Consider the following 57,671-nt stretch of genomic DNA (forward strand, 5'->3'; position numbering starts at 1 on the left):
AACTCACACCCGACGACTTGGCGGCGCAGCTGGCGGCACGGTTTGCGGATATCAGGCGGGCGTAGCCGCTGCGGCTTTGGTGCGCAAGCTGTTTTTCCATGTGAGGCCAGCCCGTTTTGAAAGGCTGGCTGATCCGGCGCAGGACAGCTCCTGATCGAACTCATGCCGCGGGCGAATCTGCGGGAGGCGAGCGCCTCAAGCTCCGTCTTGCATGCCCGCCTCGGACGCCAGTCTGAGCGGCGCGCTGTCAGGTTGCAGAAACTGATCGACACCGGCGCGATAGCGATAGAGAGAGCCCGCATTTTATCTGCTGCACGCCACGCGCTACGAAAAAATATCGCGGCTAGGCGATCACGCCGGTTTTTTTCAGTGCCTCCCAGGTGCCGGCGTCCAGCCCGAGCCCATCCCGTAATACTTCCTCGTTATGTGAGCCCATTGCCGGCCCTGGCCAGCGGGTGCGGCCGGGGGTGCCGTCGAGCTTCGGCATCATCGCCGGGATGCGCAGGGGCTTGCCGTTGATCTCCACCTGCTCGAACAGCCCGCGTGCGTGAAAGTGCGGATCGTTGAACATATCGGCCACGGAATAGATCGGGCCGGCGGGCACACGCGCATCTTCCAGACGTTGCAACAGGCGGCTGCTGTCCAGGCTGGCGCACCAGACGGAGAGCGCATCATCGATCATCTGCTCGTGCTCAACGCGCCCGGCGTTGTTGGCCAGCCGGGGGTCATTGGCCAGATCCTCGCGCCCCGCGGCCAGCATCAGGCGCTTGAAAATCGAATCGCCGTTGCCGCCGATAATCACGTAACGGCCGTCTGCGCAGAGATAGGTGTTGGTGGGCACGATACCGGTCACGGTGGAGCCGGAAGGCCCGCGCACCACGCCGGCGCCGTCGAACTCGGGGATCACCGCTTCCAGCAGATTGAACACCGCCTCGAACAGCGCCACGTCGATCACCTGCCCGGTGCCGCCGCGCTCGCGCTCGAACAGCGCCAGCACGATACCCAGTGCGGCATTGATGCCGGCCAGCGTGTCACCAATGGAGAGATTGGGGCGCACCGGGCGCTCGCCCGGCACGCCGTTGACGTGGCGCAAACCGCCGATGCCTTCGCATACCGAGGCAAAGCCGGGTTTGTCCGCGTAGGGGCCGTTCTGGCCGTAGCCGGAAATGCGCGCATACACCAGGCGAGGGTGGTCAGCGCGAAAATCTTCCGGGCCGAGCTGCCAGCTTTCCATGGTGCCGGGGCGAAAGTTTTCGATCACCACATCAGCACTTTCGATAAGCTGGCGTGCCAGTGCAATGCCCTCCGGTTGTTTCAGATCCAGCGTCACGCATTTCTTGTTGCGCGCCAGGCTGCGCCACCAGAACGAGGTGCCGCCCTCGTCAAGCTTGCGCCAGTTGCGAATCGGATCACCACCGGGCGGCTCGATCTTGATGACCTCAGCACCAAAATAGCCCAGCAGGGCGCCGGCAAATGGCCCGGCAAGCAATTGGCCCAGCTCGATCACGCGGATACCTGCCAACGGCAGGCGAGATTCGGTGGACATGCGCAGTCTCCTTCACGCCTTCTTGATTGCCCCGGCCCACGACGCGGCAGCAGGCAAAGGGGCCGGGTCTTGTTATCCTTCTGCCCCCAACGGGGCCGGGCTGGCGGCCCGAAAACTCCGGGTATCATGGCGCCAGTCACGATGAACAAGGGGGGCAGATTATGACAGCGCCATCAGGATTGACAGCGCCGGTGCATTTGACGCGCCGGCTCACCGCATTGCTGCCGGAGGCCGCGCTGGCAGTGACTTCTCCACCCGGCGCTGCTGTGCTGCGCCTGTGGCTGGTTGCCGATACGCTGGCACACCAGCCACTGGCGCCGGAAACCATCAATGCATTGATGGAGGAACCGCCGTACTGGTCGTTCTGCTGGGCCTCCGGGCAGGTGCTGGCCGGCTGGATTCTGGATAATCCGCAAGCGGTGGCCGGGCGCACGGTAGTGGATGTGGGAGCCGGTTCCGGCGTGGTGGCACTGGCGGCAGCGCAGGCTGGTGCGCGGCGTGTGGTTGCTTGCGATATCGATGCCGATGCCCGCGCCGCCGTACAAGCCAATGCCGCGCTCAACGGGCTGACAATAGCGACCTGCGCCGCGCTGGAGGATTGCCTGCACGAGGCCGAGGTGATCACCGCTGCGGATATTCTTTACGATCGGGATAACCTTGGCCTGCTGGACGTTTTTCGCAATGGGGCAAGGGCGCCTGCGGTGTTGCTGGCCGATTCCCGCATTCACGATCTTGATCCGCCCGGCTATGAAAAGCTGTGCGCGGTGGAATCATGCACCTGGCCGGATCTGGGCGAGGCACACGAATATAATCAGGTGCGCCTGTTTCACTGCCCGGCCGGGTAAGAGGGCGCGATGCACCGAGGGCGTGATATCAGGAACCTGCGTCCATGGTGCCGGTCGAAGCGGTTATTGTTGGGGTGGTTTTATCCATACAGATGCTGGCGATATGCCGGCCGAATCAGGAGGTAATCATTTTGCGAGCCGATCATCTCTGGCGCCTGCCGGTGCCGGCTGTCCTGTGTTTACTGGCGATGCTGGTCAGCCTGCCGGCGCAGGCAGCGTTGCCACGCGCTACCGCAGAAGGCGAAGTGCTGCCGTCGCTGGCGCCCATGCTGGAGGAGGTGTCGCCAGCGGTGGTCAACATCGCCACTTATGCGCGGGTGCGTGCGCACCAGAACCCGCTGATGCAAGACCCGTTCTTCCGCCGATTTTTCAATTTGCCGGAGCAGCAGCCGGGCGAGGCACCGGAGCGCCGCACCCGCAGCGCGGGCTCGGGCGTGATTGTTGATGCCGCCAATGGTTACGTGCTGACCAACGCGCACGTGGTGCGCAATGCCGACGAAGTCGAAGTGACGCTGGTGGACGGCCGCACCTTGAAGGCCGAGGTGATCGGTGCTGATAGCGGCGTCGATCTGGCAGTGCTGAAAGTGGATGCCGGCAATCTTGTCGAGATGCGGATTGCCGACTCGACCACGTTGCGCGTGGGTGATTTTGTCATCGCCATTGGCAACCCGTTCGGGCTTGGGCAAACCGTCACCTCGGGGATTGTTTCGGCGCTGGGCCGCACCGGGCTGCGCATCGACGGCTACGAAAACTTCATCCAGACCGATGCCTCCATCAACCCCGGCAACTCCGGCGGTGCGCTGGTGAATCTGCGCGGTGAATTGATCGGCATCAACACTGCCATCATTGCGCCGGCAGGGGGCAACGTGGGTATCGGCTTTGCCATCCCCACCGAGATGGCCACCAACATCATGACGCAGCTGATCGAACACGGCGAAGTGCGGCGTGGCGTGCTGGGTGTGACGGTGCAGGATCTCGGGCCTGAGCTGGCCGAAGCATTCGATGTGGCGCAAAAAAGCGGTGTGGTGATCAGCCAGGTGCTGGAAAGCAGCGCCGCCGCCGAGGCCGGGCTGCGGCCGGGTGATATCGTCACGGCGGTGGATGGCAAGCCGGTTACGCGAGCGGCTGATCTGCGCAATCGTGTTGGCCTGTCGCCAGTGGGCGAACAGATCCGGCTGGATATCCTGCGCGACGGGAAGAAGCGTCAGGTAGTGGCCGTGATTCGTGAAACCGGCGGCAAGAGTGCTGACGGCCAGACGGTATCGGCGCACTTGCGCGGGGCCAGCATTCGTGACCTGCGCGACGGCGAGCTGGATTACGCCAGCAGCGGCGTGCTGGTAGAAGACGTGGAGAACGGCAGTGCCGCCTGGCGTGCCGGGCTGCGCAGCGGCGATGTGATCATCAATGTCAACCGCCGTGATGTGGCAAACCTGGATCAGCTGCGCGCTGCGGTGCCCGATCAGAATGCTGCCCTGCTGCTGCGGCTGAACCGCTCTGGCGGAATGTTTTATGTGGTGATTCGCTGACATGCCGCACCCGAGTATCCCACGGCTGTATCGTGTGGGTGCTCGGGTAAAGCTGCCGAAGAGAAACGCCTGAAAACTATCGAAGTACTGTGTTGTAGGAAGGTATCAAAGAAGGGCATCACGGCAAGACGCTGAAGGAAGATAGCAAAGAAAGGCGCGAGAGGGGCAGGTCAAAGGAGCATGCTGAAGAGAGTATCGCAGGAAGCCACTGCGAGAGCGGCCGCGTGAAACAGATGCAGCCGAGAGTGCGCAGCATGACGACGGCAGTAAAGCAGTGATGCCGTAAGCAGTGATGCAGTAAGCCGTAAGCAACGTGTGTCATACAGGCAGCGGCGGTGGGGTAGCCCACCGCCGTTTGCCGTTTTTAAACGCCCATCAGATCCGCGGCTTTCTCGGCAATCATCACCGTTGGAGCATTGGTGTTACCGCCGATCAGCGTCGGCATGATCGAGGCATCCACCACGCGAATGCCCTCCAGCCCATGCACACGCAGGCTGTCCGGTGCCACCACGGCCATATCGTCGATACCCATCTTGCAAGTGCCTACCGGGTGGTAGATGTTGTCGCACTTGCGGCGCAGGAAATCGCGATAATCGTCGTCGCTCTGCACCGCCTTGCCGGGGAATACTTCGTCGCCGCACCAGGGCTTGAGCGCCTCCTGGCGCAGCACATCGCGAATGATCTTGGCGCCGCGCACCATGGCTTCCATGTCGTCCGGGTGCGTCAGGAAGCGCGGGTCGATCACTGCGTTGTCGCTCGGGTTGGCGCTGTTGAGCGTGATGCGGCCGCGGCTTTTCGGGCGCAGGATGCAAACGTGTGCGGAATAACCCCAGCCCATTGCAAACAGCCAGTTCAGGCCATGGTTGTCGAGCATTGCAGCGGTCAGATGCAATTGCAGATCGGGGATCGGCTCTTCTGCACGTGATTTGATAAAGCCGCCGGATTCCGCCACGTTCGAGGTCAGTGGGCCATTGCGATGCCGCACGAACTGCCACAGCGCCTTGATGTGTTTCGGCAGTGCGAACGGTGACAGGCTCAGGGCATCCTTGATCAGCGAACGCTGCACCAGCAGCACGTCCGGGTGATCTTGCAGGTTTTCACCCACGCCCGGCAGCTCGTGTTGCACAGTGATATCGTGCCGTGCCAGTTCCTCCCGTGGGCCGATCCCGGAGAGCAGCAGTACTTGCGGTGAGTTGATAGCGCCGCCGCACAGCACGGTTTCGCCGGCTTCAACGCGTTCGGCACGGCCCTTGCGTGTGTATTCAGCGCCGATCACGCGCTTGCCGTCCAGGATCAGCCGGCTGACACGGGCGGCGGTAATGACCGTCAGGTTGCTGCGCTCCATGGCCGGATGCAGATAGCCGCGCGCCACGCCCCAGCGCTCGCCGTCTTTTTGCGTTACCTGATAAAAGCCGACGCCTTCCTGGGTGGCATTGTTGAAATCATCGGTCAGTGGCAGGCCGGCCTCGGCGCAGGCCTTGATAAAGGCATTGCTGACCGGGTGGTGATAACGCAGATCTGCCACGTTGAGCGGGCCGCCGACCCCATGAAACTCGCTGGCGCCGCGTTCCTGATTCTGGCTGCGCTTGAAGATCGGCAGCACGTCGTTCCAGCCCCAGCCAGCGTTGCCCAGTGATTCCCAGTGGTCGTAATCCCACGGATGGCCACGGGTATAAATCATGGCGTTCACCGCGCTGGAACCACCGAGTGTCTTGCCACGCGGAATATACAGCTCGCGGTTATGCAGCTCGGTTTGTGGCGCGGTGTAATACCGCCAGTTGCGCTTGTTGGAGCGCATCAGGGCAATGATACCCGCCGGAATCCGTACCAGCAGGCTGTTGTCATCTGGGCCGGCTTCCAGCAGGCACACTTTGTTATTCGGATTGCGTGACAGGCGCTCAGCCATCACACAACCGGCGGAGCCGCCGCCAATGATGAGGTAATCGAATGACATAACGTGGAATCCTGTAATGTAGAAAGCAATGCAAGCCAAACCCGACAACATTGTATTGTAGGCAGACACACCTGTTCACTGAACTCTATTTGTGACCGTTTGGTCAATATGCCAGCACCCATAGCGTCCCTGTTGATAGCGCAATATGCGATAGCGCGATTTGCCAGGGCCGCAGGCAGACGGGCGCTTCTCCCTTGCAGCACCCGACGCACCTGGTTTGCTCGGCATTGATCACACCCCCGGAAAATCTGCCGTGGCTGGCAAAATGCCGGTATCCGTGTGGTGCACTTTTTCGCACTTTGTCAGCGCAACAGAAGGCGCTGAGCTTGTGATAATGTGAACAGCATGGTTATTATTTCGGCAGCTTTCGTTGCGCCGCCGCCTGTTCAGTGTCTGATTCAGTGCCTGACCAGCGTGTGGCGACCAGCGCCGGGCTGGCCCATGGCCAGGGCCGGGCGCACGAATTTTCCGCAGCCAGGCTAAAAGGGTGCGGGCCGCGCTCGCAACGTGCTTTCCCCGGTCGAAACCGTGCGGGTGAGTCAAGCGAGCATAAAGTGAAACGCGGCCGCCTGTGCCTGGCTGATACAGCGTTTACGCCTGCTCCGTGTGTGCAAGGCATCCGGTGTTCCGGCAGCTGGCTGATGCGTGGCTGCGGCCCGGCTCGCGAAGGCAGCACGGAAGCGGCTCATTGCCATGCGGTAGTCATGTTTCTGCGCTCTGATTGAGCAGCGCAGAAGCCGCTGCGTTTGTCTCACGTTCGAGGCAGGCAGCCGCTGGCGGGTAAAGCGCGGTTCGGGTTGCAACGGGAGCTGATATGTCCGCACGTATTCTCAGGCTGGATATCGCCGGCAAGCCAATGGAATGGCTGCACTGGCAGGATGCCGCCTGCCTTTACGCCAGGGGGTTGGTGACCTGGACGCTGGGCGATGTGATCTACCGGGTGCGCGGTGGCGTGTCGCGCTGCACGGGGTTGCGCTCGGAAATGCAGCTGCATTCCATCATTGCCTGCAATGGCCGCCTCAACCCGCACCCGCGCACGCGTCCGCCACTCACCAACCGCGCCCTGTTTCGCCGCGATCAGAACACCTGCCTGTATTGCGGCCAGAGTTTCGACGATGGTCAGCTGACGCGCGATCACATCGTGCCCACTTCACGCGGCGGCCGCGATACCTGGCTGAATGTGGTGGCCGCCTGTCGGCGCTGCAACCAGCACAAGGGCAACCGGTTGCTGGAGGAGAGCAACCTGGAGCTGCTGGCGCTGCCGTATGTGCCGAACATGGCGGAGTATCTGGCGCTGATCAACAGCCACCGTATTCGCGGCGATCAGATGGAGTTTTTGCGCAGCCAGTTTTCGCGGCAGAGCCGGTGGCTGGAAGGGGCCTTGCCTGCGGCGTGAGCTGGCGCCCGTGGCTCGGGTCAGAGTAAGAATGAGAGGTAAAAAAACGGCGCTCCAATGGAGCGCCAGAAGTTTTTTGCTCGGGAGAGCTATCACGGAGAATACACTCCAGATCTGGGAGGGACACTCTCCAGACCCTCAGCCATGCTGTTAGCTGAGCCGCCAGTGTAGGTATTTTGGGTGTACGGTCATTCGCTGAGATGACATTGTTGTGATGCCTGCCAGCCAACCCGACAACCTGTGTCGTCCTCGTGTGTTCCTTGCTCGGTTCAAAGCCTGGCGCCAGGGTTGAGAATATCCAGGAATATCTCGGCGAAGGCCCAGGCGCCCTCGCGGCTGAATTGTTGCCGGTGATAACGAAACGACAGATGCAGGTGATCGTCCAGCGTCAGCGCGCCGAGCGCCAGGCCCATGGGCATTCGGCAGGCGGGCGAATACCACAGCTCCCGCAGCGCGACGTCGCTGCCCGCCGGCAGCGGCGAACGGATCGCGCCCAGATTGCCCAGTGCGGTAGTGCTGCCGATACGGTTGCCGCTCAACGGCAGCAGTGCCGGGATCGCCTGGCGCATCCAGGCGGGCAGGCCGCGCAGCTCGTGCATCAGATCCACCAGCACCGCCATGGTCACGCTTTCTTTCAGGTTGCTGGTCTGGCGCGTGATGGCCTCCAGTAGCTGATCGAAATCTGTGCGCTCGCCAGCACGGGATATCACGTTCACCCACATTGAGAGATTGCTGGCCAACTCGTTTCGGTAGGCTTCTGGCCGGGTGTTCATCGGCATGATCATGCTGATGCGGCCGGTTGATTGGCCGTGCTCGGTGTTCCAGCGCTGGATCGCGAGATGCAAGGCAGCAGCGAGCAGATCATTGATAGTCGCACCGCCGCAGCGCAGCGCTTGCAGGTGGGCGGTCTGCGCCGCACTGAAGCGCACCGGCATGAAACTGAAGCCGGTATCGTCTTCCTTGCCTGCCGTGGCGATACGGGCCGGTGGGCTCAGCGTGGTGCCGAGCATTTCCAGCAGGCGGTTCAGCCGGTTGAAGCCGTCGCTCAGCAGCCGCTGATCCGGTTCGCGGCCGGCTTCCCGCGCGGCAAGCAGATCTTGCTGCGGTTGCGGGTCACCGAGGCCGGCGTAGGCGCGCAATATGGATACCAGGAAGCGATATAGCCCGACGCCGTCGCTGGCGGTATTGCTGAGGTTGATCATCAGCACGTCGCCCCCGCCACCGCAATGCGCCAGCGTGCAGCGGAACGGCGGCGGCTCTGCCAGCGGAATCGGTGAGCTGTGCAGCGCCGTGCGCGCCTCGTGCAGCGTTTCCTCGTGGCAGTCGTGAATCACCCGTAGCGGGGCTTGTACAAGTTCGTCATGCAGCCGCCACTGGTAGTCGGTCGAGCCTGCCACGGGTGGCGCAAGCGATACCCGCATCATCGGGTGCCGGTGTGCGGCATCGAGAATGGCGCGGCTCAGACGTTCCTCGTCCAGCGGGCCGCTGACGCGCACTTCCAGCTGCTGGCCCAGCGGTGACGCAGGGTTGTCCAGATGCAGCAGCAGTTCATCGTAGACATTGAGTGGAAACTGTTTCGGCAACGAGGCACGCATGGCTGCCCTCCCTGGTAGTGCCGGTGATGGCCCGATTCTATCGTCAGCGCGCCGGGCCCGACAGGCTGCCGCGACGGTAGCGGCTCGCCGGCAGGCTCATAACGTGGCGCTGGCGGTGAGATATTCCGGCAGATGGCGGATCAGCCAGCGCAGCCCCTTGCCGGCGCTGTCCACGCGCCAGCCCATATAAACCGGGAACGGTGCTGGCGGTGTGTCCACTTGCAGCAGCACCAGCCGGCCGCTGTCCAGCAGTGGCCGGGCGATATTCACCGGCAAGGTGCCAATGCCTAGCCCGGCTTCCAATGCGCTGGCCTTGCTCTGAAAATCGCTGACGGTCAGCGTTGGTTGCAAGTGCGTCAGGCGAATAGTGCGCGCCGGGTTGCTGCGCGAGGTGTCGGCCACGGCAATGCCACGGAAACGACTGAGCTGGTGGCTATCCAGCCGGCCCATTTTTACTGCCGGGTGATCCGGGCTGGCCACATACAGAAACTGCGACTGGCCGATTTCCTGCACCCGCACGCCTGGTAGCGTGCTGTCCGGGCGGCCGCCGATACAAATAGCCGCACGGCCCTCGGCCAGCGCTTCCCAGCCGCCGCCCAGTGCCTCGCTGATGAGCCGCAGCGTGGTGCCGGGAGCAGCGCCATCAAAACGCTGCACCATCGGCCACAGCAGGGAAGGGGGGAAAATCACGTCCATCGCCACGGTGATGCGGCTCTCCCAGCCGGTTTCCAGTGCGCGTGCCTGCTGCCCCAGATTGGCAGCCTGTTGCAGCAGTTGGCGGCCGCCGTGGAGCAGCAGCTCGCCGGCGGCGGTCAGCCGCGCCTTGCGCCCGGAGCGGTCGAACAGGAGCGCACCGACATCCTCTTCCAGCTTCTGAATGCTGTAGCTCACCGCCGAGGGCGCGCGATCCAGCTCCGCAGCGGCGGCGGCGAAGCTGCCACGCCGGGCGATGGCATCCAGCACTTGTAACGCATCCAGGTTCAACATGGGGCGCCTCACCACTGTTCAGTTTTTTTGATGTTATGCGTCATGTTTGACCGGTTCAAGTTCTCCAGGCTGCGTATTATCTTGTTTTCATCAATCAGCAGGGAGGAACAGACCCATGCAGAACATTCTGAAATCCGACCAGCGTGGCCATGTGAAGCTGGGCTGGCTGGATAGTCGCCACAGTTTCTCGTTCGGCCACTACTACGATCCGCGCTATCAGGGCGTGTCGGTGCTGCGGGTGATCAACGAGGATCGCGTCAAACCGGGCGCCGGCTTCCCCGCGCACGGGCACCGCGATATGGAGATCATCACCTATGTGCTGGAAGGCGCCATTGCGCACCGCGACAGCGAGGGCAATGTGGCCACCCTGCCGGCCGGCCACGTGCAGGTGATGAGCGCGGCAAGCGGCATCGAGCACAGCGAATACAACGCCTCGCAGACAGAGCCGCTGCATTTTCTGCAAATCTGGGTGCGCCCGGATCGTGTCGGCGGCACGCCGCGCTATCAGGAGCTGCCCGCCAGCGATGTGGCGCAGTGGCTGATCGCCAGCCCCGACGGCGAGAACGGCAGCCTGGTGCTGCGTCAGGATGCGCGGCTGTGGCTGCTGAGAGGCGATGTGTGGCAAGAACGTGCGATCGCGGCAGGTCGGCTGTTTTATTTGCATCAGATACGCGGCGAGCGCCGGGTCGGCGACACCGTATTGCGCGGCGGCGACGCCGCGACCGTGTACGGGCAGCCTGAGCTGCTATCGCAGGCAGGGGAAAACAGCCAGACGTTGTTGTTCGATCTGCCCGAGCAGGCGCCATATCTGCCTTGAATTGTTTCAACCCTTACCCAAAAAAACGAACTGAACTGGAGACTCAAAATGGACAAGCTCAACCCTGGATTTTGCTCGCTGGCCGCTTCTTGCTGGCATTGATGTTCGTGCTGGCCGGCTATGACAAAATCGGCGGCTTCGAAGGCACGCAGCAATATATGGCTTCTGTCGGCGTGCCCGGTGCGCTCTTGCCGCTGGTGATTCTGGCGGAACTGGGGGGTGGCCTGGCGATCGTGTTCGGCCTGCTCACACGAGTGGCCTCGGCGGGCCTGGCGATATTCACTATACTGGCGGCGCTGCTGTTCCATGCAGATAGCGATTATGTGCAACAGCTGTTATTCATGAAGAATATTTCCGTCGCTGGTGGTTTGCTGATCCTGGCCGCCGCAGGCCCCGGGCGTATCAGTATCGATCACAAGCTGGGCTGGCGCTGGTAATCCCCCATGTCGCTGGCGGCAACCGCCGCCAGCATTCATTTTTTCTACGGAGTTGATCAATGAGCCTTTCTGATCCGGTGTTGGCGAACGATGTTCTGGCACAGCTTTTCACCGAGGCGCGCACCCACGTGCAGTGGCAGGATCGTGCAGTGTCCGATGAGCAGCTACAAGCCCTTTATGAGTTGGCAAAGTGGGGGCCAACCAGCATGAACTGCTTTCCGATGCGGCTGAAATTCATCAAAAGCCCTGCCGCCAAAGCCAGGCTGGTGCCGCTGCTCGCTGAAGGTAACCAGGCGAAAACCGAGGCTGCTCCGGTCACCATTATTGTCGCCTCCGATCATGCCTTTCACGAGCGTTTGCCGGTGCTCTTCCCCGCCGCGCCTGCGGCACGTGACATGTTTGCCGGCGATCAGGCACTGCGCGATGCCACCGCTTTTCGCAACAGCTCGTTGCAGGCGGCCTACCTGATCATGGCCGTGCGTGCGCTGGGGCTGGATGCCGGCCCGATGTCCGGCTTTGATGCACAGAAAGTGGATCAGGAATTTTTCGCCGGCACCGAGTGCCGCACCAATCTGCTGATCAATGTCGGTTACGGCGTTGCCGAGAAACTGTATCCGCGTGGCCCGCGCCCCGGTTTTGACGAGGTGGCGGAGATTTTGTAAGTGCCGGGCTGTGTGCGCTGGCGTTTCGGCGCGCACAGCCGTTATCGTCATTCGGCGTTGTGGTCTTCCGGCTCCGGTTCCGGCGCCGGCTCTGGTTGCGGCGCCGGTTCCGGTTCTGGTTCTGCGCCAGCGGCGGGCGGCTCTCCGCCATCGAGGTCATCGGCTGCCGCATCATCGGCTGCCGCATCGTTCAGTGTGGCGGCGCCGTCATCCGAAGTGGCCGGCGCATCTGTGTCGGTCACTGCCTGCGCGGCACGTGCAGCTTCTTCCCGTGCGGCTTCCTGCTGCACCTCCTCCGGCGCTTTCTCCACGCCCAGGTGATAGGCCGCAAAGCCGGTATGCACCACCTGGTTTTCTGCCATGCCGAGCAGCCGGCCATTGAAGGGCGCAATGATGGCGCTGCCGGTGTTGGTGACCGGATCGGTGACGGTGCCCAGCACTTGGCCGCGACGTACCTGTTCATTGAGCCGCACTTTCGACATCAGGATGCCGCCTTGATCGGCGCGCAGCCATTGGGATTCATAAAACACCGGTTGCGGTGAGCTCCAGAAGCGCCGCGTCTTGCGCATGCCGAGATTGTCGAGCATGGTTTCGATCGCTTTCACGCCGCTGTCCACCGCGTCTTCTTCCAGCCGGTTCGGGCCGCCGGCCTCCATGGTGACAGTGGGAATTCCGGCTTTGGCGGCTGCCCCGCGCAAGGTGCCGCTGGCGGCTGTGCCATGCAACACGGTGATGCCGCCGAATGTCCGTGCGAACTCGACAATCTCCGGCTGCGTCATGTCGCCTCGTAGCTGCGCATGGTTCACACGGCGCAGTGAACCGGTGTGCAGATCCACCAGAAACTGGCAATGCACGATGATTTCGGAAAACAGCGAGTGCGCCACACGTGCGGCAGAGCTGCCCGTCGGCGTGCCGGGAAAGTAACGGTTCAGATCGCGGCGATCAGCAAGGTAACGCTCGCCGCGGCGAAAACCGTCCAGATTGACAATCGGAATGCCGATCACGCTGCCGCTGAGATTGGCTGGCTCCAGCTGATACATCAGGCGGCGCACCATTTCGATGCCGTTGAGCTCATCGCCATGAATGGCCGCCGTCAGGCAGACGGTCGGGCCGGGGCGGCTGCCGTGGGCCACCAGCACCGGCACCGGGGTGGCAATGGAGGCGAAGGTTTGTGCCGGCGCCCAGTAGAGCGTGTCGAATTCGCCCGCCTTGACCGCATCACCGAGCAGCGCCAGCGGCGCAGGCCGCCCGTCCACTTCCGTGACCTCAGCGGCATCAGGCGCAGCAGTGGAAATCACCTGTAGCGGCGCCGGCTGTGCCGCATCGTCATCTTCCACTTCGGTGGCGAGTGCCGGCCAGCTGAGGCTGGCAGCGCAAGCCAGCGCGCCGCACACGGCGCCTCGGATGGTTTTCATGAGGTCTCCTGAAACACTGCATCGAGCGTGTTGGAGTGATAAATCGGTGTGGTGTTCCTCACCCGCACCGCTTGCCTATCGTACAGGCCGATGACAAGCGTGTGGTGATCAGCGTTTGCTGTAGCGTTGCTTCAGAGTGCGTCGAGGGTTTCCCAGCGGGCAAAGCGCGTTTCAAGCGTGCTCTCCAGGCTGGCCAGTTTCTCTTGTGCCTGGGCGATCTCGGCGGGTGCCTGCTGGTAGAAATCCGGTTCCGCCATGCGTGTGTGCAGCGCGGCAATATCCGCCTCCAGCTGCTCGATTTCGCCGGGCAGCTTTTCCAGTTCGAGCCGTTCGCTATAGGAAAGCTTGCGTGCGGGCGGGGTGGCAGCGGCGGGCTTGGCCGCAGGCGGCTCGGCCGGCTTTGCCGGCTTTTTTTCTTCCGGCGCCGGCGGGCGCTGGCGCAGCCAGTCCTGATAACCGCCCACATATTGATTCACACGGCCATGCTCGAACACCAGCGTGCTGGTGACCACATTGTCGATGAATTCCCGATCATGGCTGACCAGCAACAGCGTGCCGGTGAATTGCATCAGCTGCTCTTCCAACAGATCCAGTGTTTCGGCATCCAGATCGTTGGTCGGCTCATCCAGCACCAGCACGTTGAACGGCCGGGTAAACAGGCGTGCCAGCAACAACCGGTTGCGCTCGCCGCCGGAGAGCGATTTTACCGGCTGCCGTGCCCGCGACGGCTCGAACAGGAATTCCTGCAAATAGCCGATCGCATGTTTGGGCTGGCCGTTGATGGTAAGAATGTCGCTGCCTTCGGTGACGTTCTCCAGCACGGTTTTTTCTTCATCAAGGGCGTCGCGCAGCTGATCGAAATAGGCGATCTCAAGCTGGGTGCCCACTTTCACCGTACCTTGCTCCGGCGTCAGCCGGCCCAGCAGGATTTTCAACAATGTGGATTTTCCGCAGCCGTTCGGCCCGATGATGCCGATGCGATCTCCGCGCAGTACGGTAATGGAAAAATCATCAATAATGCGTCGCTCGCCGAAGCTGTGGCTGATATGCTCGGCCTCGATCACCAGCTTGCCGGAGCGGGTCGCATCCTGCACCGTCAGCGTGGCCGTGCCCTGGCGATTGCGGCGTGCGGCAAACTCATTGCGCAGCGCTTTGAGTGCGCGCACCCGGCCCTCGTTGCGCGTGCGGCGCGCCTTGATACCCTGGCGAATCCAGGCTTCTTCCCGTGACAGTTTCTTGTCGAACTCGGCATTGGCGCGCTCTTCGGCCTCAAGCGCCGCCTGTTTGCCGTCGAGATATTTCTGATAATCTCCCGGCCAGCTGGTGAGGCGGCCGCGATCCAGCTCGATGATGCGCGTGGCCAGTGCCCGGATGAATGCCCGGTCGTGAGTGATGAACACCAGTGTCGCATTGAAGCTGCGCAAGAATTCTTCCAGCCAGTGAATGGCATCAATATCCAGGTGGTTGGTAGGCTCGTCCAGCAGCAGGATATCCGGCGCCTGCACCAGCGCCCGCGCCAGCAGCACGCGGCGTTTCATGCCGCCAGACAGCCCGGCAAATTCCAGCTCGCCGTCCAGCGTCAGGCGCGACAGCACCGTGTCGACCCGTTGCGACAGATCCCAGGCGTTATGTGCATCCACTGCTGCCTGCACCGCTTCAAAGCGTTGCAGCGTGGCGGCATCGCCATTGCCGAGCTGGCTGGTGAGCTGATGATATTCGGCCAGCAGTGCACCCTGTTCGCCCAGGCCCTGCGCCACCACATCAAATACCGAACCGGCGGTATCTCGCGGCACATCCTGCTCCAGCCGTGCGATACGCAGGCCCTGGGCTTGTTCGATGCTGCCGTCGTCAGGCTGGATCTCGTCGGCAATGATCTTCATCAGCGTCGATTTGCCGGCGCCGTTGCGGCCCACCAGGCACAGGCGTTCGCCTTTTTCGATGATCAGTGACACATCTTCAAGCAGCGGCGCGGCGCCGAAACTCAATTGAAGATTACGCAAGGTCAGCAGCATGAGCAGGTTCCAGATGCAGAGGCCAGACGCGCAGCGTGGCCGCCTGGGGCCAGGATTTCCGGCGCAGCAGTGTAGCATTGTAGTGACGCAGTTACATTCCGCCCCCTGTGGCTATGCTATGTTTGGCTGGATTCCGTTTCGGCCAGGATGCCATGCCATGACGCCCCGTGTTGCCCCCTCCTGTTTGCTCAGATCGTTGCTGCTGTTGTGCCTGGCGCTGGGTCTCGCTGCCTGCGACGACAAGCCTGCGTCAGCGCCGGTTGCGCAGCAGGAGCACGCCGATACCGCCGCCGACTGGGCGCCTTATATCGCCAGCCGCTCGCCGGCACAGGTGCCGGCCTCCGGGCCGCTGCGCGTCCGTTTCACGCAGCCGGTGGTGGGCTCGGAGCAGTTGGGCCGCGCTGTCGCCGGGCTGGTCAGCATAACGCCGAAGGTGCAGTTCGAGGCGGTATTTCCCCGTGAAGACGAGCTGGTCATCAATCTGGCTGCACCGTTGAAGGCGGGCGAGCGTTATCAGGTCACTCTTGATCCCGCCGCACTGCCGGGCGTTACCGCAAGCAGCCGATACCGTTTCGAGGTGGCGGCACTGCCGCAAAGCCTGGATCTGCGCCTCGACGGGCTGGCGCCGCTGGCGGGTGATCTGATGCAGCTGCCGGGCCAGCTGGTGACACTGGATCAGGCCGCCGAGCACGATGTGATCCGCGTTTTGCAGGCGCACCAGGGCGAGCGCCGCCTGCCGATCACCTGGCAGCATGAGAGCAGTGGCCGGCAACATACCTTCGTTATCGAACAGATTCAGCGTGGCGACAGCGCCAGCGAAGTGAGCCTGCGCTGGGATGGCCATGCGCTCGGCGCAGGACAACAAGGCGAACACCGGGTGCGGGTGCCGGCGCGGGGCGAGTTTTCCGTCACCGATGTGCGCATCACGGCGGCAGAGCGGCAATATATCGCCGTGACGTTCAGTGCGCCGCTGGCGCCCCGGCAAAATCTGGCCGGGCTGGTGCGGCTGGATGGCCGCGATGCCAGCGCCCGCGTGGAGGGTAGCCAGCTACGTATCTATCCTGCCGAAAACGTCACCGGCGAGGTGAGCCTGCGAATAGAGCCCGGCCTTCGCAACGAGCAAGGTGCGCGGCTGGGGGAAGCCTGGCAGCAGACGCTGACATTTGCCAGCCTCAAACCGGGTGTGCGTTTTGTCGGCAAGGGCGTGGTGCTGCCGAAAAATGATCAGCTGACAGTGCCGTTCGAGGCAGTGAATGTGCGCGCCGTGACAGTGACGGCGCTGAAAGTGTACCGCAACAATATCGGCCAGTTCTTTCAGCAGAACAGTCTTGGCGATGGCCACGGATTGCAGCATGTTGGACGTTATCTGTGGCGGCGGGAATTCCAGCTCAATGATTTGCCCCGTGATCGCTGGCAGCGTTACCTGCTTGATGTTTCCGAGCTGGTGGCGACCGATGAACCGGGCACGCTGTTTCAGCTCGAGCTGCGTATTGATCGCGATCAGGTGCTGATGCAATGCGCCGACAGCACCCCGACCCGGGACCCGGACCGGCCACTGCAAAACTGGGAAGCCCCCGGCCAGGTGGAATCCAGCGGCTGGGATGGCATTGAAAACTGGTTCAACAACACCGGTTATGTGGCGTACTCCGAACGGCACAATCCATGCAGCGCGGCGTATTACCTGTACGACTACGACAACCCGGTCAGCGAAACGCGCAACCTGATGTCATCGAATCTCGGCCTGTTGGCGAAGCAGGGCAGCGATAACCAGTTGCATGTGGTCAGCACGCATTTGCGCACCGCGCAGGCGGCAGCCGGGACAGAAATCGAGGTCTACAACTACCAGCAGCAGCGCATCGCAAAAGGCACCACGGATGCGCGTGGCATGTTGACGCTGCCGCTGGATGGCAATGCGTTTTATCTCACCGCGCAACGGGGCACCGATCGCGGCTACCTGAAACTGGCACGCGGCCTGGCACTGCCCACCAGTCATTTTGATGTGGGCGGCGTGCAGGTGCGCAACGCGGTCAAGGGCTATCTTTATGGCGAGCGCGATGTGTGGCGGCCGGGCGACGATATGCACCTGACTTTTGTGCTGGAAGATCGTGAAGATATATTGCCAGCGCAGCATCCGGTCACGCTGGAGCTGTACGATCCGCGTGGCAATCGCATCACCAGCCGCACCAACAATACGCCGGTGGGCAACTTCTACACCTTTACCTTGCGCACCGACGACGATGCGCCCACCGGCCAGTGGCGCGTGCTCGCTCGGGTGGGCGGCATGGTGTTCGATGCGCCGGTACGGGTGGAAACCATTGTGCCGAACCGGCTGAGCGTCACCCTGGATGCCGGCGAAGAACCACTGCGTGTGACCGAGCTGCCGCGGCAAGTGACGCTGGCGTCGCAGTGGTTGTCCGGTGCCACCGCCAGCCGCCTCAAGGCGGATGTCAAAGTGCGGCTGAGCCCGAAGCCGACACGCTTCGACAGTTTTTCCGATTTTCATTTTGATGATCCGGCGCGCCAGTTCAGCAGCGCCGAGCAGACCGTGTTCGAAGGCCAGCTGGATGCCACCGGCAAGGCAGCTTTTCCGCTGACCCTGCTGCATGATCGGACGGCGCCGGGCATGTTGCGCGTCACCTTCACCAGCCGCGTGTTCGAGCAGGGCGGGCAATTCAGCATCCAGAGCCGGGCGCTGGATTACCACCCCTGGCCACGCTATGTGGGCCTGCGCCTGCCGGCCGGCGATCAGGCGCGGGACATGCTGCTCACCGACACTGACCATCGCGTGCGCATCGCCGCGCTGGACAGCAGCGGCAAGCCGCTGGCGCGGCGCAACCTTGAGGTGTCGCTGTACAAGATCGAGTGGCGCTGGTGGTGGGATCAGAGCGGCGAATCGCTGGCGCGCTATGCCAGCAGCGCAGGCCACCTGGCGCTGCAAAGCGGCACGGTCAGCACCAATGAAGATGGCGAAGGCAGCTGGTCGCTGCGCATCGATTATCCCGAGTGGGGGCGTTATCTGGTGCGGGTGTGCGACCCCGACGGCGGGCACTGTGCCGGGCAAGTGTTCTATATGGATTGGCCGGGCTGGGCCGGGCGGGCGCGGGAAGAGCGCGGCGAAGGCGCCAGCCGCCTGACGCTGTATTCCGATCAGCAGCAATACCGCGTGGGCGAGACAGCTACCGTACAATTGCCGGAAACGGAACAGGGCCGGGCACTGGTCAGCCTGGAAACCGGCAGCCGGGTGTTGCGGCACTACTGGATTGATGTGGGCGAGGGTGAGCAAAGCTTCCAGGTGCCCATCACCGCTGATATGGCGCCCAACGTGTATGTCAGCGTGACGTTGTTGCAGCCCCATGCCGGGCGCGACAACGACCGCCCGCTACGATTGTTCGGCCTGTTGCCGTTACTGGTCACCGACCCCGGCACCCATCTGCACCCGCAGCTTACCGTGGCGCCGGAAGTGCGCCCGCAGCAGCCGTTCGACATCACCGTGCGCGAGAGCGACGGCAAGCCGATGACCTATACCCTGGCGGTGGTGGATGAAGGATTGCTCGGGCTGACCAACTTCCGCACCCCGGATCTGCACCAGCAATTTTTTCGGCGTGAAGCGCTGGGCGTGCGCACCTGGGATCTGTTCGACGACGTGGCCGGCGCTTTTTCCGGTGCGCTGGAACGGCTGATCGCCATCGGCGGTAGTGATGCCGCCGAAATGGACGACGAAGCCAGCCGCCGCCGTCGCTTCCCGCCGGTGGTGCGTTTCCTCGGCGCCTTCCAGCTCAAGCCGGGCGAGCAGCGCAGCCATGAAGTGACCTTGCCGCAATACCTTGGCGCCGTGCGCGTGATGCTGGTGGCCGGCGACAATGGCCGCTACGGCCGTGCCGAGCAGAGCATTACCGTGCGCGAGCCGCTGTCGCTGCTGACCACGCTGCCGCGCGTGCTGGGGCCGAGCGAAGAAGTCGCCGTGCCGGTGAATCTGTTCGTGCAATCGCCAGACATTGATGACGTGACCGTACGACTGTCGGCCGATCCGCTGTTTCAGGTAACGCAGGGCGAGGCCAGCGTGGCCTTCGATGCGCCGGGTGAAGCGATCACCGTGCTGGGCCTGTCGGTGGGAGAGCAGGCGGGTGCCGGCACCGTGCGCGTGCAGGCGGAAGGCGGGAGCGAATCCGTCAGCGAGGAAGTGCACATGACCGTGCGCAGCCCGAACCCGCCCTCGGTGGAGCGCATCGTGGCCACCGTCAGCCCCGGTGAAACCTGGACGCAGGATTTCATGCCGCACGGTATGGCGGGCACCAATACGGTGTCGCTGGAAGTCAGCAGCGTGCCGCCGCTGCATCTGGCGCAGCGTTTGCAGTATCTGATCCGTTATCCCCACGGCTGTGTGGAGCAGATCACCTCCGGGGCCTTCCCGCAGCTTTATCTGCCGGGCCTGATGGTGCTGACCGAGGCGCAGCAAGTGGATACTGCCGCCAACGTGCAGCGCGTCATTGATCGGCTGCGTGGCTATCAACTGGCGGAAGGCGGCTTCGCCTACTGGCCCGGCGCGTCTGGTGTGCACGACTGGTCTACCAGCTACAGCGGGCATTTTCTGCTGGAAGCACGGCGGCTGGGCTATGCCGTGCCGGCAGACATGCTGGAGCGCTGGCAGAACTACCAACGGCAACAGGCGCGCAGCTATGTCACGGGCAATCACTACAGCCAGCTTGCTCAGGCGTACCGCCTCTACACCCTGGCGCTGGCGGGCTCGCCGGATGCCGGCGCCATGAATCGCCTGCGGGATACGACGTCGCTGGGCGACACCGCCCGCTGGCAGCTGGCGGCCGCGTATCAGGTGATGGGCATGCCGGATGTGGCAGCGGCGCTCACCGATAACGCCAGCCTGACGCCCGCACGCTACGACGAGCCCGGCAACACCTTCGGCTCACAATTGCGTGATCGCGCTATCTTGCTGCCGGTGCTGGGCGGGCTGAACCGGCATGAGGAAGCGCAACAGCAGGTGCAGGCCATTGCCGATGCGTTGTCGCAGGATGGCTGGTACAGCACGCAGTCGCTGGCCTGGGCGCTGATGTCGCTGGCGCGTTATTTCGACACTGACGCGGACACCCGCGGTCTGGCATTTGCCTGGCGGCAGGGCGAGGCCGCGTGGCAGGCGGTGGATGAGCCGCAGGCATTGCTCAGCAGCCAATCACCGCAGCCGGAGGCGGCGCCGTTGGCGGTGCGCAACGATAGCGACTGGCCGTTGTATGTGGTGCTGGCCAATCGTGGCGTGCCGGCGGCGGGCGATGAGCGCGGGGCGTCCCAGGGCTTGAGCTTCACGGTGCGCTTTGCCGGCGCCGACGGCGCTGCGCTGCCGGTGCAGCAGCTTACCCAGGGCACGGATATCCAGGCCGAGGTGACGATCACCAATACCAGTGGCCGCCGCCAGGCACCGCTCGCCTTGACGCAGGTGCTGCCCAGCGGCTGGCAGGTGAACAACCAGCGCATGGCCGGCGAGGAGACACCGCAGGCGCTGGATTATCAGGATATTCGCGATGACCGTGTGCTGAGTTATTTTGGCCTTGATGCTGGCGAGAGCCGCACCATCACGGTGTCGCTGAATGCCTCCTTTGCCGGGCGTTTCTACCTGCCGGGCTGGCAGGTGGAAAACATGTACGACACCAGCGTGCAGGCGCGCACCGCAGGCCGCTGGGTCACGGTGGAGGCACGTTAACCCGCACGACAGCCCGCGCAGCCGCCTGTATGCAGGCGGCTGCATTGATCGGAACGCCCCATGCGTCTGCGCAAGCGTTACATTTTATTTTCCGTGCCGGTGCTTGCCATCGTCGCCTTGCTCGCCTGGCCGTTGCCCTCGCCGCTGCTGGAGGCGCCCTACGCACGCGCATTGCTGGATCGTGAGGGGCGGCTGCTGGCGGCGACCATTGCCGCCGATGAGCAATGGCGCTTTGCACCGGTTGCGCAGGTGCCGCCGCGTTTTGCCGAGGCGTTGCTGACGTTCGAAGATCGGCGTTTCTACTATCACCCCGGCGTCGATCCGCTGGCGGTGCTGCGGGCAGCGCGAGATAACTTGCGAGCGCGCCGGGTGGTCAGCGGCGGCAGCACTTTGACCATGCAACTGGCGCGACAGATTGCCGGGCACGAGCAGCGCACATTGATGGCCAAGCTGCACGAGGCCGTGCTGGCACTGAGGCTGGAGCTGCGCTTCAGCAAGGATGAATTGTTGGCGCTGTATGCCAGCCACGCGCCATTTGGCGGCAACGTGGTGGGCCTCAACGCGGCCGCCTGGCGCTATTTCGATCGCCCGCCCACGGAACTGAGCTGGGCCGAGGCGGCGGTGCTGGCGGTGCTGCCGAACAACCCGGCGCTGCTGCACCCCGGCCGCAATCGCGAGGCGTTGCAGCGCCGCCGCGACCAGTTGCTGGATACATTATTTGCCCAGGGCGCCTTCACAGCGCTGGATCATCGCCTGGCACTGGCCGAGCCCTTGCCCCAGGCACCACAGCCGCTGCCCCGGCTGGCACCGCACCTGCTGGATACGCTCCAGCAGCGGGGCAACGCAGGTTTTTTCCACACCACTTTGAGCCGCAGCCTCCAGCAAAGCGTGGCTGCCATCGCGGCGCGGCATGGCCAGCGGCTGGCCCGCGAGGGTGTGCACGATCTGGCGCTGCTGGTGCTGGATCATCGCAGCGGCGAAGTGCGCGCCTATGTGGGTAATCATGCTGCCGGCGCGGCCGACCGGGCCGGCAGCATGATCGATCTGATCCAGCGGCCGCGCAGCAACGGCAGCCTGCTGAAACCATTCTTGTATGCGCTGATGCTCGATGAAGGGCAGCTGTTGCCGCCCACGCTGGTCGCCGATATCCCCACCCATTTTGCCGGCTACAGCCCGGAGAATTATGACCGCCAGTATCGCGGCGCGGTGCCGGCAGAGCAGGCGCTGGCGCGCTCCCTGAACGTGCCCATGGTGCGCATGTTGCGCGAGTACGGGGTGGAGCGCTTTCACGATCAGCTCACCGCGCTGGGCCTGAGCAGCTTGTTCCGGCCGCCGTCGGATTATGGCCTGGCGCTGATTCTGGGCGGCTCGGAATCCACCTTGTGGGAGCTGGCCACGCTGAACATGAACCTGGTGCGCATAGCGCGTGACGGCGCGGATGCGCAACCCATACGGCCGCAATGGTTGCTGGGCCAGACGCCAGAGCCACTGCCGGCAGTGATGGGCCAGGGCGCGGCATGGCTGACACTGGCCGCGCTGACCGATGTGGTGCGGCCCGGCGAGGACAGCCTGTGGCGCGAATACAGCTCCAGCCAGATGATCGCCTGGAAAACCGGCACCAGTTTCGGGCTACGCGATGGTTGGGCCATTGGCAGCAATGGGCAGTACACTGTGGGCGTCTGGGCCGGCAACGCCGAAGGGCAGGGGGTGCCGCAGCTGACCGGTACCACCGCTGCCGCGCCGGTGATGCTGGAGGTGTTCAGCCTGCTAGGCGTCGCTCCTTGGTTGCCCACGCCTCACTGGGCGCTGCAAACGCTTGAGGTGTGCGCCGATGACGGGCTGCTGCCCAGCGGTGATTGCCCCACGCAGGTTACTCAGGCACCCCGTGACAGCCACTTCCGGCAGCTGTCGCCGCATTATCACCGGGTGCAGGTGGATGCCAGCGGCCAGCGGGTTCATGCCGGCTGTGAAAACCCGCTGCGCATGCAAGGGCAGTCCCGGTTTGTATTGCCCGCTGCGCAGGAGTTCTACTGGCGCCGCCACCACCCGGAGTACCTGCCACTGCCGCCCTGGCGGGAGGATTGCCTGGCAGAGCTGGCGGACTTCAGCAGCGATCACCCGATGGCGCTGTTGTATCCGCAGGACGGCACGCGGGTAATGGTGCCAAAGGACCTGGACGGGCGGCTCGGGCGGGTGATGTTTCGGGCGGTGCATCGCGATCCGCGAGCACGGCTGCAATGGCATCTGGACAATCGCTATCTGGGCGAGACACGGCATTTTCACGAGCGTGCGCTGCTGCTGTCGCCGGGCTGGCACCAACTGGTGCTGGTGGATCAGCATGGCCAGCGGCTGGTGCAATGGGTGAAGGCACTGGCGCGGGAAGGCGCGCCGCTGGCGCCGAGTGGTTGACGGTTGGGTACGGCGCTGGCGGCCTGGGGTTATTGCACACTATGGCTGGCCAGCGCGTTGCGCTTGCGTCAATGGGCGCTGTTGCTGTGGCCAGGTTGCATTCGGCTTGTGCTGCAGGGTCGCCTGGTCAACGGTGGAGGGAGGGCGCTGGCGTGGGACGGCGCGCCGCTGGCACCGAGTGGCTGGCGGTCGGGTGCGAGGCTAGTGGTATGGTCAGGCTGGCAGTCGGGCTATCGGGCAAACGCGTGCCGGGCCAACGTGCCGCACATGGTGCGCCGTGCCGGGCGCCCGGCGCGGATAGCACTGCGTGTTGATGCCATCGGCGCGGCAGGGTGCCTTGAAGTCACGGCCGGCAACCGCCATCTTCTGCAACGGCACTGCCATCGCTTGACCACGACCCGCCCGGTGATCTTATGATCCGGCATCTTTTTTCCAACGTCTGATAGGCAGCAGCTGAGCAGCATCAGGCGTACGACCCAAAAGGCTCTTCATGTTTCGCTGGTTTGAACGACGGCTAGAGCCGTTCCCCGCCGAGCAACCGGCGATGCCGCCGACAACCCTGCTGGCGTTCCTGCACCACTACACCCGAGGCGCCTGGCCCTATCTGTGCCTCAGTGCGTTGCTGATGGCAGTGATCGCGCTGATCGAAGTATGGATGTTCGGCTTTCTCGGCAACATCGTCGATTGGTTGTCGGTGCAGGATCGCGACACCTTTCTCCAGCGCGAGGGGCGGCATCTGGCGTGGATGGCGGCAGTGGTGCTGGTGGGATTGCCGCTTGCGGTAGTGCTGCATTCGCTGGTGTTGCATCAGATTCTGATGGGCAATTATCCGATGCGCATCCGCTGGCTGGTGCACCGCTATCTGCTGGGCCAGTCGATGCATTTCTTTCAGGATGAATTTGCCGGCCGCATCGCCACCAAGGTGATGCAAACCGCGCTGGCGGTGCGTGAGGCCGTCATCAAACTGATAGATGTGCTCAATTATGTGCTGGTGTATTTTCTGGGCACGGTATTCATCATTGCCAGCGCCGACTGGCGGCTGGCCTCGCCGCTGCTGGTGTGGCTGTTGTGCTATATCGTGTTCCTGCGGATATTTGTGCCGATGATGGGGCGCATTGCCGAGCGCCAGGCGAACGAGCGAGCGGTGATGACGGGCCGCATCGTCGACAGTTATACCAATATCCAGACGATCAAGTTGTTCTCCCACGCCCGGCGTGAGGCGTCTTATGCGCACGAAGGCATGAATGGATTTTTGCGCACGGTGTATCAGCAGATGCGACTGATCACCTTGCTCAATGGGGTGTTGTATCTGCTCAATTCCTTGCTGCTGTTCAGTGTAGCGGCATTGGCGGTGTGGTTGTGGCTCGGCGAGCTGGTCAGCGTTGGCGCTGTAGCGGTGGCGCTGGGGCTGGTGCTGCGGCTTTGGGGTATGTCGCAATGGGTGATGTGGGAAACCGCCAGCCTGTTCGAAAATATCGGCACCGTGCAGGATGGCATCAGCACCATTGCGTTACCGCATCAGGTGCGCGATCAGCAAAACGCCGGCACGCTGGCAGTGCCAAAAGGCGAAATCCGTTTCGAGCATGTCGCCTTTCATTACGGGCAGCCGGGTGGCTTGTTCGAGGATCTTGATCTGACCATCCGGCCGGGCGAAAAAGTGGGCCTGATAGGCCGTTCCGGCGCCGGTAAATCCACCCTGGTCGGCCTGCTGCTGCGGTTTCACGATGTGGAGCAAGGGCGCATTCTGATCGACGGGCAGGATATCGCCAGCGTGACGCAGGAATCGCTGCGCACAAATATCGGCATGGTCACGCAGGATACCTCCCTGTTGCACCGATCGGTGCGCGACAATATACGTTACGGAAAGCCTGATGCGACGGAGGAGCAGGTGATCGAAGCCGCCCGCCGTGCGCATGCCTGGGAATTTATCCCGGCCCTGGCAGACAGCAAAGGGCGCACCGGGCTGGATGCCCATGTGGGCGAGCGCGGCGTGAAGCTCTCGGGTGGCCAGCGGCAGCGCGTGGCAATTGCCCGCGTGGTATTGAAAGATGCGCCCATCCTGATTCTCGATGAGGCTACCTCGGCGCTGGATTCGGAAGTGGAAACAGCGATTCAGGAAAACATGGATCAGCTGATGGCCGGCAAGACGGTGATCGCTATTGCGCACCGGCTGTCCACCATCGCGGCGATGGATCGGCTGGTGGTGATGGATCATGGCCGCATCATCGAGCAGGGTACACATGATGAGCTGGTTGCCAGGGGGGGTGTTTATGCACAGCTCTGGCAGCGGCAGTCGGGCGGATTTCTGGATAACTGATCGGGACGGCCCAGGCGCCATAGTGAAGGAAAAGGGCAAGGGAAGGGGCAAAGGAGCAATGGCAGAGACAAGGGAAGAAAAAAGAGCGCCGTCGATTATTACGGTAACAGAACTGAGCAAGACCTACGCCGGCGGCTTTCGCGCGCTGGATAGCGTGAATCTGGATATCCGGCGCGGCGAAATATTTGCGCTGCTGGGGCCCAATGGCGCTGGCAAAACTACCCTGATCAGTATTATCTGCGGCATCGTCAATGCCAGTAGCGGGCAGGTGCGGGTGGGCGGCCATGATATCTGGCGAGAGTTTCGTGCCGCACGCAGCCTGATCGGGCTGGTGCCGCAGGAGCTGACCACGGACATGTTCGAAACCGTCTGGGCGACGGTGAATTTCAGCCGTGGCTTGTTCGGCAAGCCTGCCGACAAGGCACTGGTGGAGCGCATCCTGCGCGAGCTGTCGCTGTGGGACAAACGCAACGAGCGCATCATGGCGCTATCCGGTGGCATGAAGCGCCGCGTGATGATTGCCAAGGCGCTCTCCCACGAGCCGGCGGTGCTGTTTCTGGATGAGCCAACGGCAGGGGTGGATGTCTCGCTGCGGCGCGATATGTGGGCAATGGTGCGGCGCCTGCGTGAAAACGGCGTAACGATCATTCTCACCACCCACTACATCGAAGAAGCGGAAGAAATGGCCGATCGCATCGGCATCATCCGTGGCGGGCGCATCACGCTGGTGGAAGAGAAAGCCGCGCTGATGGAAAAGCTCGGCAAGAAACAGCTCACGGTGCAATTACAGCATCCGCTGGCGGATATTCCAGAAGCATTGTCTGATTTGCCGCTGACGTTATCTGCCGATGGCTGCGCGCTGCACTACCACTTTGATTCGCAGGGCGCCCAGGCCGGCATTGCCGTGCTGATGCGCCGCCTGGGCGAGCAGGGTATCGAGTTTGTCGATCTGCATAGTCATCAGAGTTCGCTGGAAGATATCTTTGTCAGCCTGGTGCAGGCGCGGGAGGGAGCAGAATGAATTTCCGTGCCGTCAGTGCCATTTACCGCTTCGAAATGGCGCGTACTTTTCGGACCCTGTTGCAGAGCATCGCTTCGCCGGTGATTTCTACCTCACTTTATTTCATCGTGTTCGGCTCCGCGATCGGTTCACGCATGGTGGAGATCGATGGCGTGAGTTACGGTGCCTTTATCGTACCGGGCCTGATCATGCTGATGCTGCTCACCGAGAGTATTTCCAATGCCTCTTTTGGTATCTTCATGCCGCGTTACAGCGGCACTATCTACGAGGTATTGTCGGCGCCGGTCACGGCGACCGAAGTGGTAATCGGCTATGTGGGCGCTGCGGCCAGCAAGTCCGTGCTGCTGGGGCTGCTGGTATTGATCACGGCGCGGTTATTTGTGCCGTTCCAGATCGAGCACCCGTTCTGGATGATCGCGTTTCTGGTGCTCACGGCGATCACGTTCAGCCTGTTCGGTTTTATCATCGGTATCTGGGCCGACGGTTTCGAAAAATTGCAGATCATTCCGCTGATGATTGTCACGCCGCTGGCCTTTCTCGGCGGCACTTTCTATTCCCTGAGCATGCTGCCGCCGCTGTGGCAAACCATCACTCTGTTCAACCCGGTGGTCTATCTTGTCAGCGGCTTTCGCTGGAGTTTTTATGGCCAGGCGGATGTGAATATAGTGCTCAGTTTCGGCATGACGCTACTGTTCATGCTGGGCTGCGTTGCTGTGATTGCCTGGATTTTCCGCACAGGCTACCGCTTGAAAAGCTGACATCACCACGCCGACGGCGCCGTGATGTCGGCGTCAGTCTGCCAGTCCGTCAGGCATCGGCCTTGCTGCCGCCTGCGGGCCGTTGCTCAGGTGTTGGCCTGGCTGCTGCTGGCCGGGGATTGCTGCAAGGCAATCTCGTCACCGGCCCGGTTGAGAATGTGTACATCCACCTGGCTGTAGGAAATGCGCAGCCCCTGCTCGCGGCAAAGCTGGTCGATGCGTCGGTTGAGCTCGTCACCGGCCGGGGTGCGGTCCGCCAGTTCGCTGACATGCACCCGCAGCTCGTGATCCTGGGTGGCGCTGCCGAAGGCGGTGAAGATGGCCTGCGGCGCGGGCGTTTGCATCACTCGCGGGTTCTCGCTGGCGGCCTGGAGCAGCAAGCGCCGGATCAGCTCCGGGTCGCTGCCGTGGGCAAAGCCGATCTGGATCACCAGCCGCGTAATGGTATCCGTGAGCGACCAGTTCACCAGCCGGTCGGTGACGAACGCCTTGTTCGGGATAATCACTTCCTTGCCGTCACCGTCGCGCACGGTGGTAGCGCGGATGCGAATGCGCGTCACCGTGCCGGTGTGATTGCCCAGCGTAATCAGATCGCCCACGCGCACCGGGCGCTCGAACAACACGATAATGCCGGCGACAAAGTTGCCGAAGATTTCTTGCAGGCCAAAGCCCAGCCCCACACCCAATGCGGCCACCAGCCACTGCAACTTGTCCCAGGAAACGCCGAGCGAGCCAATGGCGACCACCAGCCCGACCGCCGTGATGATATAAGCCAGCAGGGAGGTGATGGTGTAGGCGCTGCCCGGCCGTAGTGCCAGCCGAGACAGCACCGCCACTTCGAGCAGGCCAGGCAGGTTGCGGGCCATCATCAGCGCCACGATCAGAAATAGCATCCCGAATACCACATCACCAAGGCTGGTGCGTACCAGCTGCGCCTGCTCGCCGGTGCCCACGGTCTGTTGCCACAAGGTAATGGTGTCGAGGTAAGACATCGCCCCGATCAGATCAGCCCAGACCCAATAAATGGCAACACCAAATACCAGCAGCAAAAACAGATGTGCGATGCGCAATGCCTGGGTGTTCACCAGCGCCAGATCAAGCGGCGGCTCTTCCGCTTCGGGCACATCGCTCGGCTCGGCCTGCTTGGCCAGGCGCAGCTCTTCGCGCCGTATCAGCGCCCGCCGATAGGCCAGCCGGCGGGCCGCCAGTGTCAGGCCACGGCGCACCGTAGCGGCGCAGAGCAACCACAACACCAGCAGGTAAAACGAATCCACCAGCCGGCCGCCAAGGCGCACGGCGGTGTAGTAGTAGCCCAGCGCGGCCAGCACTGTCAGCAGCAGCGGTGCCAGCGCGATGGCAGCAATGGAAAGGCGCAGCAGGCGCACCCCCGGCGCACTCGGGTAGCCGGCCACCAGCCGCCACATCAGCGCCGCCAGGATCGGCCCCGCGAGCAACATCACCCACAAGCCGATCACATCATCCGCAAGCCGCTGCGGTGTCTGCTCGCCAACGGCAATCACCGCTGCCAGTGGCACAAAGGCAAGCCCGAGCAACAGCAGCAGGCGACGCATGGCGCGAGTATTCTCGGCCGGCCAGCGGAAGTGCCGGATGATGACGCCGTCGCGGCGGAACAGCCGCAACAACAGTCCGAATACCAGCGCGATCATTGCCAGCTTCATCATGGCGGCGCCGATCAGCGTGGCGCCGGCGGTGTCGCCGCTACGCAGCACCAGCCCGGTGGCACCGAGCACTAATGGCAGCGGCGCCACGGCGAGCACGTTCAGCGCCAGCGCGGCGGGAGTGTTGCGCTGGGCATCCAGCCGCAGAAAGCCGATCTGCTCGTCGATGGCCGCCAGGCGCCGGCGCAGCGCCGGGCGCCGCACCAGCAATACCAGCGCTGCCAGCCCGGCGAGCAGGATCAGCGGCCAGCGCGCTTGCACGCGCTCCAGCGCCTGGCGCCAGGTGGGATGTTGCCAAAGGGCCGCGACTTGCCGGGCGAAGCGTGCCGGCATCTCCAGCAAGGTGGGCACCGTCAAAGCACGGTTGCTGGGCATCCACAGCAGTTGCTCTTCGATGGTGGCTCGGGATTGCCGGCTGGCGGTCTGCAATTGTTGGCGCAGCGTGGTGCCATTGATGGCCAGCGACAGCAATTGCGTCAGCTCCGGGTCAAGCTGTTGCAGCAATTCCTGGCGCACTTGCAGTATGTTGATGAGGGCTGCTTCGGCCGCTGCATCGTCGGCATGGCCGGCTTCTTCCAGCAACTGCCGGGCGAGCCCCTGCGGTTGTAGCAGTGCGTCGCGCTGGCCGGAAATCTGAAACTGCTCCAGCCGCAGCGCCGGGATATCCAGCGAGCCGCCGGGCTGGCGGGCAAGCTGTGGCAGCAGGCGTTGTTGCTGGAACAACAGCCGCGACAGCAGCAGGCTGCCCTGCAATGCCGATACCTGCTCGGTCAGTGAGCGCTCCAGCTGGCGCACCTTGTCGAGCTGGCTGCGCAGCTGCACGTTCACGCGCAACTGCTCATTGACTTGCGATGTGACCGCCAGCAGGCGCTCGGCCAGCGTATTGTTGGTGGCCAGCTGTGCCTGTAACACCGGCGTATCCGGCAGCTCGGTGAGCTGTTCACGGCTGGCCGCGATGGCGGCGAGTGTGTGCGCCTTGCGTTTGGCATCCAGCACATCCTGAAGCACGCTCAGGCGGGCATCGTGGTCGTCGATCTGGCGTTGCAGCAACGTGGCGCGCTGGCTGGCCAGGGCTTTCAGCTCGGCGCTGGCCTGCATTTCCATGCGGTGCAGTTCCAGCCGGGCATTCAGCGCCGCAATCTGGGTGCGCAACCGGTCGCCGACGATCTGCTGCGCCGAGGCATCATCGCGCACGCTCAGCTGCATCAACTCGATGCGGGCGTTTTCCTGCTCCTGTAGCGCGCTGGCCAGCGCCGCCTGCACCCGCTCGGGCAGGATCTGCTGGGCGGCGATGTCGCTGGTGGTGTCGGCCAGCGTTTGTTGCAGCGCTTCCTGGCTGGTCAGTGTTTCCATCAGCAGGGCGTTGAGATTCTCCAGGTCGCGGTTCTGGTAATCGGCCCGCAAGGCCGCCGGATCAGCGTCGCGAAACCGCGCCAGCGCGCGCTGCTGGCGCAGGCTGTCGGCCGGTGCGTCGCGCAAGCGCTGTTGCAATTGCTGCTGGCGGCGTTGGGTATCGGCAAGCTCCTCAAGCCATTGCAGGGTCAGCTCCAGCTCACTGCGCAGCTCGGCAGCCTGGGCAGCGGGCAGCTCCTGCGTGGCGAGGTGTTGCAGCTGGCCGCGCACGGCATCCGGTTCAGGCAGGGGCTGGGCGTAGCCGGCCAGGGCAACGCCGAGCAAGGCCATGCAGGGCAGCAGTGAGCGCAGGAAGAATGGCGGCAGGATCATTGTCGGTTCCTGTGACGAGAACAAGCAGCCTGCATGATCGCAGAATCTGGCGCCGCCGCCAGTGCCTGTGATGGTGCTGCTTCGCTGCGGTGGCCTGCTAGCGGCAGGCGGCGATGTTCGTTGCGGTAGCCGATGCTGCGGCAGTTGATGCCGCGACAGTGGTCGCGGTAGCCGCCAGGCGGCGTTCGAGCGCGGCCAGAGCCTGCGGTGCATGCTCGCTGTGGCGCGCACCCCGCAGTGCGTCTGCCGTATCACAGCCAAGCGCTGCCAGCGCCAGCGCCAGATTGTTCCAGGCCGCGAAGGCTTGCGGGCGCAGCACGGTGGCGGTGCGCCAGGCCTCGATGGCAGCTGCGGATTGCTGGCGTGCCCATAGATGATTGCCCAGCGCGAACTGCACCAGATAATCGTCCGGATGTCGTTGTGCGGTAGCGTGCCAGTAAGGCGCGGCGGCGGCGGCGCCCGCGGTGCCGGCCAATTCTTCCAGCGCCTGCACCAGCAGCACGGGCCGCGTCTGTGGCGGCAACTCGCCGACAGGCAGCACCACCCAGCCTTGCTGATCGGCCCGCTGCCAGGTGCGAACGAAGCGGTTCCAGCGCATCGGTTCCGCTTCGCGTGTGTCGGTATTGAGGATCACGCTGGCGCCGTCACGGCGATAACCGGTGACCACGGCAAAGTGCCAGCGTGGATAGAAAGAGAGGGCCAGGTTTTGCAGCACCAGCACGGGATAACCCACGTCGAGATTGGCCATCAAGGCACTGGGCGTCGTGACCGGATAGACCAGTCGCTCCCGAGCGCGAGCGGCGGCCACCAGCTCCATCGCCAGGCTGCCTTGCCGCTGCGGCAGCCAGACTTCCGCCACCAGCGCTTGCGGCGCCGCCGCTACCCCGGCACTGCCAAGCACCGTCGCCAGCGCCGCCGGCCCGCACTGGTAATCGTCCTGGGGAAAGAATGGCACGGCCGGCACCTGCGCCTCGCCGGGCATACCGGCGCTCAGCGGGGCGCGGCTCTGGCAGCCGGCGAGGGCTACCAGCAATAACAGAGCGGGCAGGGCCCAACGGCGGTGCCCGCGCAGGTATGGCATGAGTCAGGTTCTCTCTCGGGTTCTCGGTCAGGCTTTCTATTAAATTCCTATTAAATGCTCTATCAAATTCTCGGAAAAACGTTGGTGACGCCGAGCAGATCAAGCACGATCAGCAATACCAGAATAAATACCAATACGCCCAGTGCCCCTTCGCCGGCTGGCAACTCGTCCGCCTGGTCGGCAAGGCTGGCCAGCTCTGCGTCGCTCAGGCGATCCAGCCGCTCATCAATCTGCGCCGGATCAACGCCGAAACGCTCCAGTGCACTGGTGGCTTCGCTGCGTTCGAGAGCGGCTTTAAGCCGTGCCTGATTGTCGGCTCGTTGCTCCTGCGCGAGCAAGTCGGTGGTGCCGATCATGCCATTAAGGTCGGTGCCGATCATGGCCGCATGGGCAGCAGGCAGCATGAGCGTTTGTACCGCCAGCATGACGACGACAAGTGCGCGAACAATAACAGCTCTTGTGTTCATGGGTGTTCTCCTCCACGGGCATTGGTGACCTTGAAAACGCTAGCACATCGTGGTGTGGGTGCTCGGGCGCGGCCGGCTGGTTTTGCAATCTTTTCGCCCGGCGCGGGTGAAAGTTGTGACGCATCGCCCTGCAACCGCGTGGCGAGGCGGGTGGCAGGTTTGCGGTAAAAGCGCTGTTGAGGCAAGGTATGTGGCCTGGCGACGGCATGTTTGAAACCCGCACCGCCAGCGCCGGGGTGCCGGGTGCGCCGTTGTCCTTGTCAGGTGATTCTTTCCAGACAGGAGACAGGAATATGTCCAGCACTTTCGTCGGGCGGCAGAGTCAGCGCCCGGATGCATCTGCGCCGGTTGAGCCGGCCGATCCTTATCCCTCCCGTATTGCCGAGGCCAGTGAGTTACCCGGCATGTTCCCCCGCCAGGACCCGGTAGTGCATTCCCGTGTGCCGCAACGCTGGCAGGGGCCGCTGGATGAAGAGGCATTGTCGCGTTACGAGCGCGACGGCTTCTTGTGGTTTGAAGGCTTCTTCTCCCGCGAGCGGGTGGAGCCCTTTTTTGATGAGCTGTCGGCCATGGCGAGTGACAGCGCTCTGATGAAATCCGATCAGGTGATTCTCGATCCGCAAAACGGCGCGCTGCGCTCGGTGTTTGCCATGCATGAGCTGTCGGAGCGCTTTGATCGCCTGACCCGTGACCCGCGCATCCTCGGCATGGTGCGGCAATTGCTCGGCGGCGATGTTTATATTCACCAGTCTCGCGTTAACCACAAGTTCGGTTTTGAGGGCAGCGGTTTTCAATGGCACTCGGATTTTGAAACCTGGCACGCGGAAGATGGTATGCCGCGCATGCGTGCGGTGAGCGCCTCGTTGATGCTGACGGACAACAACGAATTCAATGGGCCTTTGATGCTGATCCCCGGCTCGCACCAGTATTTTATTCCCTGCGCGGGCGAAACGCCGCCGGAGAACTGGCGCCATTCCTTGAAGGCCCAGCAACTGGGTGTGCCGCCACAATCGGCGTTGTCGAAGCTTGCGCGGGAGGGTGGTATTGTCGCGCCGAAAGGCCCGGCGGGTTCATTGCTGTTGTTCGAGTGCAACGTGTTGCATGCCTCGAACCGCAACCTTTCGCCCTGGCCACGGGCGAATCTGTTTTTTGTCTACAACAGTATCGACAATCAGCCGGTGACGCCGTTTTGCGGGCAGCCGCCCCGGCCGCGCTTTCTTGCCACACGCGGCCTTGCGGCACGCGAGGGCTGGCCGGCGCAGCACCCGCGCAGCCAGATCATCCGGCCACTGGAAATGGTGGATGATTTCTGGCCGCTGGGCAGTGTTCATTAATCGTCTTCGGCACCCATGGCCGCGTCCACGCGCGCCAGATTGCGGCGTATCAGAGCCTGATCTGCGGGCGAGCTGGCGTTGTTCAGCTCGCCCAGGAACTGGTTCGACTGTTGTAACGACTGTTGCAGCATTTTCTTCTGTTCGGCAGGCAGGTGCGGGTTGTTCTCGATTTCCCGCAATGCCTCCTGCAGCCCGGCATGCATGTCGGCCTGCGAGGTGCCGTATTGCTCAGCCTGCACGGCCGAATAGGCACTGAGCACCTGCACCGTGGTGTCTGCCCATTGGGTGGCCGAGGAGAATCCATGCTTGCGAAGAATACGCATGACCTCGGGATGTTCCTTGGCGGAGGCGATCAGGTGATCGCGCAAGCTCATGCCTGATGGCGCTGCATCATCAAGAAAATCGTCATCTTCAGGGAGCTGGTCTGACCATTCGCGCCCTTCTGTGGCTGCGGCAATCCAGCGATCCAGTTGTGCCTGGGTCAGATCAGCGGCATGTGTGCCAAGAGCCAGGCAAAAAAGCGACAGCGCCAGTGCTGGGCGGATCAGTTTCTTGAGCATGAAAAACCTCCGTGTAAACGGTAATGGATAAATTGGTACGGCGGTGATCTTAGCGCAGTTCTCATGATGAGGGCGGGGTGTGTATCCCGGCCGGCGCCGCGCCGCCATTTGCCAGTGCCACGACTTGTGCGTTCAGGCGGGTTATCTGCCGTGCCATATCAGTGAGCAGGCCGTGAATCATGCTCGGATTGGCACGAATCAATTGCTCGAACTGGTGTTCCGGCACCTTGATGACAGCGCAACGGCTTTTCGCACGCACTGTTGCGGTGCGCGCCGAGCGCGTCAGCACCGCCAGCGCGCCGAGCAGTTCACCTTCGCCAACGTCACCCACGCTTACATCATCCACCAGTACCTCTGCCTGGCCTTCGAACAGGCTGAAGACATAATCGGCATTTTCGCCTTGGCGAATGATCTCTTCGCCTGGCTGGTAATAGGCGAATTGCGAGTTGGTCAGTGGCATTTCACCGGTTTGCGCGGCCAGCAGGCGCACCCACAGCGCCTGCTGGGTCAGCATCAGTTGCGTCCACTGCCGTGCGCGGGTGGCGTCCGCCAGCACGGCCGCGTGTAGCGCTTCGGTATCGAATCCGAGCAGTAATACAGCGGCATCCGCCTGATATCGGATGCCTTCGCCGCTGGCATCGGGAAAGATCAGATCGCCTTCGTCCCAGGTCAGCAGCCGTTTCTTCTGGTGCGCCATGCTCAACATACCGCCCTTCACCAGATAGGTGCGGGTGGGATCCATGCCGTGGGCAAAAGCGTTACGGGTCGGATTGAGATGCAGGGTGTCGCCGGTGATCGGCAGATGATGAGTCAGTTCACGAGCCAGGCGTTTGTATTGCCGGGCCAGTGCAGAAAAGCCGCTCGTGGGCTCCACGATAGACAGCATGGTCAGGCTCCGTTTTTCCCCCGAAAAAACACGGCCAGCAAGCCGAGTTGGCCGTGTGTGCTGGCCGTGTGTGCTGGCAGAGTATGCTGCATTGACGAGCGCGTAAAGGCGTCGCAGGTCAAGGTGGTGCGCAGTGCCGGGGAAAGCGGGCAGGCGGTCACAGTTTTTTGAGGCAGAACACCGGCGCGGTGAGGCCGCGCCGGCGAGCAGATATCAGTCGAACTGGCGGGGCAGAAAGGCGGGTGCTTCCTTGTTGCGTGCTGCCTGCATGGCGCGGCGCTGGTTCTTGCCACGCAGTAGTCGGAACTGATATTTGCTTTCCAGATCGAAGGCGATGTCTTCCGGCGCCGCCCAGGCTTCGTGAAACAGGCGCTTGGTGGCGGCCAGTGCATCCGGCGAGCGCTGTAAAAGCTCCTGTGCCAACGCTTCGGCATCGGCCAGCGGATCGTCACTGACGCCGGTGACCAGATTGAGGTGCAGGGCTTCTTCGCCGGAAATAATACGGCCGGTCATGGTCAGCGCCTTGGCCACATCCATGGGCACCAGTTCGCGCAGGCTCACGCTGCCGGTCATATCGGGGATCAGACCCCATTTGCTTTCCATTACCGAAAATTCGCAATCCGGTGTAGTGAAGCGAAAATCCGCCGCCAGCGCGATTTGCAGGCCACCACCAAAGCAGTGCCCGTGTGTCACGGCAATCACCGGCACCGGCAGCTCACGCCACGTCCAGCAGGCTTGCTGAAAAATATTGGTGCGCCGGCCGCCCCACTTGATAAATGCTCGCAAGAGGCCGAGCGGCTTGCCGAGCACGCTGGCAAAATCCAGCCCGGCGCAGAATGCCTTGCCTTCGCCTTGCAGGATCACCGCACGCAGAGAGCGATCCCGGCGCAGGCTTTTGGCGGCATCCACCAGCCCATACAGCATATCCAGATCCAGGCCGTTGTATTTTTCCGGCCGGGCGAGGGCCACATAGGCGATGCCATTTTCGCTGCGACGAACGGTGATGCGGTTTCGAAAGTGTCGGGGTTCGGACATGGGCGCTCTCGCTGGTGAAGTAGGCAGGTGTGTCGGGCGTCTGGTGGCGCCGAGTCAGTCAATGCGTGCGTGGCGCACCGCTGTGCCTTGCAACAAGGTTGTCAGGCACAGCGGTGGAGCCAAGGGCGTTATCAAGCCGACGGCTCGGGCGTCAGCTCGGGCCAGCCGTCAGGTCAGGCGCCGGGAGTCTCTTTCAGTTTTTCCTGTAGCAGTGCGTTCACTTGCTGTGGATTGGCTTTGCCCTGGGTGAGCTTCATCACCTGGCCGACAAAGAAGCCGAACATTTTCTTCTGCTTGCCTTCGTCTGCGGCGCGGAATGCCTCCGCCTGCGTGGCATTGTCGGCAATGACCTGGTCGACGATTTTCTCCAGCTCACCGGTGTCGGACATCTGCTTCAGCCCGCGAGCTTCGATCACCTCATCTGGGGTGCCTTCGCCGTTCCAGCACGCCTCGAAAACCTGCTTGGCGATCTTCGAGGAAATCGTGCCGTCCTGAATACGCTGGATCATCTGGCCAAGATCGGCCGCGCTCAACGGGCATTGCTCGATGGTGATGCCGGCGGCGTTGAGTTGCCCTGCCACGTCACCAATGACCCAGTTGGCCGCCAGCTTGGCATCGCCCGCCGCTTGCGCGGCGGCCTCGAAGTAGTCGGCCACGGCGCGATCACCGGCGAGGATACCGGCATCATAGTCCGATAGCCCGTACTCTGCGCTGAAGCGGGCCTGCCGTGCATCCGGCAGCTCCGGCAATTCGGCGCGCAGGGCTTCGATGTCTTCGTCGGTGATGATCACCGGCAGCAGATCCGGGCAGGGGAAATAGCGGTAATCGTTGGCATCTTCCTTGGTGCGCATGGAGCGCGCGGTATTGGTGTCGCCGTTGTAGAGCCGTGTTTCCTGCTCGATAGTGCCGCCGTCTTCCAGCAGATCGATCTGGCGATCTACTTCCAGCTTGATCGCGGCCTCCATGAACTTGAACGAGTTGAGGTTCTTGGTTTCGGTGCGGGTGCCCAGTTTCGGGTCGCCTTGCTTGCGCACCGAGACGTTCACGTCAAAGCGCATCGAGCCCTGCGCCATGTGTCCGTCGCAAATGCCGATGGAGGTGACGATGCTGTGCAGCTTGCGCGCACAGGCCACCGCTTCTTCGGCGCTGCGCATGTCCGGCTCGGTGACAATCTCGATCAGCGGCGTGCCGGCGCGGTTGAGATCGATGCCGGTCATGCCCTGGCCCTGCTCGTCGAAAAAATCTTCGTGCAGGGATTTGCCGGCGTCTTCTTCCAGATGGGCGTGGTGGATGCGCACGTTCTTGCGCGTGCCATCCTCAAGCTGAATCTCGATCACCCCGGCGCCGACAATCGGCTCCGCCAGTTGTGTGGTCTGGTAGCCTTTCGGCAGATCGGGATAAAAATAGTTCTTGCGCTCGAAGACCGAACGTTTGCCGATTTCAGCATTGATGGCCAGCCCGAACTTGACCGCTTTGCGTACTGCTTCGCGGTTCAGCACCGGCAAGGTGCCCGGCATGGCCAGATCAACCAGACTGGCCTGGCTGTTGGGCTCGGCGCCGAATGCGGTCGAGGCGCCGGAAAAGATTTTCGATGCGGTTGACAGCTGGACGTGCACTTCCAGCCCGATCACGGTTTCCCAGCTCATGCGTCATCTCCCACTGCCGGCCTGGCGCGGTGCCAGTCGGTGGCCTGCTGGAAGCGATGGGCCACGTTCAGTATCTGTGCTTCACGGAAATAATTGCCGATAACCTGTACACCCACCGGCAGGCCGTCCACCAGCCCGGCCGGCATCGACAGCGCCGGCAGGCCGGCGAGGTTGGCGCCGATGGTGAAGGCGTCGGCCATGTACATGGTGACAGGATCATCATTTTTGGCGCCGATACCGAAGGCAATCTCCGGTGTGGTCGGCCCCATCAATACATCCACTTGCTCGAAGGCGCGGGCAAACTCGTTGCTGATCAGGCGGCGAACTTTCTGCGCTTTCAGATAATAGGCGTCGTAATAGCCGTGGGAGAGGGCGTAGGTGCCTACCAGAATACGGCGCTTCACTTCGGCGCCAAAGCCTTCCGAGCGCGAGCGTTTGAACATATCTTCCAGATCGGCGGGATTGTCGCAGCGATAGCCATAGCGCACGCCATCAAAGCGCGCCAGGTTGGAGGAGGCTTCTGCCGGCGCGATGACATAATAGGCTGGTACAGAAAGATGCACCGACGGCAGTGCCACCGGCACCAGCGTGGCGCCTTGCCGCTCCAGCTCGGCTAGTGCGGCATGAGCCTGGTCGGCAATGCGGCTATCCAGATCAGCAGGGAAAAACTCGGCGGGCACGCCGATACGCAACCCGGCCAGCGGCTTCTCCAGCTCACCGAGGTAGTTGTCTACCGGGCGCGCCACGCAGGTGGAGTCACGGCTGTCGTGGCCGGCCATGGCTTGCAGCAGCAGGGCACAGTCGGCGGCGCTGTTGGCCATCGCGCCGGCCTGATCCAGGCTGGAGGCGAAGGCGATCATGCCCCAGCGTGACACGCGGCCATAAGTGGGCTTCAGCCCCGTGACGCCAGTCAGGGCCGCAGGCTGACGAATCGAGCCGCCGGTATCGCTGGCGGTGGCTGCCGGTATCAGGCGCGCAGCGACCGCTGCCGCCGAGCCACCGGAGGAGCCGCCGGGCACGCGGCTGGTATCCCAGGGGTTCTTCACCGGCCCGTAGTAACTGGTTTCGTTGGACGAGCCCATCGCGAACTCGTCCATATTGGTCTTGCCAAGCATCACTGCGCCGGCAGCGCGCATGCGCTCCACGATATTGGCATCGTAAGGGGCGATGAAATTGTCCAGCATTTTGGAGCCGCAGCTGGTGCGTACGCCCCGAGTACAGAAAATATCCTTGTGAGCGATCGGCAGACCGTTCAGCAGGCCGGCTTCGCCGCGCGCGCGTGCGGCGTCGGCGGCATCGGCCTGAGCCAGCGCTTGCTCTGCTGTGATGCTGACAAAGCTGTTCAGCTGTGGGTCAAGCGTCTGAATACGCTGGAGAAAATGCTCGGTCAGCTCGCGGGCGGAGTAGTCGCCACGAGCCAGGCCGGCGTTGAGTTCGGTAAGCGTGAGGCTATGCATGGTCGTTAGGGTGTCCTGAAAGCGGGCGGTTACTCGATCACTCGGGGTACCAGGTAGCAGCCGGCTTCGGTGGCGGGCGCCAGCGGCTGTACGGTGGTGCGAATGTCGGTGTCGGTGACGGTGTCGTCACGCAGCGTCTGCACCATGTCCATCGGGTGGGCCATGGGTTCGATCTCGCCCACGTCGGCATCCTGCAGATGGTCGATCATGCCGAGAATGCGATTCAGTCGCTCGGCCAGCGCGTCGCTGTCGGCCGGGTCCAGATGCAGCCGCGCGAGGTGTGCCACACGCGCCAGATCCTGAGGATCAAGGGCCATGAAAATACTCCTGATACGATGCTTGTGTGCGGCCGTAGCGGTAGCCGGGAAACCGTAAAACCTACCACAAACGGGCCGATCGAGGCCATATGAAGTGCGGTTGTCGCCGCGTTCAATCAGTGTTTGAGCGGCGTTTGGCGGGTTGCTCAATGACCTTGCCATTGCTAGAGTTGCGCCACTAGATGCCGCAGCCACGCGGCATTCCCGTCTTGCCTCACATTTCAGGAAGCTGGCCAGGATGTCCTTGATCAAGCGTATCCGGGGGATGTTTTCCACCGATCTTTCCATCGACCTCGGCACCGCCAATACCCTTATTTACGTTCGTGGCCGGGGAATTGTGCTCGATGAGCCGTCGGTAGTGGCCATCCGTCATCACGGCGCGCAGAAGAGTGTGGCCGCAGTCGGCACTGAGGCAAAGCGGATGCTGGGCCGCACACCGGGCAACATTACTGCCATTCGTCCGATGAAGGATGGGGTGATCGCTGACTTCGAAGTCACCGAAAAAATGCTGCAATACTTCATCAAGAAGGTGCATGAGAGCGGCTTCTTTCCGCCGGCGCCGCGTGTGCTGGTATGTGTGCCGTGCAAATCCACTCAGGTGGAGCGCCGGGCGATTCAGGATTCTGCCTACGGCGCTGGCGCCCGCGAAGTATTTCTGATCGAAGAGCCTATGGCCGCAGCCATCGGTGCCGGCTTGCCGGTGCACGAAGCCAGTGGCTCGATGGTGGTGGATATCGGGGGCGGTACCACCGAGATCGCCATCATCTCGCTGAACGGCATCGTTTATGCAGAATCTGTTCGCGTCGGGGGCGATCGCTTTGACGAAGCCATCGTTTCCTTTGTGCGCAAGGAATACGGCAGCCTGATCGGCGAATCCACCGCCGAGCGCATCAAGCACGAAATCGGCACTGCCTATCTGGGCGGCGAGATTCTGGAGATCGACGTGCGTGGGCGCAACCTGGCCGAAGGGGTGCCGCGCAGCTTCACGCTGAACAGCGAGGAAATCCTGGAAGCATTGAAAGACCCGCTGAACAGCATCGTCAATGCGGTCAAGAATGCGCTGGAAGCATCGCCGCCAGAGCTGGCCTCGGATATCGCCGAGCGTGGCCTGGTGGTGACGGGCGGCGGAGCGCTGCTGCGTGATATCGACCGCCTGCTGAGCGAAGAAACCGGCCTGCCGGTCATTCTCGCCGACGAACCGCTGACCTGTGTGGCCCGCGGTGGTGGCCGGGCGCTGGAGTTGATGGATACACGCGGTTTCGACACACTTGCGTTGAGCTGAACGCTGCCGGCCGCGGCGGCCTGATGGCAGGCCGCCGCTGTTCGGATTCATGTCGGAGGCCGGTTGTTGAACCTTTCATTTGAAACCCCCAATCCCGGCTATCGCCTGCTGCTGGCGCTGGTGCTTGGCACCGTGTTGATGCTGCTGGATCAGCGCACCGAGCAGGTGCAGGTAATCCGCCACAGTGTGGGCTATCTGACAGCACCGGTTCATTATCTGGCGCACCTTCCTGGTGCCATGGGGAGCTGGGTGACTGGCCAGGCGCGCTCGCGCAGCGATCTGTTTGACGAGAACGAGCAACTGGCCCGTCAATTGCTGATCCTGCAGCAACGAGTGCAGCGGCTGGCTGTGCTGGAAGCAGAAAACACGCGCCTGCGAGAGCTGCTCAACTCCTCCTCGGAACTGGATACCGGCGTGCTGGCGGCTGAGATCATCGGCATTGAGCCAGATCCTTCGCGCCAGGAGCTGATTATCAACAAGGGCAGCCACGATGGCGTTTATCGTGGGCAAGCGGTGCTGGATGCCAGCGGCCTGCTGGGGCAAGTGGTGGATGTGGGGCCGTTTACGGCGCGAGTGCTGCTGATCACCGATGCCAGCCATGCGTTGTCCGTGCAGGTCAATCGTAACGGCGTGCGCGCCATTCTGGCTGGCACTGGGCAGTTGGGCATCGTGCGGCTGTTGTTTGTACCGGATACCGCAGATATCGAAGAAGGTGATCTGCTGGTCAGCACCGGACTGGATCAGCTTTTCCCCCGTGGTTATCCGGTGGCCGAGGTGGTGCGCATCGAGCATGATCGCTCCGCGCCTTTCGCTCGCGTTGATGCCCGGCCCACGGCGCATATTGATCGTGCCAGCCACGTGCTGCTGGTCGAAGGGCCGCGCCACCTTGGCCTGCGTGTGGGCGAGCAGCCCGACGACCCGGGCCCGGCAACGGAGGAGCGGCGCTGATGCGTGAACGCAAGGCATCCGGCACGGGCGCCATTGTCATTACCTTCCTGCTGGCCGGCTGGCTGGCGATCTTGCCGCTGCCGGACGCGCTGGCGCTGGGCCGGCCGGAGTGGCTGACACTGGTGCTGATCTATTGGGTCATTGCCTTGCCGCATCGAGTGGGCGTGTTCTGGGGCTTCGGTGCCGGGCTGTTTCAGGATGTGCTCACCGGCAGTGTGCTGGGGCAGCACGCGGTGGCGCTATCGGTGGTGGCTTATATTGCGCTGGCGATGCACAAGCGGCTGCGAGTGTTTCTGCCGCTCCAGCAGGTGGTGGTGGTGTTTCTGCTGGTCGGCACCGGTAGCCTGCTTTCCTATATTGTGCAGAATGCGGTGGGCCGGACCCTGTTGCCGCCCGTGTGGGTGTTGCTGCCGGCGCTGGTTTCCGCGTTGTTGTGGCGCCCGCTGTTTGCCGTGTTGCGCTGGGTACGTCACCGTTTCCTGGTGCGCTGAACAGTGCATCTTTATCTTGCTTCCGCTTCCCCGCGCCGTGCCGAGCTGCTGACGCAGATCGGCGTGCGTTTTTCACGCCTGGCATTTCCCGGCATCGACGAAACCCCCATCCCCACAGAAACGCCGGCCGAATACGTGCAGCGCATGGCGCGTGAAAAAGCGCTGGCGGGCATGGCGGCCATGCCGGCCGGAGAGCCGCCCGGTGCCGTGTTGGGCGCGGATACGTCAGTGGTGCTGGGGCCGCGCATCCTCGGCAAGCCGCTTGATCGCGACGATGCCCGAACAATGCTTGCAGCGCTGGCCGGGCAGGCCCATGAAGTGCTCTCGGCGGTGTCGCTGGCGTTGCCCTCGGGCCAGCAGCAGACGTTGTTGTCCACCACTCGCGTGTGGTTCCGCCCGCTCGCGAATGACGAGATCGAGGCTTATCTGGACACCGGCGAGCCTTTCGACAAGGCTGGCAGTTACGGTATCCAGGGCGGCGGCGCCCTGCTGGTGGAGCAACTGCACGGCAGTTACAGCGGCGTCGTCGGGCTGCCTTTGGCAGAAACCCGGCAATTGCTGCACTGGGCAAAGATTCCTTATTGGCAGCGGGGCACGGCGTGACTCAATCCCCGGCGCGCAGCAGGCTGCGCACAAGCCTTGACGCATTGCGTCGCCAGCTGTGGTGGCTGGTGACACTGGCGCTGTTGCTGCTGGCCGTTTACGTGGTGCTGGCGAGGCAGGCGATGACGCTGGTGCCGGAGCTGCGGCACCAGCTGGAAACACTGGCTGGCGAGCGGCTGGGTGCGCCGGTCACGATCGGCAGCCTGCGCGGCTATCTGGATGGCGTGGTCCCGGTGTTCGTGTTGCAGGATCTGGAGGTCGCGGCGCCGGACGCCGACGACGCGCCTTTGACATTGCAGCATGTGGAGCTGGCCATTGATGTGGGAGCCTCGATCTGGAGCCGCTCCTTGCGCTTGCGGCAATTATGGGTGCGCGGGCTTGATCTGCACCTGGTGCGTGATGGCGAAGGCAGCATTCGCCTGCGTGGGCTGGAGGCGCTGCGCCAGGACGATGGTGCCGATGACGGCGGGCGCGGCCTGCTGGATATCGTCTATCGGCAGCAGCGGCTGGTGCTCGATGATGTCAGTGTGCGGGTAGACTGGCCGGGGCTACCGCCGCTGCGCTCGGATGATCTCTCGGTGGCGCTGGTGCGCGAAGGGAGTGAGCGGCAAGTGGCGCTGCGGCTCTCGGCTCGCGACCGGCCGCTGCAACTGGATGCCCGGCTGCGATTGCAGGGCGATGCGTATCAAATGGAAGATCTGCGCGGCGAAGGCTATTTGCGGGTCGAAGGCGAGGGGCTGGAATACTGGCTGCCCGAGACCTGGCCGCTGCCGGTCAAGCCGGTTGCCGCCACCGGGCGCGTGGAGCTGTGGGCCGGCATGGCAGACGGCGCTGTCACCGGCGCCACCGCCGTACTGGCCACCCGCGAGGTACAACTCGACCATGAAGCGCAGGCGTTGGGCTGGCGCCTTGATCGTCTGGATGCCCGCTTCCATCTGGCCCGTCAGGCAGAAGGTTACCAACTGACTCTGGATGAACTGCGCGGCGAGACAGATAGCGTCGGAGAGCTGCGTATGGGGCCGCTGGCGGCCTGGTGGGATGGCCGTTTCAGTGCCGACACCGCCTGGCGTCTGCGGGCGGAGGGGCTGAACGCCACGGCAGTCCGAGAGCAGCTGCTGGCCTGGCCGTTCCCGCTGCCGGAGCACTTGGCGGCGCTGCGTGAGCAACTGGTATCGCTGGCGCCGTCGGGCCAGGTGCCGGCGGTTTATCTGAGCGGGCACGGCGCAAAAATAGCAGCCTTCAATGGCCGCTTCACCAATCTTTCCGTGGCCGCCAGCGCAGCGCGCCCCGGCGTGCAAGGGGTCAGCGGCTGGGTTGCCGGCACACCCGAGGCTGGCATAGCACGGCTCACCAGCCCGGCGCTGATGCTTGATCTGCCCGCCCTGTTTCAGGCGCCCCTGGCCGCTTCGCTCAGCGGCCTGGTGCAGTGGCACCGGCCAGCGCCCGAGGCACTGCATGTCCGTAGTGGTGTGCTGCAGGCTTACAACGCCGACGCCCGAGGCAAGGCATTGCTTGATCTGCAATTGCCGGGCGGCGGTGCGGCCCCGTATCTGAGCCTGCGCGCCGATCTGCATGAAGGCAACGCTGGCCATGCGGCCCGTTACATTCCGTTGGCCCGTATGGGCGACGGTGCGGCGAACTGGCTCAACAAAGCCTTCCTCGGCGGTGAGCTGCGGCGCGGGCGTATCCTGTACGAAGGCCCGCTGCGTTACGACCGCTCGCAACAGCAATCGCGCACCCAGCAAATGGCTTTCAGTGTCGAGAATCTGACACTGCACTATCTGGAGGGATGGCCGGATGTGAAGGCTATTTCCGGCACAGTGATGCTGGATGGGCTCGATGTGCTGGCGCGTGATCTGTCGGCGCGCTATCTGGGCAGTACGGTGCAGGCTGCGCAAGTGGATGTGCTGGGTATCATCGCCGGTGAGCCGCTTTTGATCATCAGCGGCGAGGTGCAGGGCCCGGCGCGTGATCTGCAAACCGTGCTTCACGAAACCCCGCTGGCGGACAGCCTGCCAGAGGCGCTACAGGCGTGGCAGATACGCAGTGGTGAGCTGGATGGTCATCTGGTGTTACAGCTGCCGCTGGGCGGTGGCGCAGCGCAGCGGGAAGTGGTGGCACAGGCGCGGATGCGTGGCGTCGGGCTGCATTCCGATAGCTGGCGGCTGGCCGCCACACAGCTTGCCGGCAGTGGCCGTTTCAGCTTGCAGGACGGCTTGCAGATTCCGGCACTGACGGGGGTGCTGTTTGGTGAGCCGATCACCGGTAGCGTGCGCACCGGCGCCGATCAGGTAAGGCTGGCCGCAGAAGGCGTGGCGCCAGTGCCGGCGCTGCGCACCTGGCTGGGTGAGAAACACTGGCTGACACCGCTGGCTGGTGTGTTGCCTTATAGTGCTGCGCTGGCACTGCCCCGTGGTGGTGGCACGGTGCGGCTGCAAGTGGATTCCGATCTGCATGGCGTCAGCAGCAGCCTGCCGGTGCCGTTGGGCAAGACGGCCGACGAGCGCCGCGTCTCGCAGCTGGTGCTGACCGCTCGCGATGACCGGCGACGGCTGAATCTGCATTTTGAGCAGCTGGCCGCCGCCCAGCTGGAGCTGGCATCGGATGGCAGTTTGCGCCGTGGCGCCGTGCGCTTTGGTGCCCCCGGCGCGCCGATGCCGGAAACTGGCTTGCGTATTGATGGCTGGCTGCCGGTGCTGGAGCCGCTGCCCTGGGCATTGCTGGTTGCCGACGATGACAGCCCGCTGCGCGGAGCGGACAGCAGTGGCGGCGCTGCCCTGCCGTTGCTCAATCTGGCCGTGGACAGCGCCGAGCTGCGCTTTCAGGGGCAGTCGCTGGGCCGTGGCAGCCTGTCGTTGCAACAGCGGCTCTCTGGCTGGCACCTGGCCGTGGCCAGTGCGCCGCTGGCCGGCGAGCTGTTTCTGCCTCAGGGTTATCAGGCCCGTGGCGACCGCCCGCTGGCGGTGGAGATTGGCCGGCTGCACTGGCCGTTCCGGCCGGGTGATAGCGTGCCGGAGGTGGATGATGTGCTGGCACAGCTGGCGCTGCCGCAGCCTGACCCGCTGCGCATTCCCGCAGCGGATATCAGTGTGCGAGAGGTGGTTGTGCATGGCCGCGATTATGGTCAGTGGCAGGCGCAACTGCGGCCCACGCCCGAGGGCACACACGTCGGCGGGCTCATTGGCCGCTGGCGTGACACGACATTCAATGGCCAGCTCGATTGGCTGGCAACAGGCGTGCAGGGCGGCGCCAGTAGCGTCAGCGGCAGTTTCCGCAGCACGGATCTGGGCGCGCTGCTGGGTAATTTCGGGCTGGAATCCTTTATCGAAAGCAGGGATGCCACCGGCTCGGTGGACTTGCACTGGCAGGGTTCCCCGCTGGCATTTGATTACCGGCAGCTGGGCGGCAGCCTGACGGTGGAGATCAATAATGCGTTGCTGCCAGGAAGTGATCGTCGCACCTCGGCGCTGCGGCTGCTGGGGCTGATCAATATTGGCAACACCCTGAGCCGGCGCCTGCGGCTGGATTTTTCCGACGTGGTGAGTGAGGGCCTGCTGACGGATCGTATTCGCGGGCAGTTTATTTTTGATGGCCCCTCGATCAGCACTGACAACCTGCGTATCCGTTCGTCAGCCGCCGAATTTGCCATTCACGGCACGCTCGGGCTGGTGCCTCAAACAATGGATTATCACATTGAAGTCACGCTACCGCTGTCGAGCAATCTCTACGCCGGTTGCCTGGCCGGCCCGGCTGCCTGCGCCAGCATTTTTGTGGTCGAGCGGTTGTGGGGCGAGCGGCTTGAGAAGATGACCTCGATGAGTTATCACGTCAGTGGCGGCTGGGATAACCCGGAGGTGGAAGAAGTGCAGGGCCTGTTCGGCCCGCGCAGCAGCGGCACGCCGTCTTCACCCGGTACGCCCCCGCCAGGAGACTGAGCATGCGCATCGCCGGGATTCAGTTTTGCGCGGGCCGCGAGCCGGGGCCAAATCTTGCCAGGGCCGGTGCGCAAATTGCCGAAGCGGCCGCGCAGGGCGCTCGTTTTATCGTGCTGCCGGAAAATTTTGCCTGCTACGGCGGCGATTACCGGGCGCTGGCCGAACGTGAAGGCGGCAGTATGCAAGCATGGCTGGCTGCGCAGGCCCGCGAACAGGGTGTCTGGCTGCTCGGCGGCACCTTGCCGCTGGTGCAGCGCGCAGACGGCAGCGCGGTTGCCGCGCCCCGTGTGCGGGCGGCCTCGTTGCTGTATGGGCCGGACGGTGCGTTGCAGGCGCGTTATGACAAGCTGCATCTGTTCGATGCTCAGGTGGCGGACGCTCAGGGCAGCTACCAGGAATCTGCTCGCTTCGAGGCCGGTGATCGGCTCCGTGTAGCTGATGTGGGCGGTTTCGGTATCGGCCTTGCTGTGTGTTATGACCTGCGCTTCCCCTCGCTGGCGCGTGCGCTCGTGGATCGCGGCGCGCAGGTGCTGGTCTACCCCAGCGCCTTTACCGCCGTGACCGGCGCCGCGCACTGGCGGCTGTTGCTATGCGCCCGCGCGGTGGAAACCGGCTGCTATGTGCTCGGCGTGAACCAGTGCGGGCAGCACAGCGAGCGCCGCGCAAGTTTCGGCCATAGCTTGCTGGCTGATCCCTGGGGCCGTGTCGTGGCGGAGCTGGACGATGCCCCCGGCATCTTGCTGGCCGAACTGCGGCAGGACGAGATCGACGAGACCCGGCGCAGATTGCCGGTTCATACCCATCAAAGATTACTGACAGGTTTACCCGATGACATCCGTGACGATTGATCCTGCTTCCCTGGCACGGCTGGACAGTGCCAGCCAGCTGCATGTCAGCCCGGCACCCGCGCAGGCCGACAGCCTGGCCATTGCGGAGAAAGTGCTGCTGGCGCCCGCTGATCTGACCGAAACAGCGCTCAACCGCCTGCTCGGGCGGGCCATGGCGCCCGGCGTGGATTACGCCGATCTGTATTTCCAGCACAGCCGCCACGAGGGCTGGGTGCTGGAGGATGGGGTGGTGCGTGATGCCAGCTATAACCTTGAGCGCGGCACCGGCGTGCGTGTGATCAGCGGCGAGCGCACCGGCTTTGCCTACAGCGACGAAATCGCCTTGCCGGCGCTGGATCGCGCCACCGGCGCTGCCCGGGCTATTGCCCGCAGCAACGGCGAAGGCACGGCGCCGGTACTGAGTGGTGTCGCCACCCCGGCGCTCTATGGCGCCTTTGATCCGCTGGGTGTGTGGCCAGCGCCGCGCAAGGTGGCGTTTCTGGAGCAGCTCGATCGGCTGGCGCGCAGCCTCGATCCGGCCATCACCGAGGTCACGGTGTCGCTCAATGCGGTGCACGATGTGATTCTGGTGGCGGCCACCGATGGCACGTTGGCCGCTGATGTGCGGCCGCTGGTGCGCCTGGGCGTGTCGGTGATTGCCGAGCGCAACGGGCGCCGCGAGCGAGGCTCGTCCGGCGGCGGTGGCCGGGTGGATTACGACTGGTTCGAGGCCGGCGGGCGTGCCGAAGGCTGGGTGCGCGATGCGGTGCGGCAGGCACTGGTGAATCTGGAAGCGCAACCGGCACCCGCCGGCACCATGCCGGTAGTGCTCGGCCCCGGCTGGCCGGGCGTGCTGTTGCACGAGGCGGTCGGACACGGGCTGGAGGGTGATTTCAATCGCAAAGGCACCTCCATGTTCGCGAAGATGATGGGCCAGCAGGTCGCATCACCCCTGTGTACGGTGGTCGATGACGGCACCCTGGCCGGCCGCCGTGGCTCGCTCAATGTGGACGACGAAGGCACACCGGCGGCTTGCACCACCTTGATCGAAAACGGCCGCCTGGTCGGCCATATGCAGGACAAGCTCAACGCACGCCTGACCGGCACCCGCCCCACCGGCAACGGCCGCCGTGAATCCTATGCGCATGTGACCATGCCGCGCATGACCAACACCTACATGCTGCCCGGCAAGGATGATCCCGCCGACATCGTGGCGTCATTGAAGCGTGGCATATATGCCGTGAATTTTGGCGGTGGACAGGTGGATATCACCTCCGGTCGATTTGTGTTCTCCACCAGCGAGGCGTATCTGGTGGAGAACGGGCGCATTGTCGCGCCGGTGCGCGGCGCTACGCTGATTGGCAGCGGCGCCGAGGTGATGCAGGCGATATCCATGGTCGGCAATGATCTGGCGCTGGATACCGGCATCGGTGTCTGCGGCAAGGAAGGGCAATCGGTGCCGGTCGGGGTGGGCCAGCCGACGCTGCGGGTGGATGCGCTGACCGTGGGTGGCACGGCCTGAGCAAAGCGCTGCAAACAGGATTGAAGACGGGGGAGTACGATGTCGAAGGTCAGGGAAGTGCTGGCGCGTATGCGGCTGTTTCAGGGCATGAGCGAAGAAGAATTGCAGCATGTGGAAAAGCTGGTGTTCGTCAACCGCTTCAACAGTGGCGAGAGCGTGTGCAGCGAAGGGGATACCAGCGATTTCATGTGTTTTGTGGTGCGCGGCAAGCTGGCCATCAGCAAGCAGGGCCCGGAGGGCCATGATGTGGTGATCGCGCATTTGCGTGCCGGTGATTCGCTGGGCGAAATGGCGCTGGTGGATCACGGGCCACGCTCGGCCTCTGTAAAGGCGGTGGAAGACAGCACACTGATCGTGCTGACACGCAAAGGCTTCGAGCAGTTGCGCAAGCGCTCGCCGGCGGCGGCGCATGTGGTGCTGGAGAATATTGCCCGTTTGCTCAGTGCCAATTTACGGCGCACCTCGGCGCAGCTGACGCAATACATGTTGCCGTTGGGTTGAGGGCATAAGCCTGCCGTGCTAGCAGCTTCCGACGCGCGTGATCAACCCTCTCCTGGGGGTTGCCGGCAGGCAAAGTGCTACCGTCGCAGGAAGCGTTGTGATATACCGCACAACAAGAACAAAGCGGCCAGCAAAGCGGGCAGGGGGCAGGCGGAGCATGGTGCAGGAACAGCATCTTATCGGGGATATCTACGACGCAGCGATCAACAGCCAATTATGGCCCCAGGTTACGGCGGGCCTGGCTGATGTCTGCGGCGGCGAGAAAATCATGCTCGCCGTGACGGACGTACTGCAACCCGGCAGCAATTTCCAGTTCACCCACAATATTTCGCCAGATGACATTGCCGTGTGGCGTCAACAGGGGTTTGATGCGCTTGAAGTGGAACTGCATGAGCGCTGGATGGCCAACGTGGCGCCCGGCGAGCCTTCATCCAGCGACGAATTCTTTGGCGGGCCAGACGGCTTTCGCGCGGCCGCCGGCCCGTTTTATGACATGCTCTACGAGCGTGGTATTCGCCGCCAGTTAATCGTGATGTTCGACAAGGGCCACTATCGTCTGGCCGGCGTTGGGCTGAACAACTACGAGCCGTTTCCCGCACACAGTGCGGCCATGCTCAAGCGGCTCTCACCGCATCTGAGCCGGGCGGTGGAAATCCACCGGCAACTGGTGCGCGTCAGAAGTGAAAACGAGCATCTTTACCAGATGCTCGATCTGCTCGGCACCGGCGTCGTGTTGGTTGATCGGGCTGAACGCATCCGTTATGCGAACCCCGTGGCCCGCCAGCAATTGCAGCAGCATGGCGGCATCAGTGTGCGCAACGAAGGGCTGCTGCCGCATGATCTGGGGCTGGCGCGGCGTTTGCAGGAGCTGGTGCGCAGCGCCATCCGTGCCAGCCAGCGCGATAATACGCCGGTGGCCGGCGGCGTGCTGGGGATACCTGCCACCGCCGATGGCCAAGCCCTCACGCTGAGCGTAGTGCCGCTCTCCACGCTCGCCGCCTATCGGGACCTGAGCCACGATCAGATTGCTGCGGCGCTGTTCATCAGCCAGGCACACGGCGAGCATCACTTGCCGCTGGCCGCGCTTCAGGAGCTGTATCGCTTGACGCCCAGAGAAGCGCAGGCGTGCCAGGCATTCGTCAATAGCGCAGATCTGGAAAGTGTTGCGGCGGAGCTGGGCGTGCAGTTGAGTACTGTGCGCAGCATGATGAAGGTCATCTATCAGAAGACCGGCCAGGATTCTCAGGCTGGCCTGATGCGTATGCTGATGGAAGCCCGGCTGGACTTCCGGCATTTCGGGTAATCACCTTCCCCGGTTGCCTTCGCATGGCGGCAGCGATGCGTTTGCAGTGATGCTGGAGAGCGAGCCTCAACAAAGGGGCCGTTTCTGGCAAGGCGCTGCCAGCGCACCAGTGCTGCTCAATACAGCGGCGCGTGGCGTTCCAGCTCGTTCAGATAGTCGTAGAACTTGCGTCGCTCGCGGCGGAATTTGTCTTTCGTGACGTCATCCGGGATCACCCCCTCCGGCGCCCGGCTGGCGAGGTAGTTACGCAGCAGGTTACGCAGGTGTTGGCGTTCGGCATCGGGATAAAACGAGATGATTTCATTGATCACCGGCTGAGCGGCACGGGTGTCGGCGCAGCCATCCAGCCGCTCCATCCAGTCCAGCAGCCGTTTGTGGCGCAGCGGATCGGTCAGCGCTGCCAGCGCCTGTTCGATCTCGTCGCCGTTGGTGCCGCGCATCAGTTTGCCGATATATTGCGCCTGCCGCCGCCGTGCTTCATGCGAGGTGATGCGGCGGCTTTCTTCGATGCCGTGCAACAACGCATCGTTCAAAGGCAGCCGGGCCAGATCTGCCGGCTTCAGGTTCATCAATTGTTCGCCGATATCCTGCAGCGCATCGACTTCTCGTTTGCGCGCTGATTTGCTGGGCAGGAGGTCGTCGCTATACTCATCCATCATCATCTTCCGCCGTGGCCGCTGGCCACCTTCATACACGACCCGCGAATGATAACTGACCTATGAATGAAATGTCCGCTGTCCCGACTCTGAATGCGCCCACGCCCCAGGCGCTTGATGCACTGCGCGAGCGTGCTCACAACGTGCTGGAAGAAGCGCGCCGGCAAGGTGCAACAGCGGCAGAGGTGGGCATCAGCGCTGGCAACGGGTTGTCCGTGACGGTGCGCATGGGCGAAATCGAAACGCTTGAATTCCATAATGATCGGGCGCTGTCAGTGGTAGTTTTTATCGGCCAGCGCAAGGGCGCAGCCAGCAGCAGCGACGATTCCGAAGGCAGCGTGCGTGAAACCGTTGCTGCGGCCCTGGCGATCGCGCAACAGACCGGAGAAGACGCCCACAGCGGGCTGGCCGAGCCCGAGCTGCTGGCCAGCGACGTGCCCGATCTTGATCTCTGCCACCCCTGGGCCATCACGCCGGCGGAAGCCATCGCACAGGCGCAGGCGTGCGAGGCCGCCGGGCGTGCCGACCCGCGTATCGTCAACTCGGAAGGGGCCACAGTATCAAGCTCCGTGAGCGTTCGCGTATACGCCAACAGCAACGGTTTTGTCGGTGCCTATGCCGGCTCTCAGCACAGCCGCTCGTGCGTGCTGGTGGCCGAGCACGAAGGCGCCATGCAGCGTGATTACTGGTACGACAGCCAGCGTGAGGCAGCGCAATTGACAGCCCCGGAGGTAATTGGTGAGCGCGCCGCACAGCGTACGCTGGCGCGGCTCGGAGCGCAGCGCCCGGCCACCGGTGAAAGCCCGCTGCTGTTTGCGCCGGAAGTAGCACGCGGTCTGCTCGGACATTTTGTTTCGGCCATCAGCGGCGGGGCCCTTTATCGCAATGCATCCTTCCTGCGTGACCGGCTTAACAGCCAGGTGTTCCCCGAATGGGTCACTATCTCCGAATTGCCGCGCCTGCTCCGGGGAGCCGCTTCAGCGCCCTTCGACAGTGATGGCATTGCCACACGGGATCAGGACTTTGTGCGCGATGGCGTGCTGGTGAGCTACGCGCTGGGATTGTACGCGGCGCGCCGGCTGGGGCTGGCGCCCACCGGCAACGGCGGCGGCGTGCGAAACCTGCGTATCACCCATGGCGAAGAAGATCAGGCAGCACTGTGCCGGCGCATGGGTAACGGCATATTGATTACCGAGGTGATGGGGCAAGGGGTAAACCTCGTCACCGGAGATTATTCACGTGGCGCCTCGGGCTTCCGGGTGGAAGACGGCGAAATCACGGCGCCACTGGAGGAGTTCACCATTGCAGGCCATCTCGGCGAGATGTTTGCCTCACTGGTAGCAGCGGGGAGCGATATCGACCAGCGCGGGCATATCCATTGCGGCAGTCTGTTGCTGGCACCGATGAAAATCGCGGGGATCTGAATAGTCAGGCAGTGGAGCCTGTCACCACCATAAAAATGGAGCATGTATGACTAACCCTTACCAGCAGCCGTCGGCCGATCTCCGGCCCGATCACGCGCCTCAGGGCGTTCTGACGGTCAATTCGCCACGGGCGCGGGATATCGGTGCCGGCTGGCGCTGGTTCACCGATGCCTGGCGTGTTTTCAAAAGCGCCTGGGGCACGATTTTGCTGACGCTGCTTGTCGCCTGGCTGCTGTCCATGGCGGTGCAGTTCATTCCGCTGCTGGGTTTGTTGCTGCCGGTGTTGCTGGCGCCGTTCCTGTCAGCCGGGCTGGTGAGTGTGCTGTACAAGGCGGATGAACAGCGCCATCCGTCCGTGGGGGATCTGTTTGCCCCGTTCAGCACCCATTTTACGCCGTTGCTGGCGCTGGGCGGATTGTATCTGCTGATGATCATTGCCGTCATGGTGGCGGCCGGGCTGCTGGGCATGGTGATGCTCGGGGGCACCTTCGGCCTGCTGATGAACCCGGAAACAATGGGGCAGCTGGATAGCGTCAATTGGCAGCCAATGATCCTCTGGGCGCTGATCGTCGTCGCCCTGTTCATCCCGGTAATAGCCGCTTACTGGTTTGCGCCGGCGCTGGTGCTGCTTGGCGGGCAACGCCCCGTTGAAGCCCTGCAAGCGAGCCTGTCAGGTTGCCTGAAGAATATCCTGCCGATGCTGTGGTACACCATCATCACGATAGTGCTGCTGGCGCTGGCGATGATTCCGTTCGGGCTGGGGCTGCTGGTGGTGCTGCCTGTGCTGGCGGTGACCTATTACAGCTCGTTCCGCGATATTTATACTGATACGTTGTGATTCGTCGCGCCGGGGCCTGGCCCCGGCGCCCTGTTCGAACGTTCGGTTTGACTGTTCTGATTGACTGCTCAGCCTTGCGCTGTCACCCGGAGAAAATGGCCGGGAGCGTTACGGCGTTTCGTCAAAGTGGCGCTGAAACAGCGCCACCAATTCATCAAGGGCTTCCTGCGCGTGCTCGCCGCTGATGCTGCAATGCAGCACTGTGCCCTGAGTCGCCGCCAGCATCAGCAGGCCCATGATGCTTTTGGCATCCACTTCTCGCTCACCGCAACGCACGCGAATACTGGCATCAAAGCGGGAGGCCACGCTGACTACTTTGGCCGCCGCGCGTGCGTGCAGGCCGAGGCGATTGCTCACCGTCAGCTCTGCATGCAGTGTGGCGGGCGCATCGGCCCCCGGTGACGTGCGCTGGTCGGTCATTCGAGTTGCAGATGGCGGATCTGTGCCGGCCAGCCGGCGCGGTTCAGGCGCTCGGCCAGGCATTCCACCAGATAGACCGAGCGATGCTGGCCGCCGGTGCAGCCTATCGCCACGGTCATGTAGCTGCGGTCGTTGGCTTCATAGCGCGGCAGCCAGTGCAGCAGCCACTGCTCCATGTCGTCCAGCAGCCGGGCGCTATCCGGCTGCCTGGAAAGAAAATCGATGATCGGCTGCTGGCGGCCATCAAACGGGCGTAGCGCAGGATCCCAATGGGGGTTGGGCAACATGCGCGCATCGAACACCAGGTCGGCATCCGCCGGCACGCCATTCTTGAAACCGAAGGATTCCAGCAGCAGCGACATGCGGCCGTCCCGCTGCGCCACACGCATGCGGATCAGATTGCGCAGGCTGTGAGGGTCGAGGTGGTTGGTATCCACCAGCAGATCGGCGGCTCCCTGAATGCTCGCCAGCAACGTGCCTTCATGTTCGATGGCCTCGGCCAGCGACATGTTCTGATCGCTCAGCGGGTGGCGGCGCCGGGTGGCGCTGAAGCGGTTGAGCAGGGTTTCGTGTGGCGCATCCAGATAGATCACTTCGCAATCGACGCCCTGCTCCTTTACCTGGGCGAGGATATCGCTGAAGCAGGGCAGCTGGCTGCGCAGGTTGCGCGCATCAATACCCACGGCGACGCGTTTGATGTCGTGAGTTTCTTCACGCAGCTGCGTCGCCAGCGTGGGCAGCAGGCCAAGCGGCAGGTTGTCGACGCAGTAAAAGCCCAGGTCTTCGAGAGCCTGAAGGGCGGTGGTCTTGCCCGAACCGGAGCGGCCGCTGAGAATCAGCAGTTTCATTCAGCAGTCTCCCGTGCGCTGCCAGGGTGGCAGACATTGAAAAATCGGTGCCGGCTCAGCAAGTGGCCAGATCCAGTTCCGCCTCGGAATCCACGGCGGCGTGATACAGGGTTTCGTCGTCGCTGGCGGCACGCAGACCATCGCGAAAACTTTGCTGGCTGAACAGCGCAGCCAGATGGCTGAGCGTTTTCAGGTGTTGCTCCGGGTTCTCCTCTGGCACCAGCAGCACAAATACCAGGTCCACCGGCCGTGAGTCCACGGCATCGAAATCGATGGGGGCATCCAGGCTGATCAGTATGCCCATCGGTTGCTGGCAGCCGGGCAGGCGGCAATGGGGAATGGCGATGCCTTCCCCAATGCCGGTGCTGCCCAGGCGCTCACGGGCGATCAGTGCTTCAAAAACCTGTTGTTCGTTCAGCTCCGGCCTGCACTGGGCCGCCAGTTGTGCGACCTGATCCAGCAGGCGTTTCTTGCTGGCTCCGTGCAGGTGATGGTGGGTTCTTTCCGGACTGAGTAATTCCCGTACACGCATGATGCTGCCTGAAGTCAAAGAGGGCTAGTGGCCCTGATTACGATTGATCGACTTTTCCTTGTGCTTGAGGATCTGCCGGTCGAGTTTGTCGGTCAGCATGTCGATGGCCGCGTACATGTCATTGGCCTCTGCGGTGGCAAACACCTCGCCGCCGGCAATGCGCACCACCGATTCGGCCTTGTGAGTTTTGGGCTCCGGCGAGAGGATCACCTGAATGCTGGTAATATGGTCAAAGTGGCGCTCCAGGCGGACAAACTTGTCGTTAACATATTCCCGCAGGGCATCGGTAATTTCCAGGTGATGGCCGCTGATATTGATCTGCATGGGCTGACTCCTGTACATGCTGTGTGATCCGGCTTCCAGCGGGGCTGCCGTGGTGCCTGCCGCAACCTGCCAGGGGCATGGCTGCTGGCAAGCTAAAGCAGCCGCTTGCGTTCGCTGGACGCCGGAATTTTCATCGCCTCCCGATACTTGGCGACTGTGCGTCGTGCCACCTGTATCCCCTGATCATTGAGCAGGCTGGCGAGCCGGCTGTCACTGAGCGGCTTGCGCGGATTCTCGGCAGCAATCAGCTTCTTAATAATGGCACGAATAGCAGTGCTTGAACATTCACCGCCGCCGTCGGTGCCGACGTGGCTGGAAAAGAAGAACTTCAATTCGAACATGCCGCGTGGCGTGAACATGAATTTCTGATTTGTGACGCGTGAAATCGTCGATTCATGCATTTCCACGGCGCTGGCGATATCTGCGAGCACCAGTGGTTTCATCGCTTCTGCGCCGTATTCGAAGAAATCGCGCTGCACCTCGACGATGCGAGTGGCGACTTTCAGCAGCGTTTCGTTGCGGCTTTGCAGGCTCTTGAGAAACCAGCGCGCTTCCTGCACTTGTGTGCGCAGATACTGGTTGTCATCCTCGCGCCGGGCATGCCCGGCCAGGCTTTCGTAGTGGCGATTCAATCTTACTTTCGGCAACGCATCGACGTTGAGCTCCACCAGCCAGCGCTGGCCGCGCCGGCGCACGATCACATCCGGCACGATGTAATCCGGCTCGACGTTGCCAATCTGGTCGGCCGGGCTGGGTGTGAGAGTACGCAACAGTTGCAGCGCAGCCACCAGTCCTTCTTCGTTGACGCCCAGCTGGCGGCGCAGGGCAGGCAGCTCTCGTGCCTCCAGTAACGGCAGGTGGGCGGTCAGCGCCAGCGCCTCGTCGCGCCAGGGGGTGGCGGCGGGCAGCTGGCGGAGCTGGATCGCCAGGCATTCGGCAAGATCGCGGGCGGCGACACCGGGCGGATCGAAATGCTGCACCCGGCGCAGCACGGCTAGCACCTCGTCTTCCTCGGGAAAGTCGTCGGGCAAGCCGTCTTCGGGCAAGCTTTCCTCGGACAAGTGTTCATCCGGACGGTATTCGCCGAGCAGCTGTCGGGTGGCAGCGGCAATATCGGCCAGGCTCGAGGTCAGATAACCCCGTTGATCGAGGGCGTCGATGATGGCGTAGGCAATGGCCCGGTCGGCGTCCGTCATCACGGCGAGATTGAGTTGCCAGAGCAAGTGTTCGCTGAGGCTCTCGGTGCTGGCGGTGCGTTCTTCCCAGGGATCGTATTCGTCGTTGCTGGCACCTGCGCCGGGGGATTCGGTGTAGACGTCGTCCCATTCGGTGTCCACGCCGCTGTCCAGTTCCGCCAGCGTCTCGGGAGCGTCACCGGTGACTTCGGCCAGCTCGGCGTCGTCATCATCCGGGAGCTGATCTTCCAGGCCGCCATCTTCCAGTTCCAGCAAGGGATTGCTTTCCACCGCTTGCTGTATTTCCTGGCGCAGATCAAGCGTCGATAACTGCAGTAGCCTGATGGCCTGTTGCAACTGCGGTGTCATTGTCAGCTGTTGGCCAAGTTGTAGCTGTAGCCCTGGCTTCATTCTGATTTACGCAGCCCCCGATCAAGAAGTGGATCGG

At 63.1% G+C, this 57,671-nt stretch carries 45 protein-coding genes (1 of these 45 cut by a window edge); 24 read left to right on the forward strand and 21 right to left on the reverse strand.

Translation table 11 applies throughout. The features are described 5' to 3' along the window. A protein-coding gene (gene ybaK, locus MU846_RS09020; RefSeq protein ID WP_246951868.1) for a Cys-tRNA(Pro) deacylase crosses the window boundary here: on the forward strand, positions 1-65 show its 3' portion. It extends 421 nt beyond the left edge of the window; the window shows 65 of its 486 coding nt (coding positions 422-486); the start codon falls outside the window, past its left edge; it ends in the stop codon at positions 63-65. A 278-nt stretch (positions 66-343) separates the two neighbouring features. On the opposite strand, the gene MU846_RS09025 is transcribed toward ybaK, so the two are convergent. Further along, positions 344-1,546, reverse strand: coding sequence for a CaiB/BaiF CoA transferase family protein (locus tag MU846_RS09025; protein ID WP_246951870.1), 1,203 nt, complete (start codon positions 1,544-1,546; stop codon positions 344-346). A 161-nt stretch (positions 1,547-1,707) separates the two neighbouring features. On the opposite strand from MU846_RS09025, the gene MU846_RS09030 reads away from it, so the two are divergent. Both MU846_RS09030 and MU846_RS09035 read left to right on the forward strand, forming a co-directional pair. Then, complete coding sequence (locus MU846_RS09030; RefSeq protein WP_246951872.1) at positions 1,708-2,391, forward strand: class I SAM-dependent methyltransferase; 684 nt, start codon at positions 1,708-1,710, stop codon at positions 2,389-2,391. 188 nt (positions 2,392-2,579) lie between these two features. Next, entirely contained in the window at positions 2,580-3,917 is a 1,338-nt protein-coding gene (locus tag MU846_RS09035) for a DegQ family serine endoprotease (protein ID WP_246952095.1), read from the forward strand. 364 nt (positions 3,918-4,281) lie between these two features. On the opposite strand, the gene MU846_RS09040 is transcribed toward MU846_RS09035, so the two are convergent. Beyond that, positions 4,282-5,871 carry a GMC family oxidoreductase gene (locus tag MU846_RS09040; protein WP_246951875.1) on the reverse strand — a complete coding sequence of 530 codons (1,590 nt, stop codon included), beginning with the start codon at positions 5,869-5,871 and terminating at the stop codon, positions 4,282-4,284. Between the two features lie 814 nt (positions 5,872-6,685). Here MU846_RS09040 and MU846_RS09045 point away from each other — a divergent pair. Continuing rightward, entirely contained in the window at positions 6,686-7,267 is a 582-nt protein-coding gene (locus tag MU846_RS09045; protein ID WP_246951877.1) for an HNH endonuclease, read from the forward strand. 269 nt (positions 7,268-7,536) lie between these two features. On the opposite strand, the gene MU846_RS09050 is transcribed toward MU846_RS09045, so the two are convergent. Next, positions 7,537-8,862, reverse strand: a complete 1,326-nt coding sequence (locus MU846_RS09050) for a condensation domain-containing protein (RefSeq protein WP_246951879.1) — start codon at positions 8,860-8,862, stop codon at positions 7,537-7,539. A gap of 96 nt (positions 8,863-8,958) precedes the next feature. Then, positions 8,959-9,849: a LysR substrate-binding domain-containing protein gene (locus MU846_RS09055; protein ID WP_246951881.1), complete on the reverse strand. Its 891-nt coding sequence runs from the start codon at positions 9,847-9,849 to the stop codon at positions 8,959-8,961. A 115-nt stretch (positions 9,850-9,964) separates the two neighbouring features. On the opposite strand from MU846_RS09055, the gene MU846_RS09060 reads away from it, so the two are divergent. The 3 genes from MU846_RS09060 to MU846_RS09070 all read left to right on the forward strand — a co-directional run bounded on the left by MU846_RS09060 (position 9,965) and on the right by MU846_RS09070 (position 11,765). Further along, complete coding sequence (locus tag MU846_RS09060) at positions 9,965-10,666, forward strand: pirin family protein (RefSeq protein WP_246951883.1); 702 nt, start codon at positions 9,965-9,967, stop codon at positions 10,664-10,666. A gap of 71 nt (positions 10,667-10,737) precedes the next feature. Beyond that, on the forward strand, positions 10,738-11,103 hold the full coding sequence (locus MU846_RS09065) for a DoxX family protein (RefSeq protein WP_306799331.1): 366 nt from the start codon (positions 10,738-10,740) through the stop codon (positions 11,101-11,103). A gap of 59 nt (positions 11,104-11,162) precedes the next feature. Beyond that, positions 11,163-11,765: a malonic semialdehyde reductase gene (locus MU846_RS09070; RefSeq protein ID WP_246951885.1), complete on the forward strand. Its 603-nt coding sequence runs from the start codon at positions 11,163-11,165 to the stop codon at positions 11,763-11,765. Between the two features lie 47 nt (positions 11,766-11,812). Here the strand turns inward: MU846_RS09070 and MU846_RS09075 are convergent, their stop codons facing one another. After that, on the reverse strand, positions 11,813-13,180 hold the full coding sequence (locus MU846_RS09075; RefSeq protein ID WP_246951887.1) for a succinylglutamate desuccinylase/aspartoacylase family protein: 1,368 nt from the start codon (positions 13,178-13,180) through the stop codon (positions 11,813-11,815). Positions 13,181-13,311: 131 nt separating this feature from the next. Then, positions 13,312-15,192 (reverse strand): ATP-binding cassette domain-containing protein, encoded by a 1,881-nt coding sequence (locus MU846_RS09080; protein ID WP_246951889.1) that lies wholly within the window; start codon positions 15,190-15,192, stop codon positions 13,312-13,314. A gap of 157 nt (positions 15,193-15,349) precedes the next feature. On the opposite strand from MU846_RS09080, the gene MU846_RS09085 reads away from it, so the two are divergent. The 5 genes from MU846_RS09085 (at position 15,350) to MU846_RS09105 (ending at position 27,407) form a co-directional block, all read left to right on the forward strand. After that, positions 15,350-20,902 carry an MG2 domain-containing protein gene (locus MU846_RS09085; RefSeq protein ID WP_246951892.1) on the forward strand — a complete coding sequence of 1,851 codons (5,553 nt, stop codon included), beginning with the start codon at positions 15,350-15,352 and terminating at the stop codon, positions 20,900-20,902. Positions 20,903-20,962: 60 nt separating this feature from the next. Continuing rightward, positions 20,963-23,311, forward strand: a complete 2,349-nt coding sequence (gene pbpC / locus MU846_RS09090; protein ID WP_246951895.1) for a penicillin-binding protein 1C — start codon at positions 20,963-20,965, stop codon at positions 23,309-23,311. Between the two features lie 490 nt (positions 23,312-23,801). Next, positions 23,802-25,628 (forward strand): ABC transporter ATP-binding protein, encoded by a 1,827-nt coding sequence (locus tag MU846_RS09095; RefSeq protein WP_246951897.1) that lies wholly within the window; start codon positions 23,802-23,804, stop codon positions 25,626-25,628. Between the two features lie 58 nt (positions 25,629-25,686). Continuing rightward, positions 25,687-26,649: an ABC transporter ATP-binding protein gene (locus MU846_RS09100; protein WP_246951899.1), complete on the forward strand. Its 963-nt coding sequence runs from the start codon at positions 25,687-25,689 to the stop codon at positions 26,647-26,649. Beyond that, positions 26,646-27,407 carry an ABC transporter permease gene (locus tag MU846_RS09105; protein WP_246951901.1) on the forward strand — a complete coding sequence of 254 codons (762 nt, stop codon included), beginning with the start codon at positions 26,646-26,648 and terminating at the stop codon, positions 27,405-27,407. Before MU846_RS09100 ends, MU846_RS09105 begins: the two co-directional genes overlap by 4 nt. A gap of 86 nt (positions 27,408-27,493) precedes the next feature. Here the strand turns inward: MU846_RS09105 and mscK are convergent, their stop codons facing one another. The 3 genes from mscK to MU846_RS09120 form a co-directional block, all read right to left on the reverse strand. Next, positions 27,494-30,811 (reverse strand): mechanosensitive channel MscK, encoded by a 3,318-nt coding sequence (gene mscK / locus MU846_RS09110; RefSeq protein ID WP_246951903.1) that lies wholly within the window; start codon positions 30,809-30,811, stop codon positions 27,494-27,496. A 97-nt stretch (positions 30,812-30,908) separates the two neighbouring features. Beyond that, the gene (locus MU846_RS09115) at positions 30,909-31,892 is read right to left on the reverse strand and encodes a PA2778 family cysteine peptidase (RefSeq protein ID WP_246951905.1); all 984 of its coding nucleotides are present in this window, start codon (positions 31,890-31,892) and stop codon (positions 30,909-30,911) included. Between the two features lie 62 nt (positions 31,893-31,954). Continuing rightward, complete coding sequence (locus MU846_RS09120; RefSeq protein WP_246951907.1) at positions 31,955-32,359, reverse strand: PA2779 family protein; 405 nt, start codon at positions 32,357-32,359, stop codon at positions 31,955-31,957. 293 nt (positions 32,360-32,652) lie between these two features. On the opposite strand from MU846_RS09120, the gene thpD reads away from it, so the two are divergent. Beyond that, a complete protein-coding gene (gene thpD / locus MU846_RS09125; protein ID WP_306799332.1) occupies positions 32,653-33,693 on the forward strand; it encodes an ectoine hydroxylase in 1,041 nt (346 codons plus the stop codon). On the opposite strand, the gene MU846_RS09130 is transcribed toward thpD, so the two are convergent. From MU846_RS09130 to gatC, 6 genes are all read right to left on the reverse strand, one after another. Then, positions 33,690-34,253: a hypothetical protein gene (locus MU846_RS09130; RefSeq protein WP_246951909.1), complete on the reverse strand. Its 564-nt coding sequence runs from the start codon at positions 34,251-34,253 to the stop codon at positions 33,690-33,692. The two genes, thpD and MU846_RS09130, sit on opposite strands and share 4 nt — an antisense overlap. A 61-nt stretch (positions 34,254-34,314) precedes the next feature. Further along, positions 34,315-35,139, reverse strand: coding sequence for a cyclic nucleotide-binding domain-containing protein (locus MU846_RS09135; RefSeq protein WP_246951911.1), 825 nt, complete (start codon positions 35,137-35,139; stop codon positions 34,315-34,317). Between the two features lie 213 nt (positions 35,140-35,352). Beyond that, positions 35,353-36,174: a crotonase/enoyl-CoA hydratase family protein gene (locus tag MU846_RS09140; RefSeq protein WP_246951912.1), complete on the reverse strand. Its 822-nt coding sequence runs from the start codon at positions 36,172-36,174 to the stop codon at positions 35,353-35,355. A 173-nt stretch (positions 36,175-36,347) separates the two neighbouring features. Then, positions 36,348-37,820 (reverse strand): Asp-tRNA(Asn)/Glu-tRNA(Gln) amidotransferase subunit GatB, encoded by a 1,473-nt coding sequence (gene gatB, locus MU846_RS09145; protein ID WP_246951914.1) that lies wholly within the window; start codon positions 37,818-37,820, stop codon positions 36,348-36,350. Then, complete coding sequence (gene gatA, locus MU846_RS09150) at positions 37,817-39,277, reverse strand: Asp-tRNA(Asn)/Glu-tRNA(Gln) amidotransferase subunit GatA (RefSeq protein WP_246951916.1); 1,461 nt, start codon at positions 39,275-39,277, stop codon at positions 37,817-37,819. Before gatA ends, gatB begins: the two co-directional genes overlap by 4 nt. A gap of 29 nt (positions 39,278-39,306) precedes the next feature. Beyond that, positions 39,307-39,594 carry an Asp-tRNA(Asn)/Glu-tRNA(Gln) amidotransferase subunit GatC gene (gene gatC / locus MU846_RS09155; protein ID WP_246951918.1) on the reverse strand — a complete coding sequence of 96 codons (288 nt, stop codon included), beginning with the start codon at positions 39,592-39,594 and terminating at the stop codon, positions 39,307-39,309. A gap of 244 nt (positions 39,595-39,838) precedes the next feature. On the opposite strand from gatC, the gene MU846_RS09160 reads away from it, so the two are divergent. The 9 genes from MU846_RS09160 to MU846_RS09200 all read left to right on the forward strand — a co-directional run bounded on the left by MU846_RS09160 (position 39,839) and on the right by MU846_RS09200 (position 51,006). Further along, entirely contained in the window at positions 39,839-40,876 is a 1,038-nt protein-coding gene (locus MU846_RS09160; RefSeq protein WP_246952102.1) for a rod shape-determining protein, read from the forward strand. 66 nt (positions 40,877-40,942) lie between these two features. Then, positions 40,943-41,824 carry a rod shape-determining protein MreC gene (mreC, locus tag MU846_RS09165; RefSeq protein WP_246951920.1) on the forward strand — a complete coding sequence of 294 codons (882 nt, stop codon included), beginning with the start codon at positions 40,943-40,945 and terminating at the stop codon, positions 41,822-41,824. After that, positions 41,824-42,315 (forward strand): rod shape-determining protein MreD, encoded by a 492-nt coding sequence (mreD, locus tag MU846_RS09170; RefSeq protein ID WP_246951922.1) that lies wholly within the window; start codon positions 41,824-41,826, stop codon positions 42,313-42,315. Before mreC ends, mreD begins: the two co-directional genes overlap by 1 nt. Before the next feature lie 3 nt (positions 42,316-42,318). After that, positions 42,319-42,918, forward strand: a complete 600-nt coding sequence (locus MU846_RS09175; protein ID WP_246951924.1) for a Maf family protein — start codon at positions 42,319-42,321, stop codon at positions 42,916-42,918. After that, a complete protein-coding gene (locus MU846_RS09180; RefSeq protein ID WP_246951926.1) occupies positions 42,915-46,853 on the forward strand; it encodes a YhdP family protein in 3,939 nt (1,312 codons plus the stop codon). The genes MU846_RS09175 and MU846_RS09180 overlap by 4 nt, the downstream gene beginning before the upstream one ends. A 2-nt stretch (positions 46,854-46,855) precedes the next feature. Next, a complete protein-coding gene (locus MU846_RS09185) occupies positions 46,856-47,701 on the forward strand; it encodes a carbon-nitrogen hydrolase family protein (RefSeq protein WP_246951928.1) in 846 nt (281 codons plus the stop codon). Continuing rightward, complete coding sequence (gene tldD, locus MU846_RS09190) at positions 47,682-49,202, forward strand: metalloprotease TldD (RefSeq protein WP_246951930.1); 1,521 nt, start codon at positions 47,682-47,684, stop codon at positions 49,200-49,202. Before MU846_RS09185 ends, tldD begins: the two co-directional genes overlap by 20 nt. Before the next feature lie 39 nt (positions 49,203-49,241). After that, positions 49,242-49,703 (forward strand): cyclic nucleotide-binding domain-containing protein, encoded by a 462-nt coding sequence (locus MU846_RS09195; protein WP_246951932.1) that lies wholly within the window; start codon positions 49,242-49,244, stop codon positions 49,701-49,703. 157 nt (positions 49,704-49,860) lie between these two features. Continuing rightward, positions 49,861-51,006, forward strand: a complete 1,146-nt coding sequence (locus MU846_RS09200) for a helix-turn-helix transcriptional regulator (protein WP_246951934.1) — start codon at positions 49,861-49,863, stop codon at positions 51,004-51,006. A 116-nt stretch (positions 51,007-51,122) separates the two neighbouring features. Here MU846_RS09200 and yjgA read toward each other — a convergent pair whose 3' ends face one another. Beyond that, positions 51,123-51,662: a ribosome biogenesis factor YjgA gene (gene yjgA, locus MU846_RS09205; RefSeq protein WP_246951937.1), complete on the reverse strand. Its 540-nt coding sequence runs from the start codon at positions 51,660-51,662 to the stop codon at positions 51,123-51,125. A 71-nt stretch (positions 51,663-51,733) separates the two neighbouring features. Between yjgA and pmbA the strand changes: the two genes are divergently transcribed. Further along, positions 51,734-53,086, forward strand: a complete 1,353-nt coding sequence (gene pmbA, locus MU846_RS09210) for a metalloprotease PmbA (RefSeq protein ID WP_371738821.1) — start codon at positions 51,734-51,736, stop codon at positions 53,084-53,086. Positions 53,087-53,132: 46 nt separating this feature from the next. After that, positions 53,133-53,924, forward strand: coding sequence for a BPSS1780 family membrane protein (locus MU846_RS09215; protein ID WP_246951941.1), 792 nt, complete (start codon positions 53,133-53,135; stop codon positions 53,922-53,924). Between the two features lie 108 nt (positions 53,925-54,032). On the opposite strand, the gene MU846_RS09220 is transcribed toward MU846_RS09215, so the two are convergent. The 5 genes from MU846_RS09220 to MU846_RS09240 all read right to left on the reverse strand — a co-directional run bounded on the left by MU846_RS09220 (position 54,033) and on the right by MU846_RS09240 (position 57,634). Beyond that, positions 54,033-54,344 (reverse strand): HPr family phosphocarrier protein, encoded by a 312-nt coding sequence (locus MU846_RS09220; protein ID WP_246951943.1) that lies wholly within the window; start codon positions 54,342-54,344, stop codon positions 54,033-54,035. Continuing rightward, positions 54,341-55,192: an RNase adapter RapZ gene (rapZ, locus tag MU846_RS09225; protein WP_246951945.1), complete on the reverse strand. Its 852-nt coding sequence runs from the start codon at positions 55,190-55,192 to the stop codon at positions 54,341-54,343. The genes MU846_RS09220 and rapZ overlap by 4 nt, the downstream gene beginning before the upstream one ends. 55 nt (positions 55,193-55,247) lie before the next feature. Continuing rightward, positions 55,248-55,724 carry a PTS IIA-like nitrogen regulatory protein PtsN gene (gene ptsN / locus MU846_RS09230; RefSeq protein WP_246951947.1) on the reverse strand — a complete coding sequence of 159 codons (477 nt, stop codon included), beginning with the start codon at positions 55,722-55,724 and terminating at the stop codon, positions 55,248-55,250. Between the two features lie 24 nt (positions 55,725-55,748). Next, positions 55,749-56,048, reverse strand: a complete 300-nt coding sequence (gene hpf / locus MU846_RS09235; RefSeq protein WP_246951949.1) for a ribosome hibernation-promoting factor, HPF/YfiA family — start codon at positions 56,046-56,048, stop codon at positions 55,749-55,751. A gap of 92 nt (positions 56,049-56,140) precedes the next feature. Next, a complete protein-coding gene (locus MU846_RS09240) occupies positions 56,141-57,634 on the reverse strand; it encodes an RNA polymerase factor sigma-54 (protein WP_246951951.1) in 1,494 nt (497 codons plus the stop codon). Positions 57,635-57,671: the final 37 nt, after the last annotated feature.

The sequence above is a fragment of the Alcanivorax quisquiliarum genome, from assembly GCF_023051175.1.
In the GTDB taxonomy this organism is placed as follows: domain Bacteria; phylum Pseudomonadota; class Gammaproteobacteria; order Pseudomonadales; family Alcanivoracaceae; genus Isoalcanivorax; species Isoalcanivorax quisquiliarum.

Excerpts from the sequence above, each read along its gene's own strand:
- pbpC (WP_246951895.1), top strand. The coding sequence starts at position 20,963 with ATGCGTCTGCGCAAGCGTTACATTTTATTTTCCGTGCCGGTGCTTGCC.
- MU846_RS09200 (WP_246951934.1), top strand. The coding sequence starts at position 49,861 with ATGGTGCAGGAACAGCATCTTATCGGGGATATCTACGACGCAGCGATC.
- MU846_RS09060 (WP_246951883.1), top strand. The coding sequence starts at position 9,965 with ATGCAGAACATTCTGAAATCCGACCAGCGTGGCCATGTGAAGCTGGGC.
- pmbA (WP_371738821.1), top strand. The coding sequence starts at position 51,734 with ATGTCCGCTGTCCCGACTCTGAATGCGCCCACGCCCCAGGCGCTTGAT.
- thpD (WP_306799332.1), top strand. The coding sequence starts at position 32,653 with ATGTCCAGCACTTTCGTCGGGCGGCAGAGTCAGCGCCCGGATGCATCT.
- MU846_RS09215 (WP_246951941.1), top strand. The coding sequence starts at position 53,133 with ATGACTAACCCTTACCAGCAGCCGTCGGCCGATCTCCGGCCCGATCAC.
- mreD (WP_246951922.1), top strand. The coding sequence starts at position 41,824 with ATGCGTGAACGCAAGGCATCCGGCACGGGCGCCATTGTCATTACCTTC.
- MU846_RS09030 (WP_246951872.1), top strand. The coding sequence starts at position 1,708 with ATGACAGCGCCATCAGGATTGACAGCGCCGGTGCATTTGACGCGCCGG.
- MU846_RS09220 (WP_246951943.1), bottom strand. The coding sequence starts at position 54,344 with ATGACCGACCAGCGCACGTCACCGGGGGCCGATGCGCCCGCCACACTG.
- MU846_RS09120 (WP_246951907.1), bottom strand. The coding sequence starts at position 32,359 with ATGAACACAAGAGCTGTTATTGTTCGCGCACTTGTCGTCGTCATGCTG.
- ptsN (WP_246951947.1), bottom strand. The coding sequence starts at position 55,724 with ATGCGTGTACGGGAATTACTCAGTCCGGAAAGAACCCACCATCACCTG.
- mscK (WP_246951903.1), bottom strand. The coding sequence starts at position 30,811 with ATGATCCTGCCGCCATTCTTCCTGCGCTCACTGCTGCCCTGCATGGCC.
- MU846_RS09035 (WP_246952095.1), top strand. The coding sequence starts at position 2,580 with ATGCTGGTCAGCCTGCCGGCGCAGGCAGCGTTGCCACGCGCTACCGCA.
- MU846_RS09055 (WP_246951881.1), bottom strand. The coding sequence starts at position 9,849 with ATGTTGAACCTGGATGCGTTACAAGTGCTGGATGCCATCGCCCGGCGT.
- rapZ (WP_246951945.1), bottom strand. The coding sequence starts at position 55,192 with ATGAAACTGCTGATTCTCAGCGGCCGCTCCGGTTCGGGCAAGACCACC.
- MU846_RS09075 (WP_246951887.1), bottom strand. The coding sequence starts at position 13,180 with ATGAAAACCATCCGAGGCGCCGTGTGCGGCGCGCTGGCTTGCGCTGCC.
- MU846_RS09140 (WP_246951912.1), bottom strand. The coding sequence starts at position 36,174 with ATGTCCGAACCCCGACACTTTCGAAACCGCATCACCGTTCGTCGCAGC.
- gatA (WP_246951916.1), bottom strand. The coding sequence starts at position 39,277 with ATGCATAGCCTCACGCTTACCGAACTCAACGCCGGCCTGGCTCGTGGC.
- hpf (WP_246951949.1), bottom strand. The coding sequence starts at position 56,048 with ATGCAGATCAATATCAGCGGCCATCACCTGGAAATTACCGATGCCCTG.
- MU846_RS09040 (WP_246951875.1), bottom strand. The coding sequence starts at position 5,871 with ATGTCATTCGATTACCTCATCATTGGCGGCGGCTCCGCCGGTTGTGTG.
- MU846_RS09115 (WP_246951905.1), bottom strand. The coding sequence starts at position 31,892 with ATGCCATACCTGCGCGGGCACCGCCGTTGGGCCCTGCCCGCTCTGTTA.
- MU846_RS09240 (WP_246951951.1), bottom strand. The coding sequence starts at position 57,634 with ATGAAGCCAGGGCTACAGCTACAACTTGGCCAACAGCTGACAATGACA.
- MU846_RS09105 (WP_246951901.1), top strand. The coding sequence starts at position 26,646 with ATGAATTTCCGTGCCGTCAGTGCCATTTACCGCTTCGAAATGGCGCGT.
- tldD (WP_246951930.1), top strand. The coding sequence starts at position 47,682 with ATGACATCCGTGACGATTGATCCTGCTTCCCTGGCACGGCTGGACAGT.
- MU846_RS09130 (WP_246951909.1), bottom strand. The coding sequence starts at position 34,253 with ATGCTCAAGAAACTGATCCGCCCAGCACTGGCGCTGTCGCTTTTTTGC.
- gatB (WP_246951914.1), bottom strand. The coding sequence starts at position 37,820 with ATGAGCTGGGAAACCGTGATCGGGCTGGAAGTGCACGTCCAGCTGTCA.
- MU846_RS09050 (WP_246951879.1), bottom strand. The coding sequence starts at position 8,862 with ATGCGTGCCTCGTTGCCGAAACAGTTTCCACTCAATGTCTACGATGAA.
- MU846_RS09085 (WP_246951892.1), top strand. The coding sequence starts at position 15,350 with ATGACGCCCCGTGTTGCCCCCTCCTGTTTGCTCAGATCGTTGCTGCTG.
- MU846_RS09135 (WP_246951911.1), bottom strand. The coding sequence starts at position 35,139 with ATGCTGTCTATCGTGGAGCCCACGAGCGGCTTTTCTGCACTGGCCCGG.
- MU846_RS09070 (WP_246951885.1), top strand. The coding sequence starts at position 11,163 with ATGAGCCTTTCTGATCCGGTGTTGGCGAACGATGTTCTGGCACAGCTT.
- MU846_RS09100 (WP_246951899.1), top strand. The coding sequence starts at position 25,687 with ATGGCAGAGACAAGGGAAGAAAAAAGAGCGCCGTCGATTATTACGGTA.
- MU846_RS09095 (WP_246951897.1), top strand. The coding sequence starts at position 23,802 with ATGTTTCGCTGGTTTGAACGACGGCTAGAGCCGTTCCCCGCCGAGCAA.
- MU846_RS09025 (WP_246951870.1), bottom strand. The coding sequence starts at position 1,546 with ATGTCCACCGAATCTCGCCTGCCGTTGGCAGGTATCCGCGTGATCGAG.
- MU846_RS09185 (WP_246951928.1), top strand. The coding sequence starts at position 46,856 with ATGCGCATCGCCGGGATTCAGTTTTGCGCGGGCCGCGAGCCGGGGCCA.
- gatC (WP_246951918.1), bottom strand. The coding sequence starts at position 39,594 with ATGGCCCTTGATCCTCAGGATCTGGCGCGTGTGGCACACCTCGCGCGG.
- MU846_RS09080 (WP_246951889.1), bottom strand. The coding sequence starts at position 15,192 with ATGCTGCTGACCTTGCGTAATCTTCAATTGAGTTTCGGCGCCGCGCCG.
- MU846_RS09195 (WP_246951932.1), top strand. The coding sequence starts at position 49,242 with ATGTCGAAGGTCAGGGAAGTGCTGGCGCGTATGCGGCTGTTTCAGGGC.
- MU846_RS09045 (WP_246951877.1), top strand. The coding sequence starts at position 6,686 with ATGTCCGCACGTATTCTCAGGCTGGATATCGCCGGCAAGCCAATGGAA.
- yjgA (WP_246951937.1), bottom strand. The coding sequence starts at position 51,662 with ATGGATGAGTATAGCGACGACCTCCTGCCCAGCAAATCAGCGCGCAAA.